The organism is Lautropia dentalis (genome assembly GCF_003892345.1).
GTDB lineage: Bacteria > Pseudomonadota > Gammaproteobacteria > Burkholderiales > Burkholderiaceae_E > Lautropia > Lautropia dentalis.
Genome location: NZ_RRUE01000002.1, coordinates 1551305 through 1608975, shown reverse-complemented (window position 1 = coordinate 1608975; position 57671 = coordinate 1551305). Strand labels below are relative to the sequence as shown.

The 57671-nt window shown below is 65.3% G+C and carries 46 protein-coding genes and 1 pseudogene (2 of these 47 running past the window's edge); 26 read left to right on the top strand and 21 right to left on the bottom strand.

Annotated features, from left to right (window positions below; all coding sequences use genetic code 11):
* Both EHV23_RS14560 and pyk read right to left on the bottom strand, forming a co-directional pair.
* A protein-coding gene (locus tag EHV23_RS14560) for a fructose bisphosphate aldolase (protein WP_125096695.1) crosses the window boundary here: on the bottom strand, positions 1 to 154 show its start. 734 nt of this gene lie to the left of the window's left edge; 154 of the gene's 888 nt are visible here — the first part of the coding sequence; the start codon lies at positions 152 to 154; its stop codon lies beyond the left edge, outside the window.
* Between the two features lie 1165 nt (positions 155 to 1319).
* Positions 1320 to 2750, bottom strand: a complete 1431-nt coding sequence (gene pyk, locus EHV23_RS14555) for a pyruvate kinase (protein ID WP_203229045.1) — start codon at positions 2748 to 2750, stop codon at positions 1320 to 1322.
* Between the two features lie 298 nt (positions 2751 to 3048).
* On the opposite strand from pyk, the gene EHV23_RS14550 reads away from it, so the two are divergent.
* From EHV23_RS14550 to EHV23_RS14510, 9 genes and pseudogenes are all read left to right on the top strand, one after another.
* Positions 3049 to 5583 carry a heavy metal translocating P-type ATPase gene (locus EHV23_RS14550; RefSeq protein WP_125096693.1) on the top strand — a complete coding sequence of 845 codons (2535 nt, stop codon included), beginning with the start codon at positions 3049 to 3051 and terminating at the stop codon, positions 5581 to 5583.
* A 195-nt stretch (positions 5584 to 5778) separates the two neighbouring features.
* Positions 5779 to 5913, top strand: a pseudogene (gene ccoS / locus EHV23_RS16275) (cbb3-type cytochrome oxidase assembly protein CcoS); the annotation flags it as partial.
* A gap of 562 nt (positions 5914 to 6475) precedes the next feature.
* The gene (gene ccoN, locus EHV23_RS14540; RefSeq protein ID WP_125096692.1) at positions 6476 to 7957 is read left to right on the top strand and encodes a cytochrome-c oxidase, cbb3-type subunit I; all 1482 of its coding nucleotides are present in this window, start codon (positions 6476 to 6478) and stop codon (positions 7955 to 7957) included.
* 104 nt (positions 7958 to 8061) lie between these two features.
* Positions 8062 to 8676: a cytochrome-c oxidase, cbb3-type subunit II gene (ccoO, locus tag EHV23_RS14535; protein ID WP_125096691.1), complete on the top strand. Its 615-nt coding sequence runs from the start codon at positions 8062 to 8064 to the stop codon at positions 8674 to 8676.
* 13 nt (positions 8677 to 8689) lie between these two features.
* The gene (locus tag EHV23_RS14530) at positions 8690 to 8854 is read left to right on the top strand and encodes a cbb3-type cytochrome oxidase subunit 3 (RefSeq protein ID WP_125096690.1); all 165 of its coding nucleotides are present in this window, start codon (positions 8690 to 8692) and stop codon (positions 8852 to 8854) included.
* The gene (gene ccoP, locus EHV23_RS14525) at positions 8847 to 9752 is read left to right on the top strand and encodes a cytochrome-c oxidase, cbb3-type subunit III (RefSeq protein ID WP_125096689.1); all 906 of its coding nucleotides are present in this window, start codon (positions 8847 to 8849) and stop codon (positions 9750 to 9752) included. Before EHV23_RS14530 ends, ccoP begins: the two co-directional genes overlap by 8 nt.
* 3 nt (positions 9753 to 9755) lie before the next feature.
* Complete coding sequence (gene ccoG / locus EHV23_RS14520; RefSeq protein ID WP_238990476.1) at positions 9756 to 11258, top strand: cytochrome c oxidase accessory protein CcoG; 1503 nt, start codon at positions 9756 to 9758, stop codon at positions 11256 to 11258.
* A 255-nt stretch (positions 11259 to 11513) separates the two neighbouring features.
* The gene (locus EHV23_RS14515) at positions 11514 to 12401 is read left to right on the top strand and encodes a FixH family protein (protein WP_125096688.1); all 888 of its coding nucleotides are present in this window, start codon (positions 11514 to 11516) and stop codon (positions 12399 to 12401) included.
* 7 nt (positions 12402 to 12408) lie between these two features.
* Entirely contained in the window at positions 12409 to 13257 is an 849-nt protein-coding gene (locus tag EHV23_RS14510) for a sulfite exporter TauE/SafE family protein (protein ID WP_125096687.1), read from the top strand.
* A 102-nt stretch (positions 13258 to 13359) separates the two neighbouring features.
* On the opposite strand, the gene fnr is transcribed toward EHV23_RS14510, so the two are convergent.
* Positions 13360 to 14211, bottom strand: a complete 852-nt coding sequence (gene fnr, locus EHV23_RS14505; protein ID WP_125096686.1) for a fumarate/nitrate reduction transcriptional regulator Fnr — start codon at positions 14209 to 14211, stop codon at positions 13360 to 13362.
* 388 nt (positions 14212 to 14599) lie between these two features.
* On the opposite strand from fnr, the gene hemN reads away from it, so the two are divergent.
* The 3 genes from hemN (at position 14600) to EHV23_RS14490 (ending at position 16857) form a co-directional block, all read left to right on the top strand.
* On the top strand, positions 14600 to 16249 hold the full coding sequence (hemN, locus tag EHV23_RS14500) for an oxygen-independent coproporphyrinogen III oxidase (protein ID WP_338034517.1): 1650 nt from the start codon (positions 14600 to 14602) through the stop codon (positions 16247 to 16249).
* Between the two features lie 126 nt (positions 16250 to 16375).
* Positions 16376 to 16582 carry a hypothetical protein gene (locus EHV23_RS14495; RefSeq protein WP_125096685.1) on the top strand — a complete coding sequence of 69 codons (207 nt, stop codon included), beginning with the start codon at positions 16376 to 16378 and terminating at the stop codon, positions 16580 to 16582.
* The gene (locus tag EHV23_RS14490) at positions 16579 to 16857 is read left to right on the top strand and encodes a type II toxin-antitoxin system RelE/ParE family toxin (protein ID WP_125096684.1); all 279 of its coding nucleotides are present in this window, start codon (positions 16579 to 16581) and stop codon (positions 16855 to 16857) included. Before EHV23_RS14495 ends, EHV23_RS14490 begins: the two co-directional genes overlap by 4 nt.
* Positions 16858 to 16907: 50 nt before the next feature.
* Here EHV23_RS14490 and EHV23_RS14485 read toward each other — a convergent pair whose 3' ends face one another.
* Positions 16908 to 17048, bottom strand: coding sequence for a hypothetical protein (locus tag EHV23_RS14485; protein WP_203229019.1), 141 nt, complete (start codon positions 17046 to 17048; stop codon positions 16908 to 16910).
* Between the two features lie 282 nt (positions 17049 to 17330).
* Here EHV23_RS14485 and ubiU point away from each other — a divergent pair, with 282 nt between their 5' ends.
* From ubiU to EHV23_RS14465, 4 genes are all read left to right on the top strand, one after another.
* Positions 17331 to 18335: a ubiquinone anaerobic biosynthesis protein UbiU gene (ubiU, locus tag EHV23_RS14480; protein ID WP_125096683.1), complete on the top strand. Its 1005-nt coding sequence runs from the start codon at positions 17331 to 17333 to the stop codon at positions 18333 to 18335.
* A 126-nt stretch (positions 18336 to 18461) separates the two neighbouring features.
* Positions 18462 to 19463: a U32 family peptidase gene (locus EHV23_RS14475; RefSeq protein WP_125096682.1), complete on the top strand. Its 1002-nt coding sequence runs from the start codon at positions 18462 to 18464 to the stop codon at positions 19461 to 19463.
* An 11-nt stretch (positions 19464 to 19474) separates the two neighbouring features.
* Positions 19475 to 19909, top strand: a complete 435-nt coding sequence (ubiT, locus tag EHV23_RS14470; RefSeq protein ID WP_125096681.1) for a ubiquinone anaerobic biosynthesis accessory factor UbiT — start codon at positions 19475 to 19477, stop codon at positions 19907 to 19909.
* 522 nt (positions 19910 to 20431) lie between these two features.
* Positions 20432 to 21588 (top strand): IS3 family transposase gene (locus EHV23_RS14465; RefSeq protein WP_125096680.1). Its coding sequence is split into 2 segments (ribosomal slippage): positions 20432 to 20687 and positions 20687 to 21588, totalling 1158 coding nucleotides; the frame shifts between segments, so codons are not numbered across the junction.
* Positions 21589 to 21895: 307 nt separating this feature from the next.
* On the opposite strand, the gene EHV23_RS14460 is transcribed toward EHV23_RS14465, so the two are convergent.
* The 5 genes from EHV23_RS14460 to tkt form a co-directional block, all read right to left on the bottom strand.
* Entirely contained in the window at positions 21896 to 22684 is a 789-nt protein-coding gene (locus tag EHV23_RS14460; RefSeq protein ID WP_125096679.1) for a hypothetical protein, read from the bottom strand.
* Positions 22685 to 22792: 108 nt separating this feature from the next.
* Positions 22793 to 23431 (bottom strand): hypothetical protein, encoded by a 639-nt coding sequence (locus tag EHV23_RS14455; protein WP_125096678.1) that lies wholly within the window; start codon positions 23429 to 23431, stop codon positions 22793 to 22795.
* 1021 nt (positions 23432 to 24452) lie between these two features.
* The gene (locus EHV23_RS14440) at positions 24453 to 25634 is read right to left on the bottom strand and encodes a phosphoglycerate kinase (protein ID WP_125096676.1); all 1182 of its coding nucleotides are present in this window, start codon (positions 25632 to 25634) and stop codon (positions 24453 to 24455) included.
* Between the two features lie 292 nt (positions 25635 to 25926).
* Positions 25927 to 26940 (bottom strand): type I glyceraldehyde-3-phosphate dehydrogenase, encoded by a 1014-nt coding sequence (gene gap / locus EHV23_RS14435; RefSeq protein WP_125096675.1) that lies wholly within the window; start codon positions 26938 to 26940, stop codon positions 25927 to 25929.
* Between the two features lie 26 nt (positions 26941 to 26966).
* On the bottom strand, positions 26967 to 28991 hold the full coding sequence (gene tkt / locus EHV23_RS14430; protein WP_125096903.1) for a transketolase: 2025 nt from the start codon (positions 28989 to 28991) through the stop codon (positions 26967 to 26969).
* 447 nt (positions 28992 to 29438) lie between these two features.
* Here tkt and EHV23_RS16270 point away from each other — a divergent pair, with 447 nt between their 5' ends.
* Entirely contained in the window at positions 29439 to 30458 is a 1020-nt protein-coding gene (locus tag EHV23_RS16270) for an RsmE family RNA methyltransferase (protein ID WP_158616001.1), read from the top strand.
* A gap of 26 nt (positions 30459 to 30484) precedes the next feature.
* On the opposite strand, the gene EHV23_RS14420 is transcribed toward EHV23_RS16270, so the two are convergent.
* Both EHV23_RS14420 and EHV23_RS14415 read right to left on the bottom strand, forming a co-directional pair.
* Positions 30485 to 30895 (bottom strand): barstar family protein, encoded by a 411-nt coding sequence (locus EHV23_RS14420; RefSeq protein WP_125096674.1) that lies wholly within the window; start codon positions 30893 to 30895, stop codon positions 30485 to 30487.
* The gene (locus EHV23_RS14415; RefSeq protein WP_420813072.1) at positions 30892 to 31251 is read right to left on the bottom strand and encodes a guanyl-specific ribonuclease; all 360 of its coding nucleotides are present in this window, start codon (positions 31249 to 31251) and stop codon (positions 30892 to 30894) included. Before EHV23_RS14415 ends, EHV23_RS14420 begins: the two co-directional genes overlap by 4 nt.
* Positions 31252 to 31985: 734 nt before the next feature.
* On the opposite strand from EHV23_RS14415, the gene mdtD reads away from it, so the two are divergent.
* A complete protein-coding gene (mdtD, locus tag EHV23_RS14410) occupies positions 31986 to 33401 on the top strand; it encodes a multidrug transporter subunit MdtD (protein WP_203229018.1) in 1416 nt (471 codons plus the stop codon).
* 209 nt (positions 33402 to 33610) lie between these two features.
* Here mdtD and EHV23_RS14405 read toward each other — a convergent pair whose 3' ends face one another.
* Entirely contained in the window at positions 33611 to 35668 is a 2058-nt protein-coding gene (locus EHV23_RS14405; RefSeq protein ID WP_158616000.1) for an FAD-binding protein, read from the bottom strand.
* A 28-nt stretch (positions 35669 to 35696) separates the two neighbouring features.
* The gene (locus EHV23_RS14400; protein ID WP_125096672.1) at positions 35697 to 36797 is read right to left on the bottom strand and encodes a lytic transglycosylase domain-containing protein; all 1101 of its coding nucleotides are present in this window, start codon (positions 36795 to 36797) and stop codon (positions 35697 to 35699) included.
* Positions 36798 to 37496: 699 nt separating this feature from the next.
* Here EHV23_RS14400 and EHV23_RS14395 point away from each other — a divergent pair.
* From EHV23_RS14395 to EHV23_RS14380, 4 genes are all read left to right on the top strand, one after another.
* Positions 37497 to 39053 carry a UbiD family decarboxylase gene (locus tag EHV23_RS14395; RefSeq protein WP_125096899.1) on the top strand — a complete coding sequence of 519 codons (1557 nt, stop codon included), beginning with the start codon at positions 37497 to 37499 and terminating at the stop codon, positions 39051 to 39053.
* 604 nt (positions 39054 to 39657) lie between these two features.
* Positions 39658 to 41430 carry a gamma-glutamyltransferase gene (gene ggt / locus EHV23_RS14390; protein ID WP_420813071.1) on the top strand — a complete coding sequence of 591 codons (1773 nt, stop codon included), beginning with the start codon at positions 39658 to 39660 and terminating at the stop codon, positions 41428 to 41430.
* 15 nt (positions 41431 to 41445) lie between these two features.
* Positions 41446 to 42141: a gamma-glutamylcyclotransferase gene (locus EHV23_RS14385; protein ID WP_125096670.1), complete on the top strand. Its 696-nt coding sequence runs from the start codon at positions 41446 to 41448 to the stop codon at positions 42139 to 42141.
* Positions 42142 to 42227: 86 nt separating this feature from the next.
* On the top strand, positions 42228 to 42554 hold the full coding sequence (locus EHV23_RS14380) for a FliH/SctL family protein (protein ID WP_125096669.1): 327 nt from the start codon (positions 42228 to 42230) through the stop codon (positions 42552 to 42554).
* 236 nt (positions 42555 to 42790) lie between these two features.
* On the opposite strand, the gene rarD is transcribed toward EHV23_RS14380, so the two are convergent.
* Positions 42791 to 43735, bottom strand: a complete 945-nt coding sequence (gene rarD / locus EHV23_RS14375) for an EamA family transporter RarD (RefSeq protein WP_125096668.1) — start codon at positions 43733 to 43735, stop codon at positions 42791 to 42793.
* A gap of 57 nt (positions 43736 to 43792) precedes the next feature.
* Entirely contained in the window at positions 43793 to 45364 is a 1572-nt protein-coding gene (gene dacB, locus EHV23_RS14370; RefSeq protein WP_158615999.1) for a D-alanyl-D-alanine carboxypeptidase/D-alanyl-D-alanine endopeptidase, read from the bottom strand.
* Positions 45365 to 46032: 668 nt separating this feature from the next.
* Here dacB and groES point away from each other — a divergent pair.
* Both groES and groL read left to right on the top strand, forming a co-directional pair.
* The gene (groES, locus tag EHV23_RS14365) at positions 46033 to 46320 is read left to right on the top strand and encodes a co-chaperone GroES (protein ID WP_125096666.1); all 288 of its coding nucleotides are present in this window, start codon (positions 46033 to 46035) and stop codon (positions 46318 to 46320) included.
* Between the two features lie 211 nt (positions 46321 to 46531).
* On the top strand, positions 46532 to 48181 hold the full coding sequence (gene groL, locus EHV23_RS14360) for a chaperonin GroEL (RefSeq protein ID WP_125096665.1): 1650 nt from the start codon (positions 46532 to 46534) through the stop codon (positions 48179 to 48181).
* A 184-nt stretch (positions 48182 to 48365) separates the two neighbouring features.
* On the opposite strand, the gene EHV23_RS14355 is transcribed toward groL, so the two are convergent.
* Together EHV23_RS14355 and EHV23_RS14350 are read right to left on the bottom strand one after the other, a co-directional pair.
* Positions 48366 to 49205 carry a hypothetical protein gene (locus EHV23_RS14355; protein WP_125096664.1) on the bottom strand — a complete coding sequence of 280 codons (840 nt, stop codon included), beginning with the start codon at positions 49203 to 49205 and terminating at the stop codon, positions 48366 to 48368.
* A gap of 346 nt (positions 49206 to 49551) precedes the next feature.
* Positions 49552 to 50166 carry a tetratricopeptide repeat protein gene (locus tag EHV23_RS14350; protein WP_125096663.1) on the bottom strand — a complete coding sequence of 205 codons (615 nt, stop codon included), beginning with the start codon at positions 50164 to 50166 and terminating at the stop codon, positions 49552 to 49554.
* 680 nt (positions 50167 to 50846) lie between these two features.
* Between EHV23_RS14350 and EHV23_RS14345 the strand changes: the two genes are divergently transcribed.
* Positions 50847 to 52844 (top strand): DUF1800 domain-containing protein, encoded by a 1998-nt coding sequence (locus tag EHV23_RS14345; RefSeq protein ID WP_125096662.1) that lies wholly within the window; start codon positions 50847 to 50849, stop codon positions 52842 to 52844.
* A gap of 160 nt (positions 52845 to 53004) precedes the next feature.
* The gene (locus EHV23_RS14340) at positions 53005 to 54462 is read left to right on the top strand and encodes a DUF1501 domain-containing protein (protein ID WP_125096661.1); all 1458 of its coding nucleotides are present in this window, start codon (positions 53005 to 53007) and stop codon (positions 54460 to 54462) included.
* 169 nt (positions 54463 to 54631) lie between these two features.
* Here the strand turns inward: EHV23_RS14340 and EHV23_RS14335 are convergent, their stop codons facing one another.
* The 4 genes from EHV23_RS14335 to EHV23_RS15370 all read right to left on the bottom strand — a co-directional run.
* Positions 54632 to 55078, bottom strand: a complete 447-nt coding sequence (locus tag EHV23_RS14335) for a PACE efflux transporter (RefSeq protein ID WP_125096660.1) — start codon at positions 55076 to 55078, stop codon at positions 54632 to 54634.
* On the bottom strand, positions 55078 to 55272 hold the full coding sequence (locus tag EHV23_RS14330; protein WP_125096659.1) for a heavy-metal-associated domain-containing protein: 195 nt from the start codon (positions 55270 to 55272) through the stop codon (positions 55078 to 55080). The genes EHV23_RS14335 and EHV23_RS14330 overlap by 1 nt, the downstream gene beginning before the upstream one ends.
* Positions 55273 to 55427: 155 nt before the next feature.
* Positions 55428 to 55901 carry a Panacea domain-containing protein gene (locus EHV23_RS14325; RefSeq protein WP_203229017.1) on the bottom strand — a complete coding sequence of 158 codons (474 nt, stop codon included), beginning with the start codon at positions 55899 to 55901 and terminating at the stop codon, positions 55428 to 55430.
* A gap of 149 nt (positions 55902 to 56050) precedes the next feature.
* Positions 56051 to 57671, bottom strand: partial view of an ATP-binding cassette domain-containing protein gene (locus EHV23_RS15370; protein ID WP_158615998.1) — the 3' portion only. Its footprint extends 707 nt past the window's final position; the window shows 1621 of its 2328 coding nt (coding positions 708-2328); the start codon falls outside the window, past its right edge; the stop codon is at positions 56051 to 56053.

The window sequence follows — 57671 nt, the reverse complement described above, 5'->3', positions numbered from 1 at the left end:
CGAGTTCGAACATTTCCTTGTCGTTGCTGTATTCGCTTTCGTCCACGCCATACAGCTTCAGGGCCTTGGGCGTGCTGCCACCGCTCTGGTCCAGTGCAGCGATGAAGCCCTGGCCCTTGGCGACGCGGTCGCGTTGTTCAGTGGTGATTGACATGGCGGGAGTCTCTCCTCAGTGAAAGGTGGGTGTTGCCGACCTGGCGTACAGCCCCGTAAACCTCACAGGTGCCTGCCCCGATCAGCCCGCAAACGATTTTAACAGGCAATCGCATCGCCCACCGGGATGCCCGTACGCGCCCCTCCAGGTCTGCGGCACCGCGCCATGAATGTCATTCAACCCGTTGATATCCCTTTGGAAACGGGCAGGGTTGTCTCTCTGGGACAGCGATTCTGTGCCATGCCGGAGCTCCATGCAAGGCAAGCCACCTGTGCGAAAGACGACCTCGGGTGGAAAGCTGGGTTTACGGAAGACGACTCCGGGTGGGGCGGCACGGGGAGCGGGGGACTCCTGCGGCTCATACACTCACTGCGGTTTTGATGCCCACGACCTTCGTCGTGGTCAACAAACCCGCAGGCCTATAACACTTCCCGACAACCGGGCTGACGCCCGCCCGTCAGGAAGTGTTCACGGCTACCGTGAAATCGCCGCAGGAGCCCCCCGCTCCCCGCACCGCTTCCCAAGCTCGCCATATCGCGGCTTCGACCGGGCTGGCAATTATTCCCTTGAGCAAGGTTTGCCCACCTTTGACGGGCAAAAGGACACCTTTCGCAGGCCCGAGCCAGACTGGAGTACTGATCCAGTAAAGCCATGGAGGAATTCACCGATCCTGGTCAGACCCTGCAAAAGATGAAGAATGCCTTTCCCGGGACTGGAGCCACTGCCCTCCAGGACAAGCGCCCCGGAGCGGGATGCCACTGCGGCGATTTCGCGGTAGGCGTGAACGACTTTCTGACAGTCGGGGCGCAGCCCCGATTGTCGGAAAGTGTTTTAGCCCTGGAGGTTTGTTGACCACGACGCAGGTCGTGGGCAACAAAGCTTCAGTGAGCGTATGAGCCGCAGGGGCATACCGCTCCGGGGCGCGTGCCACAACGAAGTCGTCTTCCATGAAACCCGCACCGTCACAACGAAGCCGTCTTCCATGAAACCCGCACTGTCACAGCGGAGAGGCCTTCCATGGAACCCGCACCCTCGCAGCGAAGTCATCTTCCCAGCCGCAAAAAAGAAACGGCCGCCAGCCCCGAAAGGAACCAGCGACCGCCCATTCACCCGCAGAAGGAAGATCCCGCCAAAACAGGAGTCTTCCCCCGGCGTCAGACCACACTCAATGCGGGCTGCCGATCCGGATGATCTTCAGGTTGTTGGTACCACCCGACTTGCCAACCGGCTCGCCCACGGTGATCACCACCAGATCGCCCCGCTTCACCAGACCATTTTCCAGCATCAGCCGCTCCACATCCGCCAGCACCGCCGGCATGTCGTACGAACGGTACTGCATCGCAACCGGATGGCACTCGCGGAACAGCGTCATGCGGCGACGCGAACTCTCTTCCGGCGTCAGCGCATAGACCGGAATACCCGAATCGATACGCGTGATCCACAGCGCCGTCGAACCCGACTGCGTCAGCGACACGATGGCGCTGGCCCGCATGTGGTGCGCCGCAAACAGCGCCGCCATCGCGATCGACTGGTCGATACGCGTGAACGTCCGGTCCAGGAATGCCGTGTCGAAGCCCATGGCATGGTCGGCCTTGTCGGCCTCGGCGCAGGCCTCGGCCATCGCCTTCACCGTCTCGACCGGGTACTTGCCGGCAGCCGTCTCGGCCGACAGCATCACCGCGTCGGTACCATCCAGCACCGCATTGGCCACGTCGGAAATCTCCGCACGCGTCGGCACCGGCGACTCGATCATCGACTCCATCATCTGCGTGGCCGTGATGGCGATCTTGTTCAGGTTCTTGGCCATGCGGATCATGCGTTTCTGCAGGGCCGGAACCGCCGCATCACCCACTTCCACCGCCAGGTCACCCCGGGCCACCATGATGCCGTCCGACGACTTCAGGATCTCTTCCAGATTGCCGATGGCCTCGTAGCGCTCGATCTTGGCGATCATCAGCGCCTTGCCGCCGGCAGCGCGGTTCAGCTCGCGCGCCATGTACATGTCGGCCGCATTGCGCGGGAACGACACGGCCATGAAGTCGGCCTGGAAGCTGACGGCCGTCTTGATGTCGTCCATGTCCTTGGCCGTCAGCGCCGGCGCCGACAGGCCACCGCCCTGGCGGTTGATGCCCTTGCGGTCGGACAGCACACCACCCAGAATGGTCTCGCACTCGATGCGGCTGTCGGACACGCGCAGCACGCGCATGGTCATCCGGCCATCGTTGAGCAGCAGGGTGTCGCCCGGGTGCACGTCGTTGACCAGCTCCTTGTAGTCCAGCCCCACCACGCTCTGGTCGCCCAGCTCGGTGTGGATGTCGAAGGCAAACGGGTCACCCGGGTTCAGGTTGATCTTGCCGTCGGCAAACTTGCCGATACGGATTTTCGGGCCCTGCAGGTCGGCCAGCACGCCCACGTCGGTACCGATGCCCACCGCGACCTCGCGCACCAGACGAACCGTCTCGGTGTGCTGTTCGGCCGTACCATGGGAAAAGTTGACCCGGACGACGTTGACCCCTGCCTTGAACAGCCGGGCCAGCACCTCGGGCGAATTGGATGCCGGTCCAAGCGTGGCAACGATCTTGGTGGCACGGGGAATAGTGATCATGGCGCAGCTTCCTCCCTGAATAGTGACGGCGTCTCGCCCGGGGTACGACGGCCCGATGCCCTGTAAAAGTCTGGCACGTCTGCCCCTGTGGCAGTCAGCCAGAGCGTCCCTGGACGGCGTTGCGCCCCTCAATTCTGAACCAACTGGCATTATGCTGCAGAATTTCACATCATTGGCCTGTTGATTAATTGCAGCCCAGCCGCACCTGTGCACGGGCCCCTTTTCTGTGGGTTTACCCCAACAGGAATGACCATCGGGCGCATCCGGGCGCCATCAATCATTCACCATAATGATGACTCCCTTCGCCATCCTCGACGATCCCGAAGAGCTGCTCGAATACGCCCGCCCCATGGCCGGCCAGCCGGACCGGCAGGAAGCCATCCTGGCCATCGATGCCGTGCACTGCGCGGCCTGCACGCAGACGCTGGCCGCCGCCATCGATGACGCGCACGCCCGCATCGAGGTCAATGTGGTCTCGCGCCGCGCCCGGCTGGAGTGGGAGCCGGCCCACCATGCCGCCAGCGCGCTGCTGCAGCGGCTGGCCGACATCGGCTACGAGCCGCGCCCCCTGCCGCTGGACATGGTGGAGCGGGCCGATCCGCGCCCCCGCCGCCGGGCGCTGTGGCGAATGCTGGTGGGCGTGCTGTGCATGATGCAGGTGATGATGTTCTCCATCCCCCGCTACCTGGGGGGCGAGCAGATCCCGCCCGACCTGCAGCAGCTGCTGATCTGGGCCGAGGCCATGCTCACCATTCCGGCGCTGCTGTTTGCAGCCGGGCCGTTCTTCTCGGCCGCCTGGCGTGACACCCGGCAGAGACGCATCGGCATGGACACGCCGGTGGCACTGGGCATTGCCATCACGGTCATCACCAGCGTCGTGGCCTTTTATCAGGGGCACGAGGTCTATTTCGATTCGGTGACGATGATCATCGGCCTGCTGCTGGTGGCCCGCTGGCTCGAATCCCGTGCCCGCGAGAAGGCCGCCGCCGGCCTGGGCAACAGTCTGGCCCGGCTGCCCGAAGCAGCCGACCGCCTGCGCCCCGACGGCAGCATCGAGCGCGTCTCGCGCCGACGCCTGCAACCCGGCGACCACATCTCGGTGCCGGCCGGCACCACCTTTGCCGTGGATGGCCTGATTCTTGAAGGCCAGAGCGAGGTGGACGAGTCGCTGCTGACGGGGGAATCCGAACCACAGCCACGCGGGCCGGGCATGCCGGTGGTGTCGGGCAGCCTGAACCTGCGCGATCCGCTCATCGTCGAAGTGACGCACCGCGCCGCCGATTCGCGGCTGGCCGAACTGAACCGGCTGATCGAGCGGGCCTCCACCAGCCGCCCATCGGTGCTGCGCACGGCCGACCGCTATGCCGGCCCCTTCCTCGTGGCGGTGCTGCTGATCGCCCTGGCGGCCGGTATCGGCTGGTGGTTCATCGATCCGGCGCGGGCACCGTGGGTTGCCGCCGCCGTGCTGATCGTCACCTGCCCGTGCGCACTGGCCCTGGCGGCCCCGTCCGCTCTGCTGGCCACGCTGGGCGGACTGGCGCGACGCGGCATCATCATCGACCGCAGTGACACACTGGAAAGCCTGGCGCAAAGCCGCGTGATGCTGTTCGACAAGACCGGCACGCTCAGCACCAGCACCCCCACACTGACCGTGGCCGGCACCTCCCCCGGCCTGACGGCCGCCGACGCACTGCAGCTGGCCGCCCGCATCGAGCGCAGCTCACTGCATCCGGTGGCAAGAGCGTTTGCGGAGGCGGCCGGCAAGGTGCTGAAAACGGATGTGACATCCACAGTCACAACAGCGGAATCCACAGTCACGACAGCAGAAGATGGGGTCGCACCAGAAGGCACACAGCCCAAACCCGAGAACGCGGCAGCGCCACCAGAAATCACGCAGCCCAAAGCCGATGGCACTGTGTCCGAGGCTTCGGCAACGGCATCGCCCCCTCTACCGGCAGAACTAGCCTTCGGCGAGGCCCGCATTCTGGAAGTGACCAACATCCCCAGCGGTGGTCTGCAGGCCCGGTTCGACCTCGGGGGTATGCTCTGGGATGCAAGCATCATCCCTGAACATGCATTTATCAGCCTGCATCTTCAGCCAATACACACTGAAGAAACGGCAACCGCAACACAGGAGCACCGGACAGCCGACGCAGGCAATGCATCGCAGACCTCCCGAACGTACACGGCCATACCCCAACAATCGTCCCAACAATCACCCCAACAACCTTCCCGGCAACCCTCCCCTCCCCCCCCTCTGCAGCCCCCCCTGCACGCCCGCTTCCACCTGCAGGAAACCCTGCGTCCCGGTGCGGCCACCACGGTGCAGCAGCTGCGGGCCGACGGTGTACAGTGCCTGATCGTCTCGGGCGACCACCCGGAACGGGTGAGGCAGCTGGGCCGGCAGCTGGAGCTTGCCGATGAGGCCCTGCACGCCGGCGCACGGCCCGAGGACAAGCTGGCGCTGATGCAGCACCTGCAGCAGCAGGGGCAGCGCGTCACCATGGTGGGCGATGGCGTCAACGATGCGCCGGTACTGTCGCGGGCCGATGTGTCGGTGTCACTGGCCAGTGCAGCACCGCTGGCGCAGCATCACGCCGACATTCTGCTGCTGTCCGAACGGCTGGATGGCCTGCTGGCGGCCCGGCAGGCCGCCCGGCGGGCACTGGCCATCGTGCACCAGAACCTGATCTTCTCCTGCCTCTACAATGTGCTGGCCATTCCACTGGCGGTGGCCGGCCTGGTGCCCCCCTGGCTGGCGGGTCTGGGCATGGCCGGCAGTTCGCTGGTGGTGGTGCTCAACGCGCTGCGCGCCGCACGCTGAGCTGCCCACGCTCCCCGTCCATGCAGCTCCGTTTCCCCGCCCACGCAGCGCCATGCGCGCGGCCTGGGCTGCATTTCCCGATCCGCATTCCCTGCCCCCGCTCACAAGTCCCCCTGCCCCCGGCCCACATTCCCTAGCCCGAGCTTCCGGCCCGGCATGGCCGGAACACCATCGCCCCTGCCACACCGCTCCATCATGGACATTCTCTACACCCTCATCCCCCTGTCCGTCGTGCTGATCCTGGCCATCCTGGGCTTTCTGGCCTGGGCCGTGTACGGCGGCCAGTTCGAGGACCTGGACGCCGAGGCCGAGCGCATCCTGCTGGACGATGACCGCGCCGCACCTCCCCGTCCGCAGGAGGCATCACAACCACCAGCCGCGACACCTGTCAGCACTGCGGAAGCGCCAGTCGCCCCACCGCCACAGCGATCCTGAGCGACGCTGCAACCACGCCACAGCCCCCTTCCTGCCCCCGACTCTGCCCAAGCTGTCATCCAGCCACCCTGCCCGTCTGTTCCGGCCATTTCTGCGACCGGTCTCTGACGAGAACGCTTCTCATCCGCTGCCAAAAACCAGCCAACACAGCGTTTCTGTCGACAAAACTGCCGACCTGTAACGGTTCGCATCGCCCGTTCGGCGGCCTGACTGTTAACGATCCGACCGACGTTGACCTATATCAAGGCAACCTTTCACATCTGAAAGATCATCGGTGCATGGACCGTGGCAGAACTTCGGCCTGCGTGGGCGCATCGCCGTCGCACGCCGGCAGCGCCATGCTTCCCGGTCATCCGGTTTTCCCCGCCTGCCCCCTCATGGCAGGCCGCACGGAATAGCCGTCCATGCTCTGAGTTATCCGCGTTTTTCACAACGTGTTTTCGCCGGCACACACAACATGACTACATCCCCACCCGCCCCCGTCGAATGGAACGACAAGGTCGTCCGCCAGTTCACCATCATGACCATCGTCTGGGGCGTGGTGGGCATGGCGGTCGGCGTCTACATCGCCGCCGAGCTGGCCTTCCCCGCCCTGAACCTCGGTCTGCCCTGGACCAGCTTCGGGCGCCTGCGCCCGCTGCACACCAACGCGGTGATCTTCGCCTTCGGCGGCTGCGGCCTGATGGCCACGGCCTATCACACGGTGCAGCGCACCTCGCACGTGCCGCTGTTCGCGCCCAGGCTGGCGGCCTTCTCGTTCTGGGGCTGGCAGGCCGTCATCGTCGGTGCCGCCATCTCGCTGCCGCTGGGCTACACCCAGGCCAAGGAATATGCCGAGCTGGAATGGCCGCTCGACATCCTGATCGCTGCGGTCTGGGTGGCCTTTGCCATCTGCTTCTTCGGCACGCTGGTCAAGCGCCGGGTCAAGCACATCTACGTGGCCAACTGGTTCTACGGCGGCTTCATCCTGGCCGTGGCGCTGCTGCACATCGTCAACAACGCCTCCATCCCGGCCGGCCTCATGAAGTCCTACCCGGTCTACGGCGGCGTGCAGGACGCCATGGTGCAGTGGTGGTATGGCCACAACGCGGTGGGCTTCTTCCTCACCGCCGGCTTCCTGGGCATGATGTACTACTTCGTGCCCAAGCAGATCGGCCGCCCCATCTATTCGTATCGCCTGTCCATCGTCCACTTCTGGGCACTCATCTTCACCTACATGTGGGCAGGTCCGCACCACCTGCACTACACCGCCCTGCCCGACTGGACCCAGTCGCTGGGCATGGTCTTCTCGCTCATCCTGTTCGCACCGTCCTGGGGCGGCATGATCAACGGCATCATGACGCTGTCGGGCGCCTGGCACCGTCTGCGTGAAGATCCCATCCTGCGCTTCCTGATCGTGGCCCTGTCGTTCTACGGCATGTCCACCTTCGAAGGCCCGATGATGGCCATCAAGACCGTCAACGCGCTGTCGCACTACACCGACTGGACCATCGGCCACGTGCACTCCGGTGCGCTGGGCTGGGTGGGCCTGATCACCATGGGCAGCCTGTACTACCTGATTCCGCGCCTGTGGGGCCGCAACCAGATGTACAGCACCAGCCTGATCGAGCTGCACTTCTGGCTGGCCACCATCGGCATCGCCCTGTACGCCATCGCCCTGTGGGTGGCCGGCGTCACCCAGGGCCTGATGTGGCGCGCCCTGGAGCCGGACGGCACCCTGACCTACACCTTCGCCGAATCGGTGAAAGCCAGCTTCCCGTACTACGTCGTCCGCCTGATCGGTGGCGTGCTGTACCTGAGCGGCATGGTCATCATGGCCTACAACACCTGGCGTACCGTGCGCGGTGACACCACGGCGGCCCCGCTGCCGGCCGAGGCCGAAGCCGCACCGGCCGTCCAGCCCGTTCCGCAACTGAACACCGTCCAACAGGGTCACTGAACCGCCGCCAGCGCCCGCCCCGCCTCCGGTTTTCCCGCCACGGGCCGGTTCCGTCCGGCCGGTGCGGGGGGTGGTGCGCCCAAGGGTCCTTCAAGGAAGCTCCGATGAAACTCTCTCACGAAACCATTGAAACCAACCCCTGGCTGATGATCGTGCTGATCGTGCTGGTGGTGTCGGTCGGCGGTCTGGTGCAGATCGTGCCGCTGTTCTTCCAGCGTTCCACCACCGAGCCACTGCCGGGCATGACGCCGCCCAGCGCGCTGCAGGTGGCCGGCCGCGACATCTTCGTGCGCGAGGGCTGCTACAACTGCCACTCGCAGATGATCCGCCCGATGCGTGCCGAAACCCTGCGCTATGGCCCCTACTCGGTGGCCGGCGAGTCGGTCTGGGATCACCCGTTCCAGTGGGGCAGCAAGCGTACCGGCCCCGACCTGGCCCGCGTGGGTGGCCGCTACAGCGACGACTGGCACATCGCCCACCTGAACGACCCGCGCAGCGTGGTGCCCGAGTCCAACATGCCGGCCTATCCGTGGCTGGAAACCCAGATGGTCGATGCCTCCTCCATCAAACGGCACATGGAATCGCTGCGCGCCGTGGGCGTGCCGTTCACCGACGAGGCCATTGCCGGTGCCGAAGAGGAAGTGAAGGACAAGACCGAACAGCAGGCGCTGATCGCCTTCCTGCAGGGTCTGGGCCGCGTGCGTCCGCAGAACCAGTGAGCGGAGCCGTCACATGGACATCAACACGCTACGGGGAATCATCACCCTCCTGCTGATCCTGGTCTTCATCGGCATCGTCATCTATGCCTGGTCCAGAAAAAACAAGGCCCGCTTCGACGAAGCGGCAATGCTCCCGCTGAACGAACCCAACGAACCGAACGAGGCGAAACATGGCTGATTTTGTATCCGACTTCTGGTCATATTACGTCATCGCGCTGTCGGTCTTCGGCATCGTCTTCTGCCTGTTCGTCCTGATCAGCAACAGCCGCCGGCCCGAGCCGACGGCCGACAACACCACCGGCCACGTCTGGGACGGTGACATCCGCGAGGCCAACAATCCCCTGCCCCGCTGGTGGATGATCCTCTTCCTGGTCACCGTGGCCTTCAGCATCGGCTACCTGATCTACTACCCGGGGCTGGGCAAGTTCCCCGGCATCGGCGGCTGGACCTCGGTGCGCCAGTACCACGAGGAGCGTGCGCAGCTGGAAGCCAGCGTGGCCCCCATCTACGCCAGCTTTGCCGGCAAGTCACCCGACGAGCTGATGAACAACCCCGAGGCACTGGCCATCGGCCAGCGGCTGTTCCTGAACAACTGCGCCCAGTGCCACGGCGCCAACGCCCGCGGGGGCCTGCACTTCCCCAACCTGACCGACGGCGACTGGCTGCACGGCGGTGATTCCGAAGCCATCGTCGAGACCATCACCGAAGGCCGTCACGGGATGATGCCGCCGCAGGCTGCCAACTTCGACAGCCCGGCCGACATCGAGAACACGGCCCAGTACGTGCTGTCGCTGTCCGGCTCGGCCACCGACCCGATCAAGGCCCAGAAAGGCAAGAAAGGCTTCCAGGTCTGCGCGGCCTGCCACGGTCCGGACGGCAAGGGCAACCAGGACATCGGCGCCCCCAACCTGACCGACAAGGTCTGGCTGCACGGCGGTGGCCTGCGTGGCGTGATGTACGCCATCAACAACGGCTTCGACAGCCAGATGCCGGTGTTTGGCGAAACCTTCACGAAGGAACAGATCGACGTGCTGGCCGCGTACGTGATGTCCCTGTCGCACAACAAGAAGAACTGAGCCGTGGAAGAACGCGTCATCCAGGTCCACCGTCCCGCCAAGGACAAGCCCAAGGGGTCGGCCGGCAAGACCGCGGCCGCCCGGGCGGCTGCCGAACAGAAAACCGGCAGCCTGTTCTCCAGCTATGCCGCCCGCGTCAAGATCCAGCCCCGCTCCGTGCGTGGCCGCTATGACAACCTGCGGATCGCGGCCCTGGTCATCACCCAGCTGGTGTTCTTTGGGCTGCCCTGGCTGATGTGGAACGGTCGCCAGGCCGTTCTGTTCGATCTGGATGCGCGCAAGTTCCACCTGTTCGGCGCCGTGCTCTGGCCGCAGGACTTCGTCTACCTGGCGGGCCTGCTGGTGTTCTGCGCCCTCACCCTCTTCTTCGTCACGGCCGTGGCCGGCCGTGTCTGGTGCGGCTACTCCTGCCCGCAGACGGTCTACACCGAAATCTTCCTCTGGATCGAGGCCAAACTCGAAGGCGACGGCCCCAGGCGCCGCAAGCTCGACGATGCCCCCTGGTCCTGGCACAAGCTGCGCGTGCGCGGCACCAAGCACGTGCTGTGGGTGCTGTTCGCGCTGTTCACCGGCTTCACCCTCATCGGCTACTTCGCCCCCATCCGCGACCTGCCGATGCAGATCATCCACCTGGAACTGGGCCCGTGGCAGTGGTTCTGGTTCCTGTTCTACGCCTTTGCCCTGTGGGGCAACGCCGGCTTCCTGCGCGAGCAGGTCTGCACCCACATGTGTCCGTATGCCCGCTTCCAGGGCGCCATGTTCGACAAGGACACCATGATCGTCACCTATGACAAGGAACGTGGCGATCCGCGCGGCTCGCGCTCCAAGAAGGCCGACCCGGCCGCCCTGGGCCTGGGCAGCTGCATCGACTGCGGCCTGTGCGTCGAGGTCTGCCCCACCGGCATCGACATCCGCGACGGCCTGCAGTACCAGTGCATCAGCTGTGCCGCCTGCATCGACGTGTGCAACGGCGTGATGGACAAGATGGGCTATGCCCGTGGCCTGATCCGCTACGCCACCGAGAACGCCCTCACCAACCACCTCGACTCGAAGGCCACCGCCAAACGGATCCTGCGCCCGCGCGTGCTGATCTACGGCCTGATCCTGCTGGTGCTGGCCGGTGCCCTGGTGGGCTCGCTGGTCAGCCGCAACACCCTGCGCGTGGACATCATCCGCGACCGCGGCGCCCTGTCGGGCATTGCCGAAAACGGCGACATCGAGAACACCTACACGCTCAACCTGATGAACACCAGCGAACGGCCGCTGGTGCTGGATCTGGGCGTGACGGGCATGCCGGAGCTGCGCATCGACGGCCAGACCCGCATCGAAGTGCCCGCCACCTCCAACCGCATGGTGCCGCTGGCCATCCACCTGCCCCCCACCACCACCGAACGCCCGGGCTCGCACAACATCGAGATCACGGTCACCCCGGTGCCGCAGGAGGGCGAGGAAGACACCGGCGCCAAGCCACGACGCGAGGGAACCGTGTACATGGTGCCACGCTGATTGCACGCCGCCGGCGGATGCCTCCTTCCAGGCTCCGCCGGTTTGCCATGGGGCCTGCACAACAGCACGCTCTGCGTTCACGCGCTTTCACCCGTTGTCTCCGGCCACTCCCGGTCACCATTTTTTCAGTACCCTGCCCTTTTCACCCGCAACCTTCAGCCTGCGCCGCCAGCGGCCGAAAGTCCGCTTTCCTTCCACGTTCTTCCGTTCGTTGCGTTTCCTCCTGGCGCCCTTTCCGCTATCTGCTTTCCTGCCATGGCCACCCAGTCCACCCCATCCCTGCCTCCGCAGCAACCCGCACAGCCCGTCAAGGCGTTTTCGCAGCCACTGATGTGGCTGGTGGTCGGCATCCCGGCCGCCACCGTGGTGGCCGGTCTGTGCACCCTGTGGATTGCCATCGAGCACGCCGACCGCCCCATCGCCACCGACTACGTCAAGCAGGGCATGGCCGTCTCGACCGACTCCCGCCGCGAACAGCACGCCGTCGAGCTGGGCGTGGCCGGCACGCTCGACATGCAGATGACGGGCAACGACACCCTGCAGGTCCGGCTGGTCATGACGCCTCCCGCGCCTCCCGCGCCTGCCCGGCTGGCCGGAACCACGGCTGCCACACCTGCCCCTGGTGGGGCGGCACGCACGGGAACGCCCGCAGCTGCCACACCGGCGGACGCAACCAGCACAGCCGCTGGCAGCGCCCCCGCCAGTGCAGCAGCATCCACAAGCGCAACAGCATCCACGAACGCAACAGCGTCCACGAGTGGTGGCACACCGGCCAGCGCCCCCCTGCCCGTTCCCCAGAAACTGCGCCTGCTGCATCCATCCGACCCGGGCAACGACATCACACTCTTCCTGCTGCCCGACGGCGAGGGGCGCTGGCAGGCCCGCCAACCCGTGACCTGGGCGCCCGGCACCCGCTGGCACATCGCCCTGGAAGGCAGCGACTGGCGTCTGCCCCTGGCCGGCCTGCAAACGGTCGAGGCCCTGCAGCACTTCGGCTTCGACGCCCGGCTGGCCGCCCGCCAGGCCAACGAACCCAAACCCGGCGAGCAGTCGGCCTCCGACCCGGTACGCCGCAGGGCGGGGGCAGCCGCTTCCGGAAGTGCCACCGGCACGGCCGGGGCCAGCCAGCCCTCCCCCCGCTGAGGCCCTCATGAACAGCGCCTGGCCCCTGATCTCCGCCGGCCTGCTGATGGGCGCCGGCGGCAGCCTGCACTGCCTGACCATGTGTTCGGGCCTACAGCGCATGACGCTGCGGGGTATTCCCATCGTCACGGTGCGCACGACGGCTGCCAGTTCCACCCGCGCTGGTACCACGCCATCCTCAAACATGGCCCACGCAGCCACGACCACTGCTGCGGGAGCGGGTGCTGCTGGGGCAGGTGCGGGTGTGGGCGCTGGGGCTGGGGCCACGGGCACCGTATCACAGGCTTCCCCCGCCCCTGGTTTCCAGCTGCCCGATGGCCGCTGGTGGCGTTTTCAGGCGGGCCGCGTACTGGGCTATACCCTGCTGGGCGCTATGGCGGGCACGGTGGGCGCTCAGCTGCTGGCCGCCGCCAGCTGGCAGCCGCTGTTCGAATCCATCTGGGCTGGCATGAATGCCCTGCTCGTGCTGCTGGGCCTGTGCCTGCTGGTACTGGGGCGCGAACCGCGCTGGCTGGGCATGCTGGGCAGCCATCTGGCCTCGCGCGCACCGCTGGCCCCCAAGCACCGCACTGAATGGCTGCGGGGCATGCTGTGGGCCCTGCTGCCCTGCGGCCTGCTCTACACGGCACTGGGTACGGCCATTCTGGCGGCCACCCCGCTGGGGGCCGCAGCCGTGATGGCGGCCTTTGCCATCGGCACCAACCTGGGGCTGTTCCTGATGGAAGCCGGTGCCCGCAACGTGCTGGGCCGTGTGCCGGCGCAGGTGGCCTACCGGCTCAATGGCGCGCTGCTGATCCTGCTGGCCGCCGCGGGCCTGACGGCGGCGCTGCATGGCGCGGCCCATCCCTACTGCTGACATGGGCCGCCAGACAGAGCGAGTTCAAAGGCGACACAGCAGACGTGCCGAAGCAATGGACACCTTCAGGGCACAGACCATGTCCATCCTGCTGGCTGCCGACTATTGACTGCTCTGCGACTCCGACCACGGCTCGTGCATGCGCATCATGGCCATGCGGCGGGCGCCTTCGGGCGTCATGTCGAGCATCTGGCGGGTTTCGGGCACGCCCGAGAGCACGCGCAGGCGCTCGTGCGAGATGATCTGCATCTTGCGCTGCTCGACCGAAATCACCCCCTGCTCCTGCAGGCGCGACAGTGTGCGGCTGACCGTTTCGAGCTTCAGGCCCAGATAGTTGCCGATTTCTTCCCGCGTCATGCGCAGGATGAACTGCGACGACGAAAAGCCCCGCCGCATGAACCGGCGCGACAGCTCCAGCAGGAAGGCGCCGATGCGCTCCTCGGCCCGCATGGTGCCCAGCAGCATCATCAGCCCCTGGTCACGGACGATCTCGCGCGAGATGATGCGGTGCACCCGCTGCTGCAGCGGCGGAAACTGCCGGCCGATGGACTCCAGCTCGGAAAACGGCACCACACAGACATCGGCGTCTTCCAGCGCCACGGCGTCGGAGTGGAAGCTGCCACGGCTGATGGCATCGAACCCCAGCACATCACCCGGCATGGGAAAGCCGATGATCTGTTCACGCCCGTCGGGCGACAGCACCCGCGACTTGAAGAAGCCCGCGCGGATGGGGTAGATGGCCTCGAACGGATCGCCAGCCTTGTAGAGATAGGAGCCACGCCGCACGCGCCGCCGGGTCTTGACCATGCCCGAGAGTTTCTCGATTTCGGGGGCACTCAGCCCCTCCACCAGGCACAGGTCGTGCATGCTGCACGACACGCAGGATGACGAGGCAGCCGGCGTGGCAGCAGCCTGTGCCGAGGCAGGAAATTCAGCAGGATAGACGTTCTTCAAGAGGAGAACCTCAGAGTAGGGCCACAACGGCAGGCCATCAGCCAGGCACCAGACCAGACTGTAAAACCATGCCACACAGGAAACCCGCGCAGCACGGAACCAGGACAGCGGCCGGTATGGCCCTGGAACACGTGGGGAAAGAGATAACCAGAAAGACCTGCCGCCCGGGCGGCGCATGAATGCGCCACAGGCACCCACCACAACCCGGCGAATGCCGCACAGCCAGACCCCGAAGACCCTGCCCGCGCCCCGTATGCAGTACCCCACATGACACCACAGTTCATGCGGGGGCACCACCCCCTCGTACCGCGTCCGTCAATTATATGTGGGCGTTGATCAGGATCAAAACCAATACGACACGTTCCGTCATGCTTTACACATGGATACCATGCCGACACTTGAGCAGATTCGCGTCTTCGACCAGCCGGGACCGAGGTATACCTCCTACCCCACGGCCGACCACTTTGCCGAAGCGTTCGATGCCGAGAAGCAGGCCTGGTGGCTGGACAACCGCACGCTGCGCCAGCCGGGGCAGCCCGTCACGGTGTATGTCCACATCCCGTTCTGCGAATCGATCTGCCACTACTGCGCCTGCAACCGCATCGGCACGCGGGACCACGCCCGTGCCGAGGCCTATCTTCATACGCTCAAGCAGGAAATCGCCCTCTACGCCGCCCATCTTCACCAGGATGTGCGCATTTCGCAACTGCACCTGGGTGGCGGCACCCCCACCTTCTTCAGCGACGACCAGCTGGCCGAGCTGCTGCGCACGCTGGACGACACCATCGGCCTGCAGGAGCACGCCGAATGCTCGATCGAGGTGGACCCGCGCACCGTCGACAACACCCGGCTGACCAACATCCGGCAGATGGGGTTCGACCGCATCAGCCTGGGCGTGCAGGACCTGAACCCCGAGGTGCAGGTGGCCATCCATCGCATCCAGCCCGAGAAAATGGTTGTGGCGCTGATGGAACACGCCCACGCGCTGGACTTCAAATCCATCAACATCGATCTCGTCTACGGTCTGCCCAAGCAGACACTCGACAGCCTCGGCCGCACCCTGCACCGCATTGCCGAGCTGCGTCCGGGCCGCATGGCCATCTACGGCTACGCCCACCTGCCCGAACGCTTCAGGGCCCAGCGCCTCATCAAGCGCGAGGACCTGCCCGACCAGACCCAGCGCATGGCCATGGTGCAGCTGGCCATCCAGACACTCAACGGTGCCGGCTACCAGTACATCGGCATGGACCACTTCGCCCTGCCGGAAGATGATCTGAGCGTGGCGCTCAAGCGCGGCACCCTGCGCCGCAACTTCATGGGCTACACCGCCATGCCGGGCGACGACCTGCTCGGCCTGGGGGTGTCGGCCATCAGCGCCATCGGCCCCAGCTACTCGCAGAACCATCGCGAACTCAAGCCGTGGCGCCAGGCCATCGAGGCCGGCCAGCTGGCCACGGCCCGCGGCATCGAGCTGACCAGCGACGACACGCTGCAGCGCGCCGTCATCATGGAGCTGATGTGCCAGGGCCGGCTGGAGTTCCAGTCCATCGGCGACCGCTTCCTGATCGATCCGCAGACCTACTTCCGCCACGAGCTGGACGGCCTGCAGCGCTTCATCGACGCCGGCATGGTCACGCGTGACGATGCGAGCGTGCAGGTCACGCCGCTGGGCCGCTACTTCCTGCGCAGCATTGCCATGGTGTTCGACCGGCACGCCCAGCTGCGCCGGCGCCAGCGCGAGGAACAGGCCCGGCTGGAAGCGGCCGGGGCCACACCGACCGCGGTGGCAGCACGGGCGGCTGCCCATGGGGCTGCGGCACAGAACGGCACCAGAACCGGCATGGCGGCCAATGACGCCGGAAATGCCCCTGCCCCGACGGGTGCGCCAGAAGGCCCCTACACCCACTCGCTGCACAACGACGTGATGCTGGTGGCCAACGACCCCGCAGACCCCTCGGAGCCGCCCGAGCCCATGCCCCTGCCCCGGCGGGTGGTGCCGCTGCGGGATGAGCGGCCGGGGTTGCGGCTGGTGAAGTGACAGGTAATCAGGCCAAAAGGCCGTACTGCAGTCCTGTTGCTGTTCGTCATGGAACCACAGGGTTAAACTAGGGATCCCGCTTGCTCACCGCCAGCAGAACCCCCCTGTGTCACGAAGGAGGCCATCATGACAGCCAATATTCAGGAATTGACCGAAAGCTTCAGGTTCGATTCTGACGAAGCGGAGGCCCGCTTCTACGACGAAGTCGAGCGTGAAATCATCGAAACGCTCGCCAGTAATGAACCCCTGGTCGACGATGACGAGGTCGACAGAGGGGTACGCAGAATAATCACACGAGCATTGGCCTCCAGAGCTGCCAAGGACGAAGCATGACCCTTTTTGCGGTTCGCTGGCATGGCCGCGCACGCCGGCAATATGAAGCTCAACTTGATTACATCGCAAGGGAGTCACCCAAAAACGCAGAGAACATGCGCCGACGGGTCCGCGCCGCACTGAACCTCATCAAAAGTAATCCCAGGCTCAGCCCGGTCAGCCTGCGCGTCACGGGTTCCCGACAGCTGCGCGTCGGCAAGCTGTTATTGTTCTACCGTGTTCACGAGGAGCACATCGAAATCGTGAGTGTGAGACACGGCGCACAGCAGTTCTGAATCATAACAAAGAGACCGCCCTCACGAGGTCGTTACATCAGCCAGGAACCTCAATCTTCCGCATTGAGGTCTGCCATCAGTTCGTCAACGGAGTCGAACCGTTTCAGCCCTCCACGGTCGATTTCGGCAAACGCGGCCAGCGTCTCTGCATTGGGCTGAAACAGCTCTGGCGGTATGCGGCTGTCCATCATGAGAGAACCCCCTTCTGTTGAATACATTCATTAAAAGATAACGATTTGCGATTTCCGTCTTGATTTTACTCAAATAAAATCATTAAGATTTTAGCTATCGTGCCTATAGAAAAAATCAATTCACTGGGCTAGAATCTGCCCTGCTTCGGGACAGGTGACAGCAACGGCCCCGTTCGTAAAAAACAAGTCGTCAAAAAAAGAGCAGCCTGCGGAACACCGTCAGATGCAGGGCGCCTCTCTGCCCAGGGCACGGTTTTGCTGGCCGCTTCACAGGGAGCACAGATGAAAACACCCGAACTGGTGTGCCCGGCGGGCAACCTGGCCATGCTGAAAACGGCCGTGGACAATGGCGCAGACACGGTCTACATGGGGCTGAAGGACGCCACCAATGCGCGCAATTTTCCGGGGCTGAATTTCGACATGAAATCCGCCGCAGAGGGCGTGGCCTATGCGCATGCGCGGGGACGGCAGGTGCTGATGGCCATCAACACCTTTGCGCAGGCGGGTCAGGTGGATCGCTGGAAAACGGCAGTGGACACGGCGGTGACGCTGGGGGCGGATGCGATCATCGTGGCGGACCCGGCGCTGATGGCCTATGCGTGCGAAAAGCACCCCGGGCTGCGGCTGCACATGTCGGTGCAGGGCTCGGCTACCAATTACGAGGCCATCAACCTGATGCAGGAGCTTTTCGGCATACGCCGTGCCGTGCTGCCGCGGGTGCTGACCACCAGCCAGGTGAAGCACGTGATCCAGAACACCGATGTGGAAATCGAGGTGTTCGGCTTTGGCAGCCTGTGCGTGATGGTGGAGGGCCGCTGCATCCTGTCGAGCTATGCCACGGGTGAATCGCCGAACATGCAGGGGGTTTGTTCACCGGCGAAGGCGGTGCGCTGGGAGCAGCTTCCCGATCGCATGGATGTGCGGCTCAATCACATCCTGATCGACCGCTACAGGCCGAAGGAACCGGCGGGCTACCCTACCCTGTGCAAGGGTCGTTTCGAAGTGAACGACGAAATCTATTATGCGCTGGAGGAGCCCACCAGCCTGAATGTGCTGGAGGTGCTGCCCGAGCTGCTGGAAATCGGTGTGTCGGCCATCAAGGTGGAGGGCCGGCAGCGCAGCCAGATGTACACGGCGCAGGTGACCCGTACGCTGCGGCAGGCGCTGGATGCAGCGGCCGCCCATCCGCAGGCGTATCAGGTGAACCCCGTCTGGGCCGGTGCACTGGGCAAGGTGTCGGAAGGCCATCAGTCGACACTGGGCGCCTATAACCGTCCGTGGAAATAGAATCGTCAAAGCAGCAGCCTGCGTCAGGCGGGATTTTCCCCTGATTGAAGCAGGTCTTGAAGCAAGTCGTACACGAGGCCGGCTGGATTCTGCCAGCGTGCGCGTTCAGCCGGAACGGAGAAGAATATGAAACTGTCCCTGGGACCCATCCTGTTTTTCTGGCAGAAGGAAACGCTGCTGGATTTCTACACCGGCATGCTCGATGCGCCGCTGGACGTGATCTATCTGGGCGAGACCGTCTGTTCGCGTCGCCAGAAAATGCGCTTTGCCGACTGGTTCGGTCTCGCAGAAGACCTGGCCGAAAGCGGCAAGGAAATCGTGCTGTCGTCACAGGTGCTGCTGGAGAGCGAATCCGATCTGCGGCGCCTGCGCAAGATTGCCGAACAGGGCAAATTCCGCGTCGAGGCCAATGACATGGGGGCCGTCAAGCTGGCGCGTGAACACGGCATTCCCTTCGTGGCGGGGGCCACGCTGAACATCTACAACGAGGCCACACTTGCCCTCTTCCAGCAACTGGGCGCGTACCGCTGGGTGGCGCCGGCCGAGCTGGGCCACGAGAAAATCGCCGCCATCACGGCCCGTTCGGCGGACATCGAAACCGAAGCCTTTTCATGGGGCAAGATTCCACTGGCCTATTCGTCGCGCTGCTTCACGGCCCGTCATTACAACCTGAACAAGGACCATTGCGAGTTCCGCTGTCTCGATCACGAGCACGGCATCACGATGAATACCCGCGAGCAAAAGCCGTTTCTGACCATCAATGGTATCCAGACCATGTCGTACGGCAGCCAGTGCCTGCTGCCGCATCATCACGAGATGCAGCAGATCGGCATCGACATCATGCGTCTGTCACCGCAGCTGAGCCATATGCCCCGCATCATCGCGCTGCACCGCCAGGTACTGGACGGGCAGGTCACGCTGGCCGACGCGCTGGCCGAACTGGAAACGCTGTCCATCGGTACGCCCGTCGATGGCTACTGGTATGGGCACGCCGGCATCGAAAGCGTGAGGATGCCTGATGGATCTGCCCACATCGCCTCCCAGGTGCCGGCCCATGGCCCCTCCCCTGTACCCGCCCACACGCCCGCCCACGGTCCTGCACAAAGGGCCGTTCACACCACGCACTGAGGAATGCCGCCATGGCGCTGCCTGAAATCATCCTGCCCGCCTGGCTGGGCAACATCATCGGCCATCTGCCGGCCACGCCGCCCCGCTTCGTGCTGGTAACGGCATTGAACTCGATGCTCAAGCGTGGCCTGTTGCCCGCCGAAATGGATTATTTCAACGGCCGGAAATTCGAGATCGATGTGCTGGATGCCGGCCTGAAAATCCGTTTCACGGCAGATGCAGAGCGATTCATCGGCGAAGGCTTCGACGGGCCACCGGACCTGCGTCTGGCTGCCAACGGTATCGATTTCATGCGGATGATCGCCCGCGAGGAAGACCCGGACACGCTGTTCTTCAACCGCAAGCTGCAGATCGAGGGTGATACCGAACTGGGGCTCATCACGAAGAATCTGCTGGACAGTGTGGACTGGTCGGCGCTTCGGCCGTTTTCTTCTGCACAAGGCTGAACAGGGTTCTGCTGGGTCATAACAGCCCCTGATCCACCCACCAGATCACGGGAACCGCCCGACGGCTGCAGCACCGGCGCCACCGGGCGTATGATTCCCTCGCCCTGCCCTCTCGCACACTCGCAGCGACCGGGTAGCGTCCCAAACCTGCCCGCTCGGGATGCCCTGAGCATCACAATTGCCACAGGACCATCGGGCTGATATACCCTGCCCCTGCTTCTGGCACGAGAACACGCCAAGCCCCCATGCGGCACCGGGTCATGCAGGCAAGCGGCAAGAGCCTGCTTTTATCATCACAGCATTGGCGTGAGAAACAACGGGTTTCCCCGGGTTACGATCTGCAAACCGAAATCAGACAATGGCCTGCCCGTTTCACAGGAGCACGTCTGCAAGACCAACCACAGGAAAAAAGATGAAGAAAAAACTGATGACCCTGACCATCCTGTCCGCCCTGACCGCATTGAGGTAGCCTGACTTCCGTAGACACCCACATGAGGGAGAATGGCCATGGAGGGTCAACGGATGAAACAGAATCAGAGTTACACGGCCGAGTTCAGGACGGAGGCCGTCAGGATGGTCCTTGAACAGGGACTTTCGCAAGCCGAGGTCGCCGCCAGGCTGGGGGTTCCGAAGGGGTCACTGGCCAACTGGGTGGTCAAGGCCAAGGGGCCGAGCAAGCCATTCTCGGGTGTGGCCGAGGCCAGCCGCGAGGAGCTTCAGGCCGAGGTGGTGCGACTGCGCCGGGAGCTGGCCCGTGCCGAGATGGAGCGAGAGATCGTAAAAAAGGCCGCCGCGTACTTTGCGAAGGAGTCCCTGCAAGGTACGCGTTCCTGAAGGACAGGGTTCACGGCAAGGGGTACCCGTTGACCGTGGCCTGTCGGGCACTGGAGGTCTCTCGCAGCGGCTATCTGGCCTGGCTCAAGCGCCAGCCCAGCCAACGGGCCAGAGACGACGAGCGCCTGCGTGTTCACATCAGGGCGGCTCACGAGGCGGGGCGCCAGACCTATGGGGTGCTGCGCGTACATGCGCTGTTGCGGCACCAGGGACAGAAGGTCGGACGGGATCGTGTCGGACGTCTACGGCGCGAGATGGGCCTGCGCTGCCGGCAGAAACGCTGCTTTCGCACGACCACGGACTCGGCACACACCTTGCCTGTAGCGCCCAATCTGCTGGCCCAGGACTTCAGTGCCGACGCACCGGGCAAGGTCTGGCTGACAGACATCACCTATGTGCGTACGGATGAAGGCTGGCTGTATCTGGCTGGCGTGAAGGACGTGTTCACTCAGGAGATCGTCGGCTACGCCATGTCGAAGCGCATGACACACGAGCTGACACTGGAGGCTCTGAACCGGGCTGTCCGGTATGCCCGCCCCGAGCCCGGACTACTGCATCATTCCGATCGGGGAAGCCAGTACTGCGCAAGTCGCTACCGTGAAAGACTTGATGCCCTGGGCATGCAGGTGTCGATGTCACGGCGGGGAAACTGCTACGACAACGCACCGATGGAGAGTTTCTGGGGATCACTCAAGAACGAGTTGCTGTACCAGCGGCGTTTCGCCACGCGTGCGCAGGCACGAGCGGCGATCACCGAGCGGATCGAGGTGTTCTACAACCGTCAGCGACTGCACAGTGCACTTGGCCACCAGTCGCCAGTGGCCTTCAGGCAAGGTCTTCTTTGAACGGACTTCACATTAAAGCAACTGTCTACGGTTGACAGTACACCTCAGTTTCCCCAGTACCGGATATTCAAGATCGTGCTCATGGAACAGCCCCCCAAACAGATGTATAAACATAGTATATACATCCTACTAGGTCGGAGACAAGGGCTCGATGTCATCGAGCAGTCGGATGGCTGAAACCTGCGGATACCGGATTTCTCGGACGGCACGCCCTTGAAAGACAACGGCCGCCCCCAACACACAGGCAGCGGCCATTCGTTCAACTCAGGGCCGAATCATGTTCGCTCATGACCCGGCCTGGGAAGGGTCAGAGCGGAATCTTGCAGACCGTTTTCTCATCTGCCGTGAGCACGTCACCATAGGTGTACGTGATCTCGAACTCATCCGGCGGGGTCGACCCATCGTCCTTGGCATTCACGTTCATCCCGAAGCCGTGCACCTTCTTGGCTGCATCATCAGCGCTGTAGCCAGAGATATGGACGCTGAACAAGTACGGCGCACCTTCCACGTCAAGCTTGAGGAAGACGGACCGGAAAAGCTGCGTCATCTTGTAGACATGCACCTTGTCGCCCACGGTGAAGGTCACTTCCCCATCCTTCGCCAGCTTCACCGTACAGTCCGTGGTACCGTCCGACAGATCCTTGCCCACGTAGACACCGGCAGCACATGCAGCGCCAGTTGCAGGATCAAATGAGCGGAAGGGCGTCTGGCACCCCCGATACATCTGCTCATACATGGCCCGGTTGACCAGGGATGGCGTCTGGACATTATTGGCGGGAGCCGTCACAGCTGGCGCGGTCGCAACGGGCGAGTTCGTGGCGGGCGTCGTTGCATCCGGCGTGGTGGCCGGTGCCGATGGAGCAGTCGTGGCGGGCGTGCTTGCAGCCGGCGTGCTGTTGGTCGCGGTCGTCGTGCCACCAGCCGTGCTCGTCGTGGTCGAGCCAGCGCCATTCGTCGCAACCGTTGCGGCCGGCGTGCTGTCGCCGCCGCCACCACCGCCACAGGCGCCAAGAACGGCCGAGATGGCCAGAGCCAGGGCAAGCTTGCTGCCGGATACGAGTTGAGTGTTCATGGTCATTCCAGAAAACAGAAACAAGCGGGAATGTCGATCAGACTCGAAAATGGCCACTGCCTGAAGAGCGGACAGTGGCCATCCATTCAGTTCACCACCGAATCATGCATTTCCATGACTCGGACCGATCTCTCAGAGCGGAACGCGGCAGGTCGATTGAGAATCCGGAGACAACGTGTTACCGAACTTGTACTTGATGTCGAGATGATCCGGTTTCTTATCAGCCTCAGCCCGAGGATCCAGACGCAGCTCGAAGCCGTGAACTTTCCCGTTGGCATCCTCCGCACTATCAGCGCTGATGCCCATGCCCCAGATATGCGGATACTCTGCTGCCAGGGGAGAGCTCTTCGAGTAGAAGAAGTTCTGTGCCAGTTTGAAGGCGTGCACCTCATCGCCCATGGTGTACGTCACTTCGCCATCCCGCGTCAGCCGGACCGTGCAGACCGTCTTGCCGTCCTTCAGATTCTTGCCGACGTAGGTACCGGTGGCGCACGCATAGAAGCCCTCTTCACTCGTGTACGACACAACCGGGCACTGCGAGCGAAGCTGCTCATACATCGCCTGGTTGGACGAAGGCGTCGTCTGGGCGTTGTTGATTGCGGGCGGCGTGGTCGCAGCCGGCGTGGTGGTCGTGGCAGCAGGCGTCGTTGCTGCCGGCGTCGTCGGCGTGCTGCTACCACCGCCACCGCCGCCACAAGCGGTAAGAACAGCCGAGACGGCCACGGCCAGGCTCAGAGACAGTTTGCTGCCGAATGCGTGTTGCTTGCCCATGATGGCTCCCCAGAAAAAGGGTGGAAGTTGCAATGGCGAGCAAACTAACATACCTCGTTTTTCCGACATATGGCATTTTTCCGCACGCAAGATCGGCGGACGAAACCAGCCGACAAGTGCATGAACGCTTCAGAAGCGACCAGTGAAGCCCTCCCCCTCCCCTCATGCACAAATCGGCATAGGGGGCAGCCCTCTGGGCTGCACCCCTGCCACACCACCCGGCATGCGGGTCCGCACCGGGCGGTTCGAGAGAACATTCAGGATGATGCCAGACGGGGCAGGCCAAGACTGTCGAACCATGACAGGGTCAGCACGCTGTTGAGCAGCATCGCACTGTTGTGCCACCAGCGCCGGCTGTTTGCCGCCACTTTCCGGGAGAGCTGACGCTCTCCCGGAGGTAGTGGGGGGGCTGGAAGGCCCCCCGGATCAGGCAATCGTACAATTTGCCTGGCAGGCAATGTCTCTGACCACTCGACATCGGTCACGATGACCGGACTGCGCGGTCACGATGCCGGAATCGTCGGTCACGATCATCGGAATACGCATCCTCTCGTTCGGTCCTTCGCCTGACCTGTGTCCCATCATGGGGCTGGTCCTGCTACTACGACCTCTGCTGACTTCTCGCTCCGGCTCGACACCGTCGCCCTTTCGAGCATAAGGCGAGATCTCCCCAGGTAAGAACGCACACCTTCTCTGCACGACCGCCGGATTTACGTCACCTCGCCTTGGCCACAAGAGCTTCGCGGTTACATGCCCGTTCGCCCTGCTCGGCAACGCCTTGTATCCGGTTCTTGTACATCGGCCCGCAGATTACGCTCCACGCTTCCTTCCCACACTCGGTCGCCCTTGTGCAGTTGCGCTTCACTTCACTCACTGTGGCCAGCTTGTGGCGGGACTTGCACCCGCAGGTGTGCGCCCATGCTGGGCGCACAACAGAAAGGCCCTGCATCCGCATGCGCGGTGCAGGGCCTGTCCGTGGTGACGTCCCGGATCCGGATGAGCGCCGGACCCGGTCAGATCATCAGCCGGCAGCTGCTTCCAGGGCAGCCACAGCCGGCAGGGTGCGGCCTTCCAGGAACTCCAGGAAGGCGCCACCACCGGTAGAGATGTAGCTGATCTGGTCGGTGATGCCGAACTTGGCAATGGCCGCCAGGGTGTCACCACCACCCGCGATCGAGAAGCCCTTGGAGGCCGCAATGGCGCGGGCCAGGGTCTCGGTGCCCTTGGCAAAGGCGTCGAACTCGAACACGCCGACCGGGCCGTTCCAGACGATGGTGCCCGCGGACTTCAGCTGCTCGGCCAGCTTGGCAGCCGTCTTGGGACCAATGTCCAGAATCATGTCGTCTTCAGCCACGTCCTTGGCGGCCTTGACGGTAGCCGGGGCGTCCGCAGCGAAGGTCTTGGCCACCACCACATCTTCGGGGATGGGCACTTCGGCGCCACGGGCCTTCATCTTCTCGATGATCTTCTTGGCGTCGCCCACCAGGTCGGGCTCGGCCAGGGACTTGCCGATGGGCAGGCCGGCAGCTAGCATGAAGGTGTTGGCAATGCCGCCACCCACGATCAGCTGGTCGACCTTGTCGGCCAGGGAGTCGAGAATGGTGAGCTTGGTGGAGACCTTGGAACCAGCCACGATGGCAACCATCGGGTGAGCCGGGTTGTGCAGGGCCTTGCCCAGGGCGTCCAGCTCGGCGGCCAGCAGCGGGCCGGCAGCGGCTTCCTTGGCGAAGCGGGCGATGCCGTGGGTGGAGGCCTCGGCGCGGTGAGCGGTGCCGAAGGCGTCGTTCACGTAGACGTCGCACAGGGCGGCGTATTTCTTGGCCAGGGCTTCGTCGTCTTTCTTCTCGCCCTTGTTGCAGCGGGTGTTTTCCAGCACCACCACATCACCCGGGGCCAGCGGGAAACCGCCATCCAGGTAGTCGGCCTGCAGGCGCACGGGGCGGCCCAGCAGTTCCTCCAGGCGCTTGGCCACAGGAGCCAGCGAGTCCTCGGGCTTGAATTCGCCCTCTTTCGGACGGCCCAGGTGGGAGGTGACCATGACGGCGGCGCCCTTGTCCAGCGCGGCCTTGATGGCAGGCACCGAAGCCCGGATGCGGGTGTCGTCGGTGATGTTGCGGTTCTCATCCAGCGGGACGTTGAAGTCGCTGCGGATGAAGACTTTCTTGCCTTTCAGGTCGAGGTCTGCCAGTCGCTTGAATTTCATCGTGTTCTCCATGACAGGCCAGTCAATGGGAGGATGCGGCATTCACTGACCCGGGAATTCGGTCGGCAGGGCCATCAGGGCCTCTGCACAGATGTCTGGGTGGCGGCCGGCCAACAGGTTTCCGTGGACACGGAAGGATCCAAAGGCCGGCCGGGCCACAAGGCTGCCGAGGCGCACCGCCCGGGCGGCGCCGGCGTGTCCTGCACGCGGCAAGGACACCGACACCGTCAGGCCGACACGCTGCGGCAGCCGGACACCCTGCCCTTTCGGGCGGGGTGCCGTGATGCACCGATCACTTGGCGTTCATCAGCGCAACGGTGGTGTCGAGCATCCGGTTGGAGAAGCCCCACTCGTTGTCGTACCAGCTGGTGACCTTCACCAGACGGCCGCTGACCTTGGTCAGGGTACTGTCGAAGGTGGAGGATGCCGGGTTGTGGTTGAAGTCGACCGAAACCAGCGGCTGATCGTTGTAGTTCAGGATACCTTTCAGCTCCTTCGACTCCGAAGCCTCTTTCATGATCTTGTTGATCTCTTCGACCGTGGTGTCACGGGCGGCGATGAACGACAGATCGACGAAGGAGACGTTGATGGTCGGCACGCGCACGGCAAAGCCATCCAGCTTGCCATTCAGCTCGGGCAGCACCAGGCCAACGGCGGCAGCGGCACCGGTCTTGGTCGGGATCATCGACTGGGTGGCCGAACGGGCGCGACGCAGGTCGGAGTGATAGACGTCGGTCAGCACCTGGTCGTTGGTGAAGGCGTGGATGGTGGTCATCAGGCCGTTGAGCAGGCCGATCTTGTCCTGCAGCGGCTTGACCATCGGAGCCAGGCAGTTGGTGGTGCACGAGGCGTTCGAGATGACGGTATCCGAAGCCTTCAGCACGCCCTGGTTGACGCCATAGACGATGGTGGCGTCCACGTCCTTGCCGCCGGGGGCAGAGATGATGACTTTCTTGGCGCCACCGGCCAGGTGGGCGCTGGCTTTTTCCTTGGAGGTGAACAGGCCGGTGCACTCCAGCACCACGTCCACGTTCAGATCCTTCCAGGGCAGTTTGCTGGGATCACGCTCGGCCAGCACCTTGATCTTGTCGCCATTGACGACCAGGTAGTCACCCTCGACCTTGACATCACCATTGAACTTGCCATGGGCGGTGTCGTACTGGGTCAGGTGGGCATTGGTTTCCGGCTTGCCGAGATCATTGATGGCGACGATCTCGATGTCGTGCTTCTTGCCACCTTCATAGTGGGCACGCAGCACATTGCGGCCAATCCGGCCATAACCATTGATTGCAACGCGAATCGTCATTTCTACTTTCCTCTGTGAGTGAAGGATCAGAGTCCCAGCACCTGTCGCACGGTGTCGGCGACGTTGTCGGCGGTCATGCCGAAGTGCTGGTTGAGTACCGATGCGGGTGCCGATTCGCCGAAGCGATCGATCCCGACTACCGCCTCGGGGCGGTATTTCCACCAGAAATCGGTGACACCGGCTTCCACGGCAATGCGTGGAAGGTCGTCTGGCAACAGACGGCGTTTGTAGGCCACGTCCTGCTGGTCGAAGGTGGTGGTGGATGGCATGGAGACCACGCGTACCCGGATCTTCTCTTCCGCCAGCTGGGCGGCGGCGGCCAGCGCCAGCGACACTTCCGAGCCGGTGGCGATGATCACGGCCTTCGCGCCACGCGGGGCGTGCACGGCGTAGGCGCCGCGGCGGATCAGGTCCACATCCACCACCTCCCGCTCGATGAAGGGCAGGTTCTGCCGCGACAGCAGCAGGCAGGTGGGCTTTTCTTCGTTTTCGATGGCGGCCTGCCAGGCAATGGCGGTTTCCACCGAATCGGCCGGGCGCCACACGTCCATGTTGGGGATGAGGCGCAGGCTGGCGGCCGTTTCCACCGGCTGGTGGGTGGGTCCGTCCTCACCCAGGCCGATGGAGTCGTGCGTGAACACGTGGATGACGCGCAGCTTGCTGAGCGCGGCCACGCGCAGGGCGTTGCGGGCGTAGTCGGAGAACACCAGGAAGGTGCCACCGTACGGGATGAAGCCCCCATGCAACGCCAGGCCGTTCATGAGGGCGGCCATGCCGAATTCGCGCACGCCGTAGTTGATGTGCCGGCCGCCGTTGAGGTCCGACGCACTGTCGGGCGACGGACGCAGGTTCTCGACGCCCTTCCAGACGGTGAGGTTGCTGCCGGTGAGGTCGGCCGAACCGCCGATCAGCTCCGGCAGAGCCGGGCCGAGGTAGTTCAGCGCCAGCTGGGAGGCCTTGCGGGTGGCCACGGTCTGGGCTTCCATGACCGTGTCCATCACGAGGTTGTCCATGATGTCTTCCCAGTCGGCCGGCAGCACGCCCCGCATGCGGCGCTCCAGCTCGGCAGCCTCTTCCGGATACGCAGCGGCGTAGGCGGCGAAGGCATCCTGCCAGCGGGCATGGCGCTCGGCGCCGACCTGGGTGGCATCCCATGCGGCGTACAGGTCGGCCGGGATGACGAACGGGGGCTCGGACCAGCCCAGCTCGCGGCGGGTGGCGGCGATCTCGTCGGCCCCCAGGGCCTCGCCGTGGGCCTTGGCCGTACCGGCGCGGTTGGGTGATCCCTTGCCGATGACGGTCTTGCAGATGATGATCGTGGGGGCGAAGCGGCGCTCGCCATCGCCCAGTTCACGGCCGTTCGAACCCCAGTCGCGGGCCTGCGCGATGGCCTCGCCCACGGCCCAGGCATCGTGCCCGTCCACGGCGTCGATGACGTTCCAGCCATAGGACTGGAAGCGCGCGGGCACATCGTCGCGGTACCAGCCCTGCACGTTGCCGTCGATGGAGATGCCGTTGTCGTCGTACAGCACCACCAGTTTGGAGAGGCGATGCACGCCGGCCAGGGCACAGGCCTCGTGCGAGATGCCTTCCATCAGGCAGCCGTCACCGGCAAAGACCCAGGTGAAGTGATCGACGATGGTGTGACCGGGACGGTTGAACTCGCCGGCCAGCAGTTTTTCGGCCAGCGCCATGCCGACCGCATTGGCCAGCCCCTGCCCCAGCGGGCCGGTGGTGGTTTCCACGCCCGGGGTCACGCCCACTTCGGGGTGGCCGGGGGTTTTGGAATGCAGCTGGCGGAAGTTCTGGATGTCGTCGATGGAGAGGTCGTAACCGCTCAGGTGCAGCAGCGCGTACAGCAGCATCGAGCCATGACCATTGGAGAGCACGAAGCGGTCGCGGTCGAACCAGGTGGGATCGGCCGGGCTGTGCTTGAGGTGCGCCGACCACAGGGCCACGGCGATGTCGGCCATGCCCATCGGCATGCCGGGGTGGCCGGACTTCGCCTTCTCGATGGCATCCATGGCCAGCACGCGCACGGCGTTGGCCATGCGGCGGGCGGTGTCGGGCTGCGGGAAGGCGGGCCAGCCAGTGCTGACGAAGGTCTCGGCCGTGCCGTCCAGATGCACGTCATCGACCTCGGTCACACCGTCGGTCCATCCTGCCTCGGGCGCGGGGTCGTCTGCGTTGTCGGTGAAGGATTCGCCCCCGTCGTGCGGAGTGTGATTCAGCCCGTCGGCTGACGATGATTCGGGGGGGAACGAATGGATGGTCATGGCAGAAAGGGACGAATGAAGCTGAAAAAGCGGGTCTCTGCACAGTATACTGGACGCCAATGTAACAGCTATTTGCATTCCCTGCAGGGGAAGCCCTGCAGTGCTGTGCGAGCATGGCCGCCAGGCATTCACTGCGTTGCGCGGAAGCATTCAGGCAACGAATCATGGGCGCCTCGACGGCATGCCGGGTCTCCGTGCAGGCCCCGGGCAAGGATCTCTCTCATGACTCCCCGCATACATCTTCCCTCACTGCTTTCCCAGGAGCATCCCCTCCCGCAGACGCTGGCCGATCTGCCCCTCCAGCCCCTGGACGAGCCGGCGGCCCACCATCTGCTGCGGGTGCTGCGCCGCACGGTGGGTGACGAGCTGGAAGTCTTCGACGGCCAGTCGGGCCGGTGCTGGCGTGCCCGGCTGGCCAGCACGAAACCCGCCCGGGTAGAACTGCTGGTCGAGCTGCCGCCCGAGCCGCTGCCGCGCGTCCAGCTGGGTCTGGCACAGTGCCTGAGCACGGCCGAGAAGATGGACTGGACCATCGAAAAGGCGGTGGAGCTGGGCGTGAGCCACATCGTCCCGCTGCTGTCGGCCCGCAGTGTGGTGAAGCTCGACGGTGCCCGTGCGGAAAAACGCCGGGAACACTGGCAGCGGCTGATCGTGGCGGCAGCCATGCAGTGCGGACGCAGCCGGCTGCCCACGCTGGCACCCATCCAGCCGCTGGAGCGCTGGCTGGCGGCCCTGCCCGCGCCGGCTGCCACGGAACGGCGCTGGGTGCTGGACCCGACGGCACAGGCATCGCTGGCCATGCAGGCCATGCAGATGGCACAGGCTTCGCCCGGACAGGCCCTGCCTGCACAGGCCGACACCGTGTTCAGCGTCGCACATCCAGCTTCCGGCCTTACCGCTTCTGTTGCCTCCACACCTGCCCCGGCCGGCACGGGGTTGCCGGGGGGCTCGCCATCGTCAGCGGACGACACACTTCCGTCAGTGGGCTGCGCGTCATCGTCAGGCACCGCTTTTCCGGCTGGTGAGGCCCTGCCCCCCTCCTTCTCTGGATCTGGATCCGGGTCATATCACGCCGCCTGGCTGCTCTGCGGGCCGGAATCGGGTCTGTCGGAGGAAGAGATGGCGCGGGCAAAGACCCATGGGTGGCAGGGTGCCTTGCTCGGCCCCCGCGTGCTGCGCACCGAAACGGCCGGCCTGGTGGGGCTGGCGGTGCTGCAGGCTACGCTGGGCGATCTGGCGTAGAACACGACACCGGCAGCCCCCTCCAGTCACGCCTGTTTGCGAACCGAGTAGAACACCCGGAAGGCTGTGTCGTGGTCGTAGAAGAAGTCGGCCGCGTCGCGGAACACGTCCAGCAGCATGCTGCGATCATCGGCCGGGAAATGGGCCACATCCGGCAGGTTCTCGACCAGCAGCACGAAACCCGGGCGCTCGGCTTCCTCACCGGGCTCGAGGTCGGTCAGACAGTCGTAGAGGGCATCCAGGTTGTTGCCATAATGGGCCGGCAGATGCAGCCCCTCGCCCAGGGCGGCCAGCACGGCCGCTTTGCTGTCGGCCCCGCTGCAGTCGCACACGAGCAGGGTCTGGTCAGTCTGCTGGGCAGCGCGGATCAGCCCATTCTTGTCATAGGCACCCAGTGGCAGCACCGCGTGGCGCGGAATGTTGGACAGAGCAGTCATGGGTAGTCGATCCTGCGAAAGGTCTGGTAGTGATCGTCTGTATAGAAGAATTCGCTGTACTGCCCCGGCCGGCCGCCGGCAATGATCCGGCGTGCGCCCCGTGAGCGCTCATGGGGCGTGCGGACGGTGTACTCGGTGTAGTAGCCGCGCCGCTGGCGGGGCAGTCTGCCCTCGTAGTTGCCGAACACGGTACCGTCTTTCTCGTACGGGAACGGGCCGCCCGCCAGGATCAGCTTCAGGGTTTCCTGGGCCTGCGCCGGCAGGGCCGCCACGGCAATGCAGCGCGCCGCGCCCGTGCGGCACGCCGTGGCATGCCCGCCCTGCGCATTGCCATCCGGCACATTGCCAGCCTGCACATGAGCGGCCTGTTCATGACCATCCCCTGCATGCCCATCCTGGGCACGTCCGGACAGCACATGACCAGCAGCAGCGCCCGCGGCCGCCCCGGCCGCCACGCCTGCGCCACCGGCACGGCCCGATGCCGGCGGGATGGCCGCGTCCTTCACCGTCTGGGACGTGGAGGGCCGATGATGCCGGCGGTGCTTGCGCGCCTCCGCTGGCCGGGAGGTCAGCAACAGGCTGACCGCCAGGGTCAGCACCAGAAACACGGACAGGGTTCGGAAAACATTTTTCATCATGCTCGCATCGTACGTCAGGCCACGACGGCCGAAAAGCCCCCCGCCCCCATTCACCGAATCCACGTCCCGCCCATGGCCATGGTGCTTTCCTGCCCCATCGCCTCAAGCACATGATCATGGCACCTTGCTGCAACACCACCCTGGGCCCATGACCATGGCACTTTCCTGCAACATCACGCCACGCCCACGGCCCGGCCGCATACCTGCCGTCGTGCCAGCCTGCTGCCGATGAACGGCAGCGACTATGCTTGCCGGTTCTCCCGACGGGGAGAGCGTGTCGGGGACGTGTTCGTCAACCCCCTTTTTTGCCCAGCCCAGTCGTCGGCGTACCGCATGACTGCACTGCGGCGGTCCGTCCACGCTCCCCCATTTTTTTGTCCGCTTCCGCCCTTTCCGGCCATTCCAGTCCCTTCCCGCCGCACCATCCCCTGTCTCCCCCGTTTGTCGTGATCATGCCGTCTGCCAGCCCCCCATCCACCGCCGCTTCACCCCGTATCCTGCTGTGGCTGGTGGCCGTGGGGTTCTTCATGCAGACACTGGACGGCACCATCGTCAACACGGCGCTGCCCGCCATGGCCACCAGCCTGGGCGAAAGCCCGCTGCGCATGCAGGCCGTGGTGGTGGCCTACATGCTCACCATGGCCTCGCTGATCCCGGCCAGCGGCTGGCTGGCCGACCGCTTCGGCACGCAGCGGGTGTTCTTCTGGGCCATCGTGCTGTTCACGGCAGGGTCGGCGGCCTGTGCCATGGCCACCGATCTGGATGAGCTGATCCTCGCCCGCATCCTGCAGGGCGCAGGCGCCGCCATGCTGCTGCCCGTGGGCCGGCTGGTCATCCTGCAGCATTTCCCGCGCGAACAGCTGCTGCCGGCCATGAGTTTCGTGGCCATTCCGGGACTGATCGGACCGCTGATCGGCCCCACGCTGGGCGGCTGGCTGGTGGAGAGCGCCTCGTGGCACTGGATCTTCCTGATCAACCTGCCCGTGGGGCTGGTGGGCGCACTGGCCACGACCCGCTTCATGCCCAACATCCGGCGCGCCGATACCGGCCGCTTCGATCTGGCCGGCTATGCCATGCTGGTGCTGGCCATGGTGGCGCTGTCGCTGGCGCTGGATGGGCTGGGCGGCCTGGGCTGGGCCAGTGCGCTGGTGGTTCTGCTGATGATCGCCGGCATGGCCGCCCTGACGGCCTACTGGCTGCACGCGCTGCGCCATCCGGCCCCGATCTTCCCGACGGCGCTGTTTGCCATTTCCAGCTACCGGGTCGGCGTGCTGGGCAACCTGTTCGCACGGATCGGCTCGGGCGCCATGCCCTATCTGCTGCCGCTGCTCCTGCAGCTGGCCATGGATTTTTCGCCGGCCGAGGCCGGCATGCTGCTGCTGCCGGTCACGCTGGCCAGCATCGGCGCCAAGCGGGCCGTGCCGGACATCATCCACCGGCACGGCTACCGGCGGGTGCTGATCGTCAACACGCTGCTGCTGGGGGTCATCGTGGCCTCCTTTGCGCTGATGGCGCCCGACCAGCCACTGTGGCTGCGCACCACGCATCTGGCGCTTTTCGGGGCCGTCAGTTCAACCCAGTTCACGGCCATGAACACGGTGACGCTGAAGGATCTGGACACCGAACTGGCGGCCAGCGGCAACAGCCTGTTCTCGATGGTGCAGATGCTGGGGCTGAGCCTGGGCATCACCTGCGCCTCCGCCCTGCTGCACGCCTTCAACAGCTGGTTCGGCCCCGGGCTGGCCAGCGCAGCCAGTGCCGGCCAGCTGCCCGCCTTCCGGGCAGCCTTCGTGGCCATCGGCCTGATGACCGTCGGCGCGGCCGCCGTGTTCTGGCAGCTGAAGGATGACCGGCCGGTGCAGGGATGAGGCGCCCAAGGCCCCTGCCATTCCTGTGCACCGACCGGATGGGTGGTTGAGCAGCGCTGAAGACCGGGCAGACAGACACCGGCCGGGCGGAGGCGTCCACCGGAAGAAGCAGGAAGCAGGGAAAAACAGTCCCAGACGGATACGTGTCGCACAAAGCACGGCCGGTACGAGGCGGATCTGTCCTGAACGCGTCAGCGCGTGTGATGGACTCAACGCCCCACCAGCACCCCGGCCGGATCGAAGGCCGCGCGCACCTGGCCAAACGCCTCCCGCAGTGCCGGCGTCCAGCGGGGTGGCTGCACATCGGCCAGCACGGCCGCCACCTGCTGTTGGCTGGCCATCACGCCCGCCCCTTTCGGGGAACCACCCGGATACCCCAGACGCAGTTGCAGCTCTCCCGACGCCAGCTGTCCCCGCCATCGCACAGCCAGTCCCAGCGACGCCAGCCGTTCCGACACGGCCGCCACCCGGTCCACCATGACGGCCGGATCCTGCGGCCACAGGCGCCAGATCTGTCCGGCCAGCGGCGCGCCATCGGACCGCTGCACATCATCCGGCCGTACCACACCATCCAGCCGCAGCACACCATCCAGTCGTGCCACACCATCCTGCCCTGGCGCCCCCTCCAGCCCTGATGCACCAGCAGGCAACGGTACGCCACCGGGAAAGGGAGTACCCTGCAAAGGCGCACCGTAGACCCACGCCGGCTGCGGCATCACCAGCTCGCCCAGCAGCTGCCGCCAGATGGGCGTGGCGTCTGGTGTCGCACGCACGCCAGCTGCCGTGCCGCCTGTCGTGTCCCCCGCCAGCACCAGCCCGCCAGCAGCCCGCCGGGCATACCCGGACAGTTCCTGCGCCAGCCGCCGGTGCGCTGCCTGCACGGCCGCATCGGTGTCCCCCGAAAAACGCGCCAGCAGGCCGGTCGCCGCAGCGGGCCAGTCACCAGCCGGCATCACGTCGCCCTGCCACTGAGCCGGAGGGACCATGGCACCCTTCATCCCCTCTACGTGCACGGCTCTGTCAGGCACGGCGGCACCCTGCGCACCGCTGGCCAGGCCCGGCACCATCCCACGCCGTACGGTTTCTCCCGACGCCACGCCGGCGGCCTTCACCAGCGCCCGGTCATCTGCGTGGCGTGAGGTGGCCAGGCGCGACAGGTCCGTCCGGTCCAGCAGCAGCAGGGCCGAAGGCCACGAGGCATCGCCCCGATCATCACCCGGATCATCGCCCTGATGCGCCCCGCCCCCGGGCCCCCTGCCAGCAGAAGGCACGGCCTGCAGCCACGGTGCCACCCGCGCCAGCGCGGTCCCGGCCGACGGAAACACGAACAGTGCCCAGCGGGACACCGCCGGGCGCCGCCGCAGACGCAGGTGCAGACTGGCCGACCAGGCCAGCGTTCCCGCGGAGCCGGCGAGCAGATGGGCCAGATTGACCGAACCATCCGGGGTATAGGGACGTGAGGGACGGGGATGAAAGGCATCGAGCAGATAGCCATCCGGCACCCGCATGCCGGCCGGCCAGTGCTGGTGGATATCGGTCGCCACCTGCGCCGCCACGCCAAACAGCCCGGACACCAGCTGCCCGGCCCGGCCACTGGTCAGGGCCACCCGGGAACGCTCGCCGAACGGCCCGAAGCGCTGCACCGTGCCGTCATCGAGCACGGCATCGATGGCCAGCAGCCGGTCGGCCATCGTGCCCCAGGCCGGGGTGGCCGCTGCCGCGTCCAGTCCGGCCAGCCCGCCCACCGTCACGTCGGCAGCGGTATCGGTCTCAAAGGGCAGCCACCAGCCATGCGGGGCCAGCAGGCGATTGATGTCGGCCAGGCGTACCCCCGGCTGCAGTTCGATCAGGCCACGGGCGGCGTCGAAATGAGCCGCGCGGGTCAGATGTGCCGAGGGGTCGATCCACAGGCCTGGTACACCCGACAGGGAGGCCACAGGGGCTGAAGGGTCCGAAGGTTCTGCCATGACAGACAGGGCAGAAGGAGGGACCGAAGGAGACCCAGGGGCCGGATGGACCGTACCGGGCATGCCGGCGACACAGGCGCCACCTGCCCTGTGCCGGCCGGGCGCCCCTGCCCCCATGTACACGGGCACGGCCAGCTCGCGGGCCATTGCCAGCGCAGCCGGAACATCGGACGAATCCACCGGCAGCAGCCTGGCCATACCGGCCACCAGCTGCACCTCGCCCCGCACCTGCCGGCGCAGGCGCTGCACCAGACGCGCCAGCCGTTCCTGGCGTGCAGCGGAGGGGGTGTTTTCCGTCAAGGGTTCAGCGTGAGGCGTTGAGAAACACTCAGAGATCGACCGGCTCGCGGCCACCGCGGTCAGCCTGCGAGGCCGTTGCCTGCGAGGTGGCGCCATTGCGCGCGGCCACCGAAACCGACACGAACTCGTCACGCCGGCTCAGTACCTTGTTGCCGTAGCCGCCGTCGTGCGACAGGCGGGCAGCGCCCACATAGGCTTTCAGCGCGCGGCGCTCGCTACCGCCGTAGCGCTTCAGGTAGTCGGACAGGATGCTGCTGCCCACCAGAATGTTGACCTTCGGCTCCCACACGGTTTTCGTGCTGCCATAGGGCTTGAAACGCTTCCTGTGCACACGGGTGTGCACCTGCATCAGGCCCTGGGCTCCCACCCGGCTCTCGGCCCGCGGGTTGAAGCTGGACTCGGTGGCCATGATGGCCAGGATCAGGTAGGGGTCGATGTTGTAGACCCGGCCGGCCTGACGGGCATAGCTGGCGTACTGCTCGATGGAGCTTTCCTGCACCCGGAACTTGCGCGAGATGTGCTGCACCACACCCCGTTCGGCACGGGTCAGGCGGATGGCGCCGGCACCGCGCGTGGTGGCGCGGTCGGTGGCGGTGATCTTGCGGATGCCGCCGCGCGAACCCGTACCAATGCTGGCCGGCCGGCGGCTGCGCTGGGCCCGGACGGCGCGATCCGTACGGGATGCACGGGCCGACGGTGCAGCGGCCTCACGGGCGCCGGCCCCGGCCGAGGCACGGTTGGCGGTACGTGGCGCCACCGTACGCCGGGTCTGACCGGCCGCGGCCATCAGGGTTGCTCCCGCTCTGCTGCCAGCACGGGCGGCCGTGCCATCGACCACACGGTCTGCGCTCCGTCCCGGCCGGGCCTGCTGCACCGGCGCCTGCGACCGGACCGCGGCCGGCAGGACCGTGCCTTCATCGGCACGCGACAGCGGCTGGGTGCGCTCGACCACCGGCGCCGCTCCGGCTGCATCGGCCCAGGCCGGCATGCCACCGAACACCAGGGCAGTGCCGGCAACCATGGCCAGCCACAGGCGGCCGGCCAGGGAACGGCCCGACACGCGGCTGGCGGACGGACAGTGCCCGGCACGGGCAGTGTGGGCAACAGGGGCAGACGGCAAAGCTGGCATGACGGGAAGGCTCCTGGAGTCAGATGGCACTGCATGGACAGGATGGGCACGCGGACGGGCAGCAGACAGGCGGCGCCCCAAAGCCAGAAAATAGGCGCCCTCCCCAACCGGCAGGGCCGGTCGATGCCGGGCCGGCGCGCGCCAACGCACCCCGGCCACCGGCACTGCTGCACTCCGCAGACGGCAGACCCCAACCGCCCGGCGGTCAAGTCTGCCTTGTAAAAAGCAACAATTTCACAACAAGCACTGCGCATTTTATCAGCATTTTCGCTGCCGACGCGCAGCACACGTGCGGTTTCACCTTGCATCTCACCGGAACTGACGATCACGCCCGCTTCCGGCGCCCACCCGATGAACGGCCGGCGCGCCACATCCAGCGCCCATCGTCACAGCGTGACACAATGCGTAGTTGGCGGCGTTTGCCTCCTGCCCATGGCCGACCGCTGCAGCACGACGCAGAATGCCAACAGGGCCGCGCCGGATGCAGCCTTTCCGTCACACCGGCCCGTCGGGTCCCCGCCACAGACCGTGCCGGACTGGCCGGTGCCGCACCTGTTCATCAGGGTTTTCCCTGATAAGGCAGTATCTGCGTACGTGGCCACCCGCCTGCCCGGCATGTGATTCAGGTCCCTGCCGGCCCCGAACATACGCCGCCGCACCCCGTCCGTCCCCAGCCGAACCACCCTGCTTCCCATGTCCCTGCGCTACACCGACCTCCGCGAATTCATCCAGGACCTCGAAGGCCGCGGCCAGCTGCGCCGCATCGGCGTCCCCGTCTCACCCCGGCTGGAAATGACCGAGATCTCCGACCGCGTCCTGCGCGCCGGTGGTCCCGCCCTGCTGTTCGAACAGCCGGCCGACGGTACGCACCGCTGGAAGTTCCCCGTGCTCACCAACCTGTTCGGCACCCCCGAACGCGTCGCCCTCGGCATGGGCGAGGAGTCCACCACCGCCCTGCGCGAGGTCGGCAGGCTGCTGGCCTACCTGAAGGAGCCCGAGCCGCCACGCGGCCTGAAGGACGCCTGGGACAAGTTTCCCGTCCTGCGCCAGGTCATGAACATGGCGCCGAAGATCGGCAGCAGCGGCCCCTGCCAGGATGTCGTCATCGAAGGCAGCAACGTCGATCTCACCACCCTGCCCATCCAGCACTGCTGGCCGGGCGATGCGGCCCCGCTGATCACCTGGGGGCTGGTCGTCACGCGCGGCCCGGGCAAGCCGCGACAGAACCTCGGCATCTACCGCCAGCAGCTCATCGGCCGCAACCAGACCATCATGCGCTGGCTGGCCCACCGCGGCGGCGCGCTGGACTTTCTCGAGTTCCGCAGGAAGTTCCCCGGGCAGCCCTTCCCCCTGGCCACCGTGCTGGGGGCCGATCCGGCCACCATCCTCGGTGCCGTCACCCCCGTGCCCGATACGCTGTCCGAATACCAGTTTGCCGGCCTGCTGCGTGGCGCCCGTACGGAACTCGTCAAGGTGCCCGGCACCGAACTGAACGTGCCCGCCACCGCGGAAATGGTGCTGGAAGGCCACCTGATGCCCGACCCCGACGGCGAAAAGACCCTGGCGCACGCCCGCCGCCTGGGCTGGCAGGGGCCGTTGCCCCCGGCCGCCCTGACCGGCTACGAAATGGCTCTCGAAGGCCCCTACGGCGACCACACCGGCTACTACAACGAGCAGGACTGGTTCCCTGTCTTCACCGTGAACCGCCTCACCCACCGTCGCAACGCCCTCTACCATTCCACCTACACCGGCAAGCCGCCCGACGAACCGGCCGTGCTCGGCGTGGCGCTCAACGAGGTGTTCGTACCGCTGCTCACCCGGCAGTTCCCCGAGATCACCGACTTCTATCTGCCCCCCGAAGGCTGCTCCTACCGGCTGGCCGTCGTCTCCATGAAGAAGGCCTATGCCGGCCATGCCAAGCGTGTCATGTTCGGCATCTGGAGCTTCCTGCGACAGTTCATGTACACAAAATTCATCATCGTCGTCGATGATGACATCGACATCCGCAACTGGCAGGAAGTCATCTGGGCCATGACCACCCGCGTCGACCCGGCACGCGACCTGACCCTGGTCGAGAACACCCCCATCGACTACCTCGACTTCGCCTCCCCCGTCAGCGGCCTCGGTTCGAAAATGGGCATCGACGCCACCAACAAGTGGCCCGGCGAGACCACCCGCGAGTGGGGCACGCCCATCGTCATGCCCGACCAGGTGAAGGCCCGGGTCGATGCGCTGTGGAAAGATCTGGGTCTCTGAGCTGCATCACTCCCCTTGGGCGGCAACGTTCCCTATCTTTCTGTGGCCAGATCCCGGACGGCCGGGAACTTCCGGGCCCGCGCAGCCTCTGCGGGCCGTAGTCGGGCCTAGTCCCTGGAATGTCCCGGGAACCCTGGAGCGTGTCATGGACTCATTCATCCCCACCCCCTGGATCTACCGACTGAAAGGATCCTGCAGCACGTCGCCCCCTTTTCAGCCAGTTTTCCCGCCAAACCCGCATCCACCCCCCGGATACTGATCGGCCAGAGCCACGCCCTTTGTTATAAACTGACAAATCAAAACATTTCGACAAGGCCCCCTCGATGCCGACGCCTGCCTGCAACATGGGCAGGTTCTGCGATTTCCTCGCAGATCCGGCACCGGAGCCCCCAATGGAGCGCTGCGGCCCAACCATCCGGCCTGTCCATCGGGCCAGACCGGCAAGACCGCCACCGCGACCCTGACACGTTTCGAGGAGAACCATCCCATGCTGCGCGCAGCCCCCCCGCACGCACCCGCCAGACCCGGCCAGCACGGCACCCCCGTCACCGGCCCCCGTCCGCACCGCCGCCACGGCCTGCGGCCAGCCGCCCCGCTGGCCGCCCTGCTGGCCCTCACCCTGAGCGCCTGCAGCCTCACCACCACCGGCCCGCTCAGCAAGGAGCAGACCGACCGGCTGGCCTCGCCCGACATTGCCATTCGCAGCGCCCAGCTCACCCAGGCCGCTGCCGCCCGCTACGACGCCCAGATGGATGTCTTCCATCCCGTGGTGGCCAAACGCGGCATGGTGGCCAGCGAACAGGCGCTGGCCAGTGAAGTCGGCGTCGACATCCTCAAGGCTGGCGGCAACGCCATCGATGCCGCCGTAGCCGTCGGCTTCGCGCTGGCCGTCGTTCTGCCCAATGCCGGCAACATCGGCGGTGGCGGCTTCATGATGGTGCACGACGCCCGCAGCGGTGAATATGTCGCCCTCGACTTCCGTGAAACCGCCCCTGCCGCCGCCACCAAAACGGTCTTTCAGGACAAGAAGGGCAACGTCATCGACGGCAAATCGCTCTACACCCACGCAGCCGTGGGCGTTCCGGGCACCGTCGCCGGCCTGACCCACGCCCAGAAGAAATGGGGCCGCCTGCCGCTCACGCGCGTGATGGCCCCCGCCATCACCCTGGCCGAGAAGGGCTTCACCATCACCGCCCCGCTGGCCGCCAAGCTCAAAACCGAGCGCGAAACCCTCGGCAAATGGCCGTCTTCCCGCGCCATCTTCTGGAGAAACGGCGCCCCCCTCAAGGCCGGTGACAAACTGGTCCAGAAAGACCTGGCCGCCAGCCTCAAGCTCATCGCCGCCGAGGGCCCCGATGCCTTCTACAAGGGCCCCATTGCCAGAAAGATCGTGGCCGACAGCCAGCGCCATCACGGCCTGATCACCGCTGCGGACCTGGCCGGCTACAAGGCCGTCGAGCGTACCCCCATCCGGGGCAGCTATCGCCAGTTCGAAGTGGTCACCATGCCGCCCCCGTCGTCCGGCGGCGTCCACCTCGTCCAGATGCTCAACATCATGGATGGCTGGCCCATCGGCACCTGGGGCCAGAACAGCGCCCAGACCGTCCACCACATGGCCGAAGCCATGAAACTGGCCTACGCCGACCGGGCGGAATACCTGGGTGACCCCGACTTCGTGCAGGTTCCCGTGACCGGGCTGACCTCGCGCAAATACGCCGCCCTGCTGCGCGGCCAGATCGACCCCGCCCAGGCCAAACCGGCGAAGGACATCAAGCCCGGCAAACCCCAGCCCTACGAAAGCGACCAGACCACCCACTACTCGGTCATGGATGCCAAAGGCAACGCCGTGGCCGTCACCTACACGCTGAACACCAACTTCGGCACCGGCATCGTCGCCCCGGGCACCGGCATCCTGCTCAACAACGAAATGGATGACTTCTCCGTCAAGCCGGGCGTGCCCAACGCCTACGGCCTGGTCGGCGGTGAAGCCAATGCCGTCGGCCCGCGCAAACGGCCACTCTCGTCCATGACCCCCACCTTCGTGCTCAGGAAGGGCAAGCCCTGGCTGGTCACCGGCACCCCGGGCGGCGCGCGCATCATCACCACCGTGCTGGAAACCGTCAGCAATGCCGTCGACCACGGCATGAACCCGGCCGAAGCCGCAGCCGCCCCACGCTTCCATCACCAGTGGACGCCCGATGAACTGCGCGTCGAGCGCGGCTTCCCCGTCGACACCATCGAACTGCTGAAGCAGCGAGGCCACAACGTCGTCGAAAAAGCCGCCATGGGCCGCTCCCAGACCATCCAGGCCGAGCAGGGCGAACTCTGGGGCTACTCCGACCCGCGCAACCCGGACGGCCTGACCGTCGGGTACTGAGGCTGCAGGTTCCAGATGAAACGAACGCCCAAACCCAGCCCCCTCACCCGCGAATTCCTGCAGAGCGGCGACTACATCCGCTCCTTTGCAAAGATTCCCGGCCAGTGGTGGACGCGCGAACAGCTCGAAGCATCGCTGGACCACATGCTGGCCCAGCGCCCCGACCCTTTCGCGCCAGTCTGGATCTTCGCCTACGGCTCCCTCATCTGGAACCCCCTCATCCACACCGCCGAACAGCAGCAGGCCACCCTGCGTGGCTGGCACCGCAGCTTCTGCATGAAGCTCACGGCCGGGCGTGGCACCCCCGAACAGCCCGGCCGCATGCTGGCCCTGGCCCGCGGCCGCGAGATGAGCGCCACCACCGGCATCGCCTTCCGGCTGCGCGAGGAGGAACTGCGCGAAGAGCTGCTGATCGTCTGGATGCGGGAGATGATCGGCGGCACCTATCTCCCCCTCTGGCAGGATGTCCGCCTGGCCGACGGCCGGCTCGTGCAGTCCATCGTCTTCGTCATGACGCCGGCCCAGCCTTGGTACGAGACCGACACCTCGGTGGCCACCGTCGCCCCCATCATCGCCAACGCCACCGGCCACCTCGGGCACAACATCGACTACCTGCTCGAACTGGACGATGCCCTGGCCAGCCAGCACATCCACGACCCCTACATCAGCGACCTGATCGCCGCCGTACGGGCGTATGGGTCGGATATCTGAGTCTGCACTTCATCGAAACCTACCTCACACTGACCGCCGAAGAGTGGCGGCTCTACGAACAGCTCTACCCCACGGAGAACAGAAAGATGGGCGCATTCACGCAACGCTGGCTGGAACAGGGCCGGCAGGAAGGCATTCGGCAAGGGGTCCAGCAGGGCATCCTGCAGGGCCGGGAAAGTGGCCGGGAAGAAGGTATCCAGCTGGGTGAAGAACGCGGTCGCCAGGAAGGCATCCAGCTGGGAGCCGAGCGCACCCAGCGCAGGATACTGGCCAAGCTGCTGGTCAGCCGCTTCGGCCCTCTGGATACAGTCACCGAACAGCGGCTGCAGCAGGCCAGCCTGGAACAGATGGACCGCTGGACTGATCAGGCACTCACGGCGCAAAGGCTGGATGAGGTGTTCCGGCTGCAGTGAAACCTGCCGTCATCGGTTACACGCAGGAGGCCGGGCTGCAATCCCACGCACGGTGGAAGAGACCATGCATGACCGGAGGACGAAGCACGGGAAATATCCAGCAGGCACCTTCCCCTCAGCCCTCTTCCGTCAGTGTCGTCAGCCCGGCGAAGCTTTCGTAAAAGACCGTCAGCCTGTCCAGCACCGGGCGTTTCTTCCGGAAACAATGCTCTTCCGCGGCGTCCGGGCATTGTCACTCAGGCCAGCTTCACCGCCTCCACCCGTTTCACAACCCCAGCCGCCCCCACCCGCCGCGACCGCCGCCACTGCCGCAGCCCATCCCAGGCCAGCAGCATCAGCGCCGCCCAGATCGGCCCATAAGTCCACCACGCCCCCGCGCTCACCGGCGCATCCAGCACCAGTACCGCGGCCAGAAACAGCAGTACCGGCTCCGTATAGCTGAGCAGCGCAAACAGCCCGAAGGGCAGCAGCAGCCCGGCGCACAGATGCGCCACCATACCCACCGAACTCACCAGCCCCAGCGCCGGCAGCAGCAGCCAGTAACGCGGCTCGTCGCGCACCACGGCCAGCGCATCGCCGTGCACCATCAGGTACACCAGCATCACCGGCACCGTCAGGCACAGGTCCAGCGTCAGCCCCGGCAGCGCCGGAATGCCCATCACGCGGCGGCTCAGATAATAGGGCGGAAACAGCACGCACACCCACAGCGAGGCCCAGGAGAAACTGCGCGTGGCCCATACCTCGTGCGCCACCCCCAGCACGGCCAGCCCCAGGGCCAGCAGCTGACGGCGGTTGAGCCGTTCCTTCAGCCATACCCGGGCCGCCAGCGCCATGCCCAGCGGGTACAGAAAGTACCCGATGGCCACATTCACGCCCTCGCCGTTGACCGGCCCCCACATGAACAGCCACTGCTGGCTGGCCACGATCAGTGTGCCCACCAGGAACACCACCCAGCGCCACACGCCGTGCCCCAGCTGCTGCCGCACCAGATGCTCCAGCGCACCCAACCCCGCCCGGGAGGCCCCCAGCAACAGCAGCAGCGCCGCCAGCATCACCATCACCCGCAGCGCAAACACATCCGTCCCGCTGACCGGTGCCATCCAGTGACTGAACAGATACAGCACACCAAACAGTACCTGCGACAGCATGCACAGCCCCACACCCCGGGCAAACGGACTCATTGCCAATCCTTCACGGGGTGATTCACACCCCAACCATGACACAACAACTATACCGCTTTACCCATGCCGGTACACCCACCGCAGCAGCTCGTCCTGCGCATGCAGGACCCGCTCGGCCGGGTACTTTCCGTTGATCATCAGCGACAGCGCATAGCGCCGCCCCGACGCTGCCGTCACGTAGCCGGCAATGGCCCGTACCTCCTGCAGCGTGCCGGTCTTGATCTGCGCCTGTCCCGCCACCGGATCCAGCCGCAGCCGCGTCTTCATCGTGCCGTCGATGCCCACCACCGGCAGCGACTGCTCGAACCACCGGGCCTGCGGGCTCTGGGCTGCCCGGGCCAGCAGCACCACCATGTCACCGGCCGAGATGCGCGCCTGCCGCGACAGGCCCGAACCATTCTCCATCGTCAGCGAGGCCATCGGCATGCCCTGCGACCGGTACCAGCCGTGCAGCCACTGTCCCGCCACCTCGGGCGCCAGCGCGCCCTGTCCCTTCGCCGCCGCCATCTCCAGCAGCAGCATCCGGGTCATCACGTTGTTGCTGAACTTGTTGATCTGGCGCACCACCTCGCCCAGGTCCAGCGACGACTGCCATGCATACAGCGGCCGCGCACGCTTCGCCGCGCCCGGTTCGATCCGTGTCCGGCCAAGGAACTGGCCACCCATGTTCTTCCAGGCCGCCTTGAAGATGCCGTGCACGAACTGCTGGTGATCCAGCATGGCCGCATAGAACTGCAGCGGCCCGCAGGCCCTGACCTGCGTCCCGTTCACCGCCACCTGCGGCCGGCCGGCCGGTGTGGCCCCGTCGGCCACCGACACCCGCGTCGCCCCGCCACGGCACCGGCCCCTGAGCACCTTCACGTCATAGCGCAGCTGCACATCGGCCAGCGGCGGATCCAGCACCAGCTGTTTAGACTTCGGATCCACCACCAGTTTGCTGGCCTTGAAGTTGGTCAGCGCCGCCCATGGCCGCACGTTGTAGGCCTGCGAGGCATCACCATCGAACGCACTCCCATAGGCCGGTCCCACCGCGAAGCGGCTGTCGTCGATCACCAGATTGCCGCGAATCGTCGTCAGCCCCTGCGCCCGCAGATCGGCCATCAGCGCGTGCAGGTCCTCGATCACCAGGTGCGGATCCCCCCCGCCCTGCATGACCAGATCACCCTGCAGCACCCCATTTCTGATCGGTCCGGTAGTGTAGAAGCGCGTCGTCCAGCGGTAGTCCGGCCCCAGCATCGACAGGGCTGCATAGGTCGTCACCAGCTTCATCGTGGAAGCCGGGTTGAACGGCCGTCCCGACTGGTGCGCCACCTTCAGCAACGGCGTGCCACCGAAACGCGCCCCCGCAGCCACTTCTCCCGCCGCAGCCACTGCCTCGGCGCCGTTGAGCCCCAGCGGTACCACTGCCAGCCCGAAATCCTCTTCGGCAATGCCCGCCTGGCGCAGCCGCTCCACCACCAGCGCGCTCATCGCCGCTTCCGAGATCGGCGCAGGTTCTCCCGTATCGGTACGCGGCCATTCCAGCATGGCCAGCCGGGCAGGACCCGATCCCCCCTTCACCACCCCGAACGCAGGCGACACCATGCCCGCAGCCAGCAGCACCCCCGCCACCAGCACCCCGCGTTTCACGCGCCGCTTCGCCCTCTGCCCACCCATCCTCTGCCCCATTGACCTCGAAAGAAGGCATCTTGCGCCCGGCGCCCCTGTCGCGACCGCCCCACAGGACGAACGAACCGCCCGCCCCGACGAATCGCCCGCCCGAACCGCTGCCCCGCAGTCCGGACGCAACAACCCTTGCAGATCCGGGTAGTTGCCCCATCCATCCCCCTGCCGCCCCTTCGAGCGCATCATGGACTCACTCACGCCGGCTCCCCACCCCTTGCGACACATGTTCCCCTCACTTTTTCCGGGCTGCCGAACCGTCCATCCCCCCTTGCATCCCCCTTGTCGCCTTGTCTATCATTGCGCGTTAGCACTCTCGACCCGGGAGTGCCAATACGGACCCGACGGGTCCACCCCGAACCCGAAAAATTTTTTTGCGTTCCACCCTTGTCTTTGTGCTGGCTGTCCCCAGTTTCGATGACATCCCTGTCCCGGCCCGGTCTCACCGGGCGGGAAGGCGCGGCGCCCCCGCTGCCGCTGCCCCCTTCCGGATGCCCCCGTGCGTCCGGATTCGGGCCTTCCGCATCCGCCCGGCTCTGTCCCGGGCGTTTCCGGATGCCCGGCCAGCGGTCCCGGTCGCCCGTCTCCCGGGGACATCCAACCATTCCCTTTCACCCTGTTCAGGAGCGAACTGAATGAAACTGCGCCCTCTGCATGACCGTGTCATCATCAAGCGCCTCGACAACGAGCGCAAAACCGCCTCCGGCATCGTGCTGCCGGAAAATGCCGCCGAAAAACCCGACCAGGGTGAAGTCCTGGCCGTGGGCGACGGCAAGATCGCCGACGATGGCAAGGTTCGTCCGCTGGCCGTGAAGGTCGGCGACAAGGTGCTCTTCGGCAAATACTCCGGCCAGACCGTCAAGGTCGACGGCGAAGAGCTGCTGGTCATGCGCGAAGAAGACATCATGGCCGTGGTGCAGTAAGCACCGCCGCATCACCCGGGCGCCCGCACATGGTGCCCCGCGCTGCAGCCCACCGCCTGCAGTCCCCCATCTGAAGCGCTGATCCCCCGACGGCAATGGCCCCGGCAAGGTTCCCATCCGGACACCAGCCCCGGGCCGGCCTTCCCGGTCAGCCTTCCCACCGGAACCGCACCACGCGGTTCCCCTGAACATATTCTGGAGTTTCAACAACATGGCAGCAAAAACAGTCAATTTCGGCGACGAAGCCCGCGCCAAGCTGGTTGAAGGCGTCAACATCCTGGCCAACGCCGTCAAGGTCACCCTCGGTCCCAAGGGCCGCAACGTCGTGCTGGAGCGTTCCTTCGGCGCCCCCACCGTCACCAAGGACGGCGTCTCCGTGGCCAAGGAAGTCGAACTGAAGGACAAGCAGGCCAACATGGGTGCCCAGCTGGTCAAGGAAGTGGCCTCGCGCACCAGCGACAACGCCGGTGACGGCACCACCACCGCCACCGTGCTGGCCCAGGCCATCGTCCGCGAAGGCATGAAATACGTGGCCGCCGGCATGAACCCGATGGACCTCAAGCGTGGCATCGACAAGGCCGTCGCCGCCCTGATCGAGCAGCTCAAGAAGCAGTCCAAACCCACCACCACCAGCAAGGAAATCGCCCAGGTCGGCACCATCTCGGCCAACAGCGATGAAGAAATCGGCCAGATCATCGCCGACGCCATGGAAAAAGTGGGCAAGGAAGGCGTGATCACCGTCGAAGACGGCAAATCGCTGAACAACGAGCTGGATGTCGTCGAGGGCATGCAGTTCGACCGCGGCTACCTGTCGCCCTACTTCATCAACAACCCGGACCGCCAGGTGGCCGTTCTGGAAAACCCGTTCATCCTGCTGTGCGACAAGAAGATCAGCAACATCCGTGATCTGCTGCCGGTGCTGGAACAGGTTGCCAAGGCTGGCCGTCCGCTGCTGATCGTGGCCGAGGACATCGAGGGCGAGGCCCTGGCCACCCTGGTCGTCAACAACATCCGCGGCATCCTGAAGACCGTCGCTGTCAAGGCCCCGGGCTTCGGTGACCGTCGCAAGGCCATGCTGGAAGACATGGCCATCCTGACCGGCGGTGTGGTGATCTCCGAAGAAACCGGCGGCTCGCTGGAAAAAGCCACCCTCGAAGAGCTGGGCAGCGCTGCCCGCGTCGAAGTGGCCAAGGAAAACACCACCATCATCGACGGCGCCGGCAATGCCGCTTCCATCGAAGGCCGCGTCAAGGCCATCCGTGCCCAGATCGAAGAGGCCACCAGCGACTACGACCGCGAAAAACTGCAGGAGCGTGTTGCCAAGCTGGCCGGCGGTGTGGCCGTCATCCGCGTCGGTGCTGCCACCGAAGTGGAAATGAAAGAGAAGAAAGCCCGCGTCGAAGACGCGCTGCACGCCACCCGTGCCGCCGTCGAGGAAGGCGTGGTACCCGGCGGTGGCGTGGCCCTGCTGCGTGCCAAGTCGGCTGCGAAGATCGAAGGCTCCAACGCCGACCAGGAAGCCGGCATCAAGATCGTCCTGCGTGCCGTCGAAGAGCCGCTGCGCCAGATCGTCACCAACGCCGGTGAAGAAGCCAGCGTCATCGTCGCCAAGGTTGCCGAAGGCAAGGGCAACTTCGGCTACAACGCCGCCAACGGCGAATACGGCGATCTGGTCGCCATGGGCGTGGTCGACCCCACCAAGGTCACCCGCACCGCGCTGCAGAACGCCGCCTCCATCGCCGGCCTGCTGCTGACCACCGACGCCCTGATCTCCGAAGCACCGGAAGACAAGCCGGCTGCCGGTGGTATGGGTGGCATGGGCGGTATGGGTGGCATGGGCGGCATGGGCATGGACATGTAAGTCCTTCCCTGCCGGTCCTCACGGGCGCCCTGCGGGGCGTCCGCCGAACCCAGGCACAGAAAGGCCGCGTACGGGCAACCGTCGCGGCCTTTCTGTTGTCCTGACGCCGCCTGTCATGGGAAACATCCCTTCCCCATGACAGGTGGGTTTCATCGTCCGGTCCGTCGACAAACGGACCCTTGCGTCAGTCACCGACCTTAAGCACGCCACCGCGGCCCAGGCCGCCCTTGACCTGCTGCGCCTTGTACTCGCGCAGCGAGATCACCATGTTGTTGTAGGCGTCCATGAAGGCAGCCACCGTGGCCTTGCCCTCCGGCGTGCGCGAAAAGCCCGCCAGACCACCGGCCATGCTGCCACCCAGCGCGCCAAAGGCAGCCCCATAGTTCGACGCCGTGGCATTGCCCTCGGAGGCCGAGATCTGCACGCCCGAACGGATGTCATACAGCGACAGCGTCACCACCGACACCTTCTGTTCCACCGAACCTGCCAGCGCACCGGCCAGCGGCGAGAAAATGCCCACCAGACCACCGGCCACCTTGCCAGTGGAATCGTTGTCGATGATGATCGACGGTTCCATCAGGTAGTCGGCCGCCACGCGCTGGCCCTTCTGCTGTTTGGAACCGGCACGGAACTCGCCCGAATTGCGCTGTCTGTCCGTAATGGCTGCAATCTTGGCTTCGGTGCGGCTGTTGCCGATGGAGGTAATGACGAAGCAGTTCGACTGCTGCACGGCCAGGCGCAGCAGCGGTTCGATCGTCGTGACCTTGGTGGCTTCGCCAAAGGCCGAGTACCAGTCCTTATCCCGGCCATCATCCATGGCGATGGTGCCCAACGGTGCCTGGCAGCGCTCCAGCGAGGCATTGGCATTGGTGCTGGAACTGCCGGCCGCGCCCCCGCGGGAATCACTGGGGCTGTTACCCTTGGTGACCGAACCGCCTAGCATGTTGCCCGCCGCTGCACATCCGGCCAGTGCCGTCATGGAAGCCAGAACCAGTGCACCCCGCACAAATTTCTTCGTCAACATCGGAATAATCCTTATCAGATCAATCTAAAACATCAGCATCGCAGGGCAACCCGTACCCTCCGGCACGGCTGTCCTGCGGCAGAAACGCCGGAAGCAGGCGCCGCGCGTCGGTTGCTCCCGCCGCACCCCAGCATGCCCAACACCTCCAGCACCTGCTTCCACGAAAGAATGGCCGTTCTCCGTGACGGCCGGTGACCTGAGTCACCCGCCGGAAATCCGCTTTGTCTGCCCCTGCATCCAGAGCCGCCCCCCGGAGCCTGCCACGACCTTTCGTCGCAGCCATCCGGCCCTGCGACCGGTGGGATGCACCAGCGGACAGGCGGCTCCCGCGCATCCCACCCGCTGCTCAGTAGTACAGCCAGCTGCCGGCCGACCAGTACGTGTAGTAGTGGTAGGCATTCCACCAATAGCCCAGCCACAACGCGCGGTGGGAATCCACCCAGCGCCGCCAGGCAATGTCGTCGGCCTTGGCCTTCTGGGCCTCGGCCAGCAGTCTGGTGGCCTCGGCATCACCCTTGCCGGCAGCGGCAGACAGCCAGGATTCGGCCTCGGCCGGATCGGCACCCATTTCCTCGACTCCGCTCAGATAGAAGCGGCCCAGGGCCACCTGCGCCTTCGTGTTGCCGCGTTCGGCCGCACTGCGCATCCAAGTGATGGCTTTGTAGGTGTCACGCGAAATGCCATCACCCCGGAAAAAACGCAGCGCCAAGTCGAAGGCTGCCCGCGGATCTTCCTGCGCCTTCGCCTCCAGCGAGGCAATGCGTGCCTCTTCCTGCGTGGGCGGCTCGGGCATCCGCTCCTTACGCAGATCGGCACGCGACACACTGTTGCACCCCCTCTCTTCGGTGCAAACCCGCACTGGCTTGCCCGCCTGCGAATCGATGGCGTCCTTCTGGCCGATACCGGCACAGGCTCCCAGCAGCGCCGTCAGCGCCAGAACGGAAACGGAACGTGGAATCATGATGGGAAGAATCTCCTCTGATACACCCAAACACGGAAAATCCAGCCTACCGGAACTACCGTGCCCCCGCCATCGGCCAGATGGACAAACCGGAACGATTGGGCGAGCAAACTGCACGGAGCCCCCAAAACGGTTTATTCAGGACATGCATGAACGCTTTTGTCCCTGCGAGGACAAACGGGGTCGTGACATGTGCCAGCCAACGATCGGGAACCGTCGATACTGTCAAGCAAGTTTACTCTGACAAACCAACAATGGAACAGGCCAGGTGTCACACTGACCGTCAGATACCTGCCTGCATGCCCCATCTGACACGAATCACTGCTTCGCCTGTCGTGCACTGTCTGCTGCCCCGCCCTGTTGCAACACCACCTGCAGCCCCTCCTGCCAATCCACCGGCTGCCCCTCCCCTGTTGCTCCAACTGCCGCTTCCTGCCTGCCGTACCAGAGCATATCAGGACGCATTCGTCCCCGTGCCCGCCCCGACAGTGCACTGACAAGGCGCCCCGTACAGGCAAGGCTGGTCGCCCCGGCAAGCAGGACAGCACCTTCCGTCCCCCATGCACGACCGGTCATCAATCAACTCATCAAAAAAACAACAATGTCACGCTAGGCTAACATTTCGTCCCCTTTCGTTTCCCTGCGCACGGGCTTTCTTCCCCGGCAACGAGGACCCTGTGATGAGCTGCCTTCCCCGTCTGCCCGTCTGCCGCCAGACCCTGCTGGCCACCGCCGTGGCCCTGCTGCTGACCGCCTGCGGTGGCGGTGGAGGAAGCGACACGGCACCCTCCCCCGGCGCCCAGGGCGCGGCCCGGACGGACAGCCAGAACGGCTCGCAGCCAGCCGTGAACCCGCTGCGCCCGGGTACGGGCAGCGCCTCCGCAACCCCGGCCGGCAGCACCGATGCCAGTGGCCATCAGGCCGATGTCTGGGCGCGCCACGACGCCAGCAACAGCCCTGCCGGCAACGACCGCAGCGATGTCCAGAAAGCCGTCTCCAGCGGCGGCATCGCCTACCCCGACTGGACGCTGGGCAGCCGCAGGGAAGCCAGCCGCTTCCTCGCCCAGGCCAGCTTCGGCCCCTCGCCCAGCGACATCACCACCCTCACCGGCAGCACCGCCAATGCCTGGATCGAACAGCAGTTCGGCAAGGGCGGCACCTCGCTGGTGAACATCATGAACACCTGGCAGGCACGCCGTGGCAACGACCGCAAGCTGCAGGACACCCACGACGCCTGGTGGTACGCCACCACCCAGCACGACCAGCTGCGCCAGCGCATTGCGTATTCGCTGTCCCAGACCTTCGTGGTGTCGTCCAGTGGCGATGCCAGCCATTATCCGAAGGGCGTGGCCAGCTACTACGACATGCTGGCCCGCAACGCCTTCGGCAATTTTCGCCAGCTGCTGCAGGACGTGACCCTGCACCCGATGATGGGCGTGTATCTCACCCACATCGGCAACCAGAAGGAACGCTACAACTCGGCCGGTGAACTCACGCAGGCCCCGGACGAGAACTATGCCCGCGAGGTGATGCAGCTCTTCACCATCGGCCTCGAACAGCTCAACACCGACGGCAGCATCAAAAAGGACGGCAACGGCCGCCCCATTCCCACCTACAGCAATGATGACGTGATGGGGCTGGCACGGGTGTTCACCGGCCTGAGCTGGAGTGGCAACGCCCGTTCGCACGGCTGTTTCTTCCGCACCTCGGCCTGTCTGGATGCCCTGAAGGACGCCGAGATGCGTCCGATGGTCACCTACGACCAGTACCACTCCACGCTGGAAAAACGTTTCCTGGGCAAGACCATTGCCGCCGGCTCCAGCAGCACCATGGGCGACATCACCGTGGCGCTGGATACGCTGTTCAACCACCCCAACGTCGGCCCCTTCTTCGGGCGACAGATGATCCAGCGACTGGTCACCAGCAACCCCTCGCCCGCCTATGTCAAGCGTGTAGCAAGCGCCTTCAACGACAATGGCAACGGCGTGCGGGGTGACATGAAGGCCGTCATCCGGGCCGTGCTGCTCGACCCCGAAGCCCGCAACACCACCGCCCGCCAGCAGGCCGGCTGGGGCCGCATCCGCGAGCCGCTGCTGCGCTTCACGCACCTGATGCGCGCCTTCAACGCCACCTCGCTGACCGGCAACTGGCCGCTCGGCATCACCGAAGTGCCGGGCAACCTGAACCAGACCGCCATGCGCTCGCCCTCGGTGTTCAATTTCTACCGGCCGGGCTTCACCCCGGCGGGCACGCCCATTGCCAAAGCGGGACTGGTGGCCCCGGAAATGCAGATCCTGCACGAGAGCAGCGTGGCCGGCTATGCCGATTATCTGGACCGCTTCGTCGGCGCCACCTCACCCTGTCTGGTGGGGCTGGGCAACATGATTGCCGATCCGGGCAACACCCAGTGTGGCGAGAAAAAACGGGAAATTCGCCTGGACATCGATTCGCTGCTGAACAAGGCGGGCGACATCGATGCGCTGATCGATGAAATCGACGTGCTGATGCTCAGCGGCCAGATGCAGACCAATACCCGCCAGACCATCCGCAACGCGCTGAACACCATCCAGTACAACTACCGCCGCACGGACGAGAACACCCGCAACATCCACCGTCGCCGCACCTCGCTGGCGCTGTACATGGCGCTGCTGTCGACGGATTACCTCGTGCTCAAGTGACGCAAATGAAACCACGGTTCGCCAAAGTGACGCAGGTGAGATCACGGTTCCCCCGCATGTTCCCATCCGCGACATGATGTACCCCGGCGTATGTCATGGACCCGTTTGTCCCAAGCCCCATCGATACCGTTCCAGCCGTTCCAACCACCAGGCCACGATCATGAATTCCGAACAGCACGACCACGACTGCGACCACCACGACCACAGCCGCCGCCGCCTGCTGCGTTCTGCCCTGGGGCTGGCCCTGACCGGCCCGGCTGCCTTTGCCGTCAACCTGGCCCACATCGGTGCGGCCGCCGCCCAGAGCGCCGGCAGTGACGACTACAAGGCACTGATCTGCCTGTTCATGTACGGCGGCAACGATCAGGCCAACACCCTGGTGGCCACCAGCGGCCGTTCGTGGGAACGTTACCGCAACCTGCGTGGCGACAGCATCGGCATGCCCGACCCGGGTGTCAATGGCGGCCTGCTGCCCATCAGCCCCGACAACCTGTCTGCCTTCGGCAACAGCGGCACCTTTGCCCTGCACCCGGCGCTGACCGACACCCGCGCCCTGTTCGAGCAGAAAAAACTGGCCTTCGTCGCCAACGTCGGCCCGCTGATCGAGCCGATCACGCCCGACGAATACCGCCGGATGCAGAAGCGCTACCCGGACCGGCTGTTCTCGCACAACGACCAGCAGGCCACCTGGCAGACCTTCTCGCCCGAAGGCAGCCGCGCCGGCTGGGGTGGCAATCTGGCCAGCCTGCTGGCCGACAGCTACAACGCCACGGCCCCCTTCTTCAGCGCCATTTCCACCGCCAGCAGTGCCGCTGCCTGGCTCAGTGGCCAGCGCATCAACCCGTACAGCGTGCCGCTGACGGGCAAAATCGGCTTCGTGCAGTCCGACATGCCGCTGGGAGGCATCGACAACAACGGTGCCCCGCTGCGCGACATTCTGAATCTGGAACCAGCCGGTGGCAACCTGCTGGAAAAGACCTACAGCGAACTGTACAAACGCACGCTGCAGTATCAGGAACGCATGCGCAGCGCCCTGATCGACGAAAACGATTCGCGCCTGCTGGCCGTACCGCAGAACCGGCTGGATGGCCATAAAAATTCGGTGGTCGAACAGCTTCGCACCGTGGCGCGCATCATTGCCAGCCGGCAGAACCTGGGTGTGCGGCGGCAGGTGTTCTTCATCAGCCTGGGCGGTTTCGACACCCACAGTGGCCAGAAAAACACCCAGAACAAGCTGCTCGCACAGATCGACCAGACGCTCGCCCATTTTGCACGGCAGATGAGGGTGCTGGGCGTGGAAGACCAGGTCACGCTCTTCACCGCCTCGGACTTCGGCCGCAGCATGCGCAGCAACGGCGCCGGCACCGACCACGGCTGGGGCAGCCATCACCTGGTGGCCGGCGGTGCCGTACAGGGCGGACGGCTGTATGGCACATTTCCGGAGTTCGATCTCAACGGCGCCAACGACATCCACGGCCGGCTGGTGCCGCGCTACTCGGTGGAGCAGTATGCCGCGGCGCTGGGCCGATGGTTTGGCGTATCGGACAGCGGCCTGCTGGAGGCCCTGCCCGGGCTGCGCAATTTCGACGCAAAGGCGCTGCAGTTCATGCGGACATAGCAGACACCAGCGTCATGCATGTGCAGATACAGTACCAGCCCCCTGCCCCGGCGACGCATCGCTTCCCGCGCGCCCGTCTGTCCGTTCAACAGGGCAAACCAGGCAACCGGGCAAACCAGCATAAAAATGCCATGAAAACGGGCGTGTTCGCGCGCCCGGGTTTCAGACCTCATGAGCCCAGGGAGGTTTTCTCACCCTTCGTTCCTTCGGGAATGGGAAACACCCGGTCATAGATGATGTTGTACACGAAGGCAAACACCACGTAGAACACCACGATGGCGATGTCGGCCACCAGCGCTTCCCAGAGCGTCATGTCCAGCCACCAGGCGATCAGCGGCACCAGCATCACCACCAGCCCCAGCTCGAACAGCACCGCATGCAGCACCCGTACGCGCATGCGCTTGTGCACCGAGCCGGTGAGCCTTTTGAGGGCATGGTCGAAGCCCCAGTTGTAGAGATAATTCCACACGGCCGCAATGGTGGCCGTGGTGATGCCCAACGACCCGATGTTGAGCGGATCGAAGCCGAAAAAAATGGTGCCGATGGGCACCAGAATGGCCAGCGCCGACACCTCGAACAGCAGCAGGTGCCGGACGCGATCTGCAGGGGTACGCATCAGTTGGCGGGCGGATAACCTGCTTCCGTCAGTGCCTTCGCAAATGCGGCCCTGTCACCATTGCTGTGAATGGTGGCCACGTGCCTTTCCAGGTCGATGTCGACCTGCACACCCGGCTCGACCTGCTGGGCCGTGTTCGTGACCGTTTTGGAGCAGTGGCCACAGGTCATGTCGGGGAGCTGGAACTGGATCATGATGCACTCCATGAAGAGAAGGAAGAAGACGGGCACAGACCCGGGTCATGCCCTGACCGGGGGCGCGTGCTGCACATGGAGCAGGCAGACACCCAACAGGCAGACGCCCGTGCCGGCGGCGGCTACCGAACATTCTATACCCTCTGTCCCCCTGCTCAGCGTGTTGCAAAGAGCTGGTCCAGGCGTTCCTGCTCACGAATGTCGGCAGCGATTTCGTGGGCAACCTTTTCATCGTAGCCAACGGCCATGGCCAGCTTCTCGTAAGGGATCACCCGGGATGACCCGTTGGGATCCTCCCACTCGGCACAATGGTCATGCGTCCAGTTGCGGATCTCCCACGCCCCCATCTCGCCAAAGCGCTGCCAGACTCGCCCGAGAATATCGATTTCAACCGGCGACAGCTCATCGAGATCGTCTGTCGTGACCTCGCGCCGCAGGGACACCTGGTGGTCTTCCTTGTCGGCAACCCAGTCCTCCCATCCCCCCGGAGACGGCTCGACATAGCCGTTGATCAGGTTGAGCGTGGTGGACAGGACGGGGCCATGCGGCATGGATACCAGCCGGTCCCATGACATGGGGTAACCCGTCTCACGCATCGATTCCCGGTCTGCCAGATAGAGCAGCTTCATGAGCTTCAGATGCGGCATTCTGTGCCCGGGCGCCTTTGCCAGAAAGAAGGCAGCAACCTGGGCTGTTTTGACTTCCTTGAACATTGCAGCCTGCCTGCCCGCAGCAACGGGCGTCCGAACCGGGCAAGAGCCCGCATGCCTTCGCCCCCTCAATGCCCCGACACGCTCTTCAGCAAGGCCGCAGCCTCCTCGCCCTGCTTCAGGAAGCTGTTGAGCTGCGCGGAACTCGTGTGGATCTCGCCCAGCCGGCCCGTGCTCACCACCCGTCCGGCCTCCACCAGGATGATGGCATCGAAGTGTGGCAGCAGCAACGGCCGGTGGATGGACGCGATGATGGTGGCATCACGCCGCGCCTCGAAGAAGTCCGCCACCAGCGCCGCTTCGGTGGACGGGTCCAGTGCCGACGTGGGCTCGTCCAGCAGCAGCAGGCTGCTGGCCTCGGCCGCCACCAGCGCGCGGGCAATGGCCACCCGCTGGCGCTGCCCGCCCGACAGGTTGCCCCCGCGCGCCGTGATCTTCGCATCCAGCCCGCCGGGCATCTTCGCCACGAAGGCCGATGCCTGGGCGATGTCCAGCGCCTGCTGGTAGCGCAGCTCGGCCGGCTGGTTCAGTGCGGCTTCCTGGGCCAGCAGCGAACCATCGGTGGCAACCGCCCCTGATATACCCCGTGTGCCTGACGCCGCGGCATCCGCTCCCCGTATGCCCTGTACACCCCGTGGCCCCGCCTCCAGCCCGGCGGGTGCCGCAGTCTGGTTCAAACGTGCCGCAGTCTGGTTCGAACCTTTTGGCACCGCACGCTGGTTCGTGTCTTGTGCCCCTGCATACCCCGGCTCCGTCGGATCCGCGACACCAGCCCCCGCGTCCGCCATCACCAGGTTCTCCCGCAGTGTGCCGCCGAACAGCTCGGCATCCTGCGGCAGCAGTGTGGCCATGTGGCGCAGGGCCGGCGCAATACCCGGTGCCGGCAGCGGACCGCTGCCATCCACCCGCAGCTGCCCGGCCCCCGGTGCATACAGCCCGGCCAGCAGCCGCAGCAGCGTGGTCTTGCCCGAGCCACTGGGGCCGACCAGCGCGTAACGTTTGCCCCGCTGCAGGGTCAGATCCACCCCGGTCAGCGAACCGCCGGCCGACTCCGGATTGTCCGGATCCAGCGGCGGACGCTCGAACACCACGCCCTCCAGCGAAAGCTGCTGCCAGTCGGCGGGCAGATGCGGTGCACGCGCTTCCTGCACCTGTGCATGGGCCGAAACGCCAGCCTGCGACACATAGGCCCACGACGAGGCCCCCTCGGCCAGCGGCAGCGCGCGAATCTCGTCACCGCTCGTGTAATCGACCTTCTGGCGCGTGAGCGACTGGAAATGTGCCGCCACACCGGTGATCACGCTGCCCGCCTGCAGCGCATACTCATACACCATGAACAGGTTGCCGATGCGCACCCCTTCCACGGCCTGCGTCGCAGCCTGGCCCGCTACGCCTGCCGCCTGGGTGCCGGCACCTGCGGCACCGGCCACGGAACCGGCAGCCCCCGCGACCTGCCCGGCCGCCCCTGCAGCCCCTTGCGTCGCTGCATCGGCAGCCGCCTGCACCTCCGGCCCGGCCGGCACCACACCCTGCATCGACAGCCACACATACAGCGACAGCAGCACGATCCACAGCACGCAGTTGAGCAGATCGACCGTGGCCCACTTGCCCTCGTTGTAGACGATGGCCCGCCTGACCGGCGCGAACACCGCATCCAGCCTTGTGTCGACGAGCTTCAGCACCCCGCGC

Bases quoted from the DNA above. Each gene is read 5' to 3' on its own strand.
- EHV23_RS14550 (WP_125096693.1), top strand. From the start codon at position 3,049: ATGATGACTCCCTTCGCCATCCTCGACGATCCCGAAGAGCTGCTCGAA.
- ccoN (WP_125096692.1), top strand. From the start codon at position 6,476: ATGACTACATCCCCACCCGCCCCCGTCGAATGGAACGACAAGGTCGTC.
- ccoO (WP_125096691.1), top strand. From the start codon at position 8,062: ATGAAACTCTCTCACGAAACCATTGAAACCAACCCCTGGCTGATGATC.
- EHV23_RS14530 (WP_125096690.1), top strand. From the start codon at position 8,690: ATGGACATCAACACGCTACGGGGAATCATCACCCTCCTGCTGATCCTG.
- ccoP (WP_125096689.1), top strand. From the start codon at position 8,847: ATGGCTGATTTTGTATCCGACTTCTGGTCATATTACGTCATCGCGCTG.
- EHV23_RS14515 (WP_125096688.1), top strand. From the start codon at position 11,514: ATGGCCACCCAGTCCACCCCATCCCTGCCTCCGCAGCAACCCGCACAG.
- EHV23_RS14510 (WP_125096687.1), top strand. From the start codon at position 12,409: ATGAACAGCGCCTGGCCCCTGATCTCCGCCGGCCTGCTGATGGGCGCC.
- hemN (WP_338034517.1), top strand. From the start codon at position 14,600: ATGCCGACACTTGAGCAGATTCGCGTCTTCGACCAGCCGGGACCGAGG.
- EHV23_RS14495 (WP_125096685.1), top strand. From the start codon at position 16,376: ATGACAGCCAATATTCAGGAATTGACCGAAAGCTTCAGGTTCGATTCT.
- EHV23_RS14490 (WP_125096684.1), top strand. From the start codon at position 16,579: ATGACCCTTTTTGCGGTTCGCTGGCATGGCCGCGCACGCCGGCAATAT.
- EHV23_RS14485 (WP_203229019.1), bottom strand. From the start codon at position 17,048: ATGATGGACAGCCGCATACCGCCAGAGCTGTTTCAGCCCAATGCAGAG.
- ubiU (WP_125096683.1), top strand. From the start codon at position 17,331: ATGAAAACACCCGAACTGGTGTGCCCGGCGGGCAACCTGGCCATGCTG.
- EHV23_RS14475 (WP_125096682.1), top strand. From the start codon at position 18,462: ATGAAACTGTCCCTGGGACCCATCCTGTTTTTCTGGCAGAAGGAAACG.
- ubiT (WP_125096681.1), top strand. From the start codon at position 19,475: ATGGCGCTGCCTGAAATCATCCTGCCCGCCTGGCTGGGCAACATCATC.
- EHV23_RS14455 (WP_125096678.1), bottom strand. From the start codon at position 23,431: ATGGGCAAGCAACACGCATTCGGCAGCAAACTGTCTCTGAGCCTGGCC.
- EHV23_RS14440 (WP_125096676.1), bottom strand. From the start codon at position 25,634: ATGAAATTCAAGCGACTGGCAGACCTCGACCTGAAAGGCAAGAAAGTC.
- gap (WP_125096675.1), bottom strand. From the start codon at position 26,940: ATGACGATTCGCGTTGCAATCAATGGTTATGGCCGGATTGGCCGCAAT.
- tkt (WP_125096903.1), bottom strand. From the start codon at position 28,991: ATGGCCAACGCCGTGCGCGTGCTGGCCATGGATGCCATCGAGAAGGCG.
- EHV23_RS16270 (WP_158616001.1), top strand. From the start codon at position 29,439: ATGACTCCCCGCATACATCTTCCCTCACTGCTTTCCCAGGAGCATCCC.
- EHV23_RS14420 (WP_125096674.1), bottom strand. From the start codon at position 30,895: ATGACTGCTCTGTCCAACATTCCGCGCCACGCGGTGCTGCCACTGGGT.
- mdtD (WP_203229018.1), top strand. From the start codon at position 31,986: ATGCCGTCTGCCAGCCCCCCATCCACCGCCGCTTCACCCCGTATCCTG.
- EHV23_RS14400 (WP_125096672.1), bottom strand. From the start codon at position 36,797: ATGCCAGCTTTGCCGTCTGCCCCTGTTGCCCACACTGCCCGTGCCGGG.
- EHV23_RS14385 (WP_125096670.1), top strand. From the start codon at position 41,446: ATGAAACGAACGCCCAAACCCAGCCCCCTCACCCGCGAATTCCTGCAG.
- EHV23_RS14380 (WP_125096669.1), top strand. From the start codon at position 42,228: ATGGGCGCATTCACGCAACGCTGGCTGGAACAGGGCCGGCAGGAAGGC.
- rarD (WP_125096668.1), bottom strand. From the start codon at position 43,735: ATGAGTCCGTTTGCCCGGGGTGTGGGGCTGTGCATGCTGTCGCAGGTA.
- groES (WP_125096666.1), top strand. From the start codon at position 46,033: ATGAAACTGCGCCCTCTGCATGACCGTGTCATCATCAAGCGCCTCGAC.
- groL (WP_125096665.1), top strand. From the start codon at position 46,532: ATGGCAGCAAAAACAGTCAATTTCGGCGACGAAGCCCGCGCCAAGCTG.
- EHV23_RS14355 (WP_125096664.1), bottom strand. From the start codon at position 49,205: ATGTTGACGAAGAAATTTGTGCGGGGTGCACTGGTTCTGGCTTCCATG.
- EHV23_RS14350 (WP_125096663.1), bottom strand. From the start codon at position 50,166: ATGATTCCACGTTCCGTTTCCGTTCTGGCGCTGACGGCGCTGCTGGGA.
- EHV23_RS14345 (WP_125096662.1), top strand. From the start codon at position 50,847: ATGAGCTGCCTTCCCCGTCTGCCCGTCTGCCGCCAGACCCTGCTGGCC.
- EHV23_RS14340 (WP_125096661.1), top strand. From the start codon at position 53,005: ATGAATTCCGAACAGCACGACCACGACTGCGACCACCACGACCACAGC.
- EHV23_RS14335 (WP_125096660.1), bottom strand. From the start codon at position 55,078: ATGCGTACCCCTGCAGATCGCGTCCGGCACCTGCTGCTGTTCGAGGTG.
- EHV23_RS14330 (WP_125096659.1), bottom strand. From the start codon at position 55,272: ATGATCCAGTTCCAGCTCCCCGACATGACCTGTGGCCACTGCTCCAAA.
- EHV23_RS14325 (WP_203229017.1), bottom strand. From the start codon at position 55,901: ATGAAGCTGCTCTATCTGGCAGACCGGGAATCGATGCGTGAGACGGGT.